Here is a 54,926-nt window from a genome sequence, read left to right as displayed (position 1 = left end):
ACTCGGGCTTGTCAAGCACTTTTTTGAAAGTCTTTTCGAAGCGTTTCCGGTTATCCGGCCTGCCGCAGCGTCCTGCCGCAACAGCTTGTTTAGTATATCCCCTTTTCAGTCTCTTGTCAATACGTTTTTCAAAAAAAGTATGCCGCCTCAAATGCGTTTTCTCATAACGCAACATGAGGCGGCATGTATACTTAGTTTAAACAGCCTGCAATTAATGTACTTCGCCGCGTTCGACGGCTTCTTTCAGCGTATGCCATGCTAAAACGGCACATTTGACGCGAGCCGGCATATTGGAAATATTTTTAAGAGCCATTGCATCTTCCAATTCCTCCAGCTGGTTTTCATCGGTAATATTCCGCTTAATCATTTCCAAAAACAAATCGACAAGGCGGAGAGCTTCCTTTACTGATTTCCCCTTAATGATATCTATCATGATATCTGCCGATGCCTGACTGATAGCGCAACCGTGGCCGGTGTACGCCGCATCGACGATGACGCCATCCTGAATATCAGCCTGCAGCGTAATGTCGTCGCCGCAACTCGGGTTATGGCCTCGTTCTTCCATCGTATAGATCTTCAGCAAGCGCTTGTTTTCCTGGTGCTGGTTATGTTCTAAAATAATATCAGAATATAACTCGTTCATTGCTTCCATATCGTCCGCCTCCTCAATCCTTGTAGCCCATCTGCCTGCGTACCAAGGGCAGCGTTTCCAGGAAATAATCTACTTCCTCTATCGTATTATAGATATAGAAGCTGATGCGGTTCGACGCTTCCGCGCCGATATGAGCGCCGAAAGGCTGGGCACAGTGATGGCCGGAACGGATAGCGATGCCGTAGCTGTCAAGAATCGTCGCCGCATCGTGGGGATGGACGCCGTCTATCATGAAGGCGATGACGCCGGTCTTTTCTTCCGGGTCCGTACTGCCGATAATGCGGATGTGCGGAATCTTCTTCATCCCCTCCAAAGCCCGGACGACTAAGGCATGTTCGTGTTCTTCAATAGCCTCCCAGCCCAAGCGTTCGAGATACTCAATGGCCGCATGGAGGGCCACGGCGCCTTCGACGTTTTCCGTGCCGGCTTCAAATTTAAAAGGCAATACGTTGAAGGTCGTCGTTTGTTCCTGTACATATTCGATCATGTCCCCGCCCAGCAGGAAGGGTTCCATGTCATTAAGAAGTTCTTTTTTGCCGTAGACGACGCCCGTACCGGCAGAGCCGAGCATCTTGTGTCCGGAAAAAACCATGAAATCACAGTCCAGCGCCTGTACGTCGACTTTCATATGCGGCACCGCCTGCGCGCCGTCATACACGACGACGGCCCCGGCAGCATGAGCTCGCTCAATGACTTTTTCAGCCGGTACCTTCATGCCCAACACATTGCTGATTCCGGCAAAGGCTACGATTTTAGCAGATGTGTCAATCTTAGCCAAATCTTCTTCCGTAAAATGACCTGTTTCATCAAGATACATGTATACCAGCTCCGCGCCGGTTACACGGCAGACCCGCTGCCATGTCACGAGGTTGGCATGGTGCTCTGAAATAGGGATGATAATTTTATCTCCCTTTTGCAAGTGCGTTTCGCCGTAACTCCGAGCGATGAGATTCATCCCTTCCGTCGCATTGCGTACGAAAATGACTTCTTCGCCGCTGCGGGCGTTGATGAACCGGCGCACGGCTTCCCGCGCCTGATCATAGGCTTCAGACGCTTCGACGCTGAGGATATGAGCGCCGCGATGGGGGTTGCCGTTATGGTTTTCTAAAAAATCGACGACGGCCTGAATGACCTGCCGCGGTTTCTGCGTCGTCGCTGCGTTGTCGAGATACACGAGCTGATGGCCGTTGCGCCGTTTCGTTAAAATGGGAAAATCATTGCGTACATTCAGCATAGCTATCACCTTTCTATCCTTGGGAATTCATCCGTTCTCGCACGGTTTGGAGCACCCGCTCCGCCAGCGCGCCGTCGCCTAAGGCGTCGACAACAGGACGGATATGGGACTCGACGATAATCGCCTGGGCGCCTTGATAGTCGAAGCCGCGGCTCATGAGATAAAACAGCGTGTCCTCGTCAATCTGCCCGGCGCTGGAAGCATGATTGCCGACAACGTCGTCCTCCTTGCACAGCAGTAGGGGCACGGAAATCGAATGGACTTTAGGACTCAGGAGAATGCACGTATCGGCTTCAGACCCGACGGCCTTTTTGCTTCCCCGCAGGAAATCGATAGTGCCGCGAAAAGCTTTTTTCGCTTCGTCCTGCAAAGCCCCCGCTATGGCGACGTCGGCTTTCGTCTTTTTGCCCTGCATGGGAATCCAGTAGGAAAAATCGACGATTTGCTTATCTTTGCCTAAATACAAGCTTTTGCTGTCAAAGGAGCTTTCATCGTGCAGGAGATCCGTTTTGTAATATACGACGGCTTCCTTTGCCCCCAGCTCGGCGCTGACGTATTCGACGGAACTGCCTTCGGCAGTTTCGGCATACCGGTGCTCGATGTGGCGGACATTGCCTTCGTGAAGCTGTACTTTCACGATTTTGACATGAGCGCCTGCCTCTGCACGGATGTAATGCAGGAAGTTTACCTCGCCGCCAGCGGCACCGCCTTCAAATACTAAATATACTGTTACGTCGCTGCCGGCTCCGGCCGTAATGCGAAGCTGCCGGTTCAACGTCGGATGGTCGTCGTTTACTTCATATACTAAGCGGGCCGTCCCCTTGGCTCCCGCTTCGGCTTCAATGGCGCATCCCTTATCGGCATGGCGCAGGGCCCGTTCCAGCGCTTCGGCATTGGCCCCTTGAAACTCTCCCAGGTCGGGCATGCCGTTTCCCTGATAAAAATATAGGGAAATGTCCCCTTCACGCTGATGCTGCGGCGTATATCTGCCCGATGGCCGTTCCGGCAGAGGTTCAAGCTCCAAGTTATTGACTTTTATTGTCCGAAATGTGGGCCGGGGAAGCTCATTATATAGTTGCATCACAGGTTTTGTCTTTACGTTCATGTATATCTCCCCTCCTTAGGTCAATGACCCTTTTAATTCGAGGTTAATCAGATTATTCATCTCTACGGCGTATTCCAGCGGAAGAGCTTTGGAAACAGGTTCTACGAAGCCCTTGACCAGCATCGCCCTAGCTTCATCTTCGCTGAGGCCGCGGCTCATGAGATAGAAAACGGCTTCGTCGGAAATGCGGCCGATAGATGCTTCATGGCCGAGATCGACGTTGTCGTTCTTGACGACAATGGCCGGAATCGTATCGGACTGCGACTGTTCATCCAGCATCAGCGATTCGCAGCTGACGTTGGCCTTCGCCCCCTCGGCACGGGGATTGATGACGACGCTGCCGCGGTAAATGCAGACGCCGCCGTCCTTGCTGATGGACTTGGAATTGATATTGCTCGTCGTCTTCGGCGCGTTGTGGACTACCTTCGATCCCGTATCGAGATATTGCCCTTTGCCGGCAAAGGTAACACCTGTAAATTCACAGTGCGCTCCTTCTCCCTGCAGGATGCTCATGGGGTACAGGCAGGATGTATGGGAACCAAAAGACCCTGTCACCCAGTTGATCGTGCCGTTTCGGCCGACAATCGCCCGTTTTGTATTTAAGTTGTACATATTCTTCGACCAGTTTTCTATGGTCGAGTAGGTCAGCGACGCGTCGTCGCCGACAAACAATTCGACGCAGCCGGCGTGGAGATTGGCTACGTTGTATTTCGGCGCGGAACAGCCTTCAATGAAATGCACCTTCGCGCCGTTTTCCACAATAATCAGCGTATGCTCAAACTGGCCGGCTCCAGGCGCGTTCAAGCGAAAATAGCTCTGTAGCGGAATGGATACGTCTACGCCGGCCGGCACGTATACATAGGAGCCGCCGGACCAGACGGCGCCGTGGAGCGCAGCAAATTTATGGTCCGTCGGCGGCACGAGCTTCATGAAATGAGCCTGAATGATATCCCCGTATTCCCGCAGTGCCGTTTCAAAGTCCGTGTAGATGACGCCCTGCTGCACCAGCTCTTCCTGAATACTGTGGTATACGACTTCCGAATCGTACTGGGCTCCTACGCCGGCCAGGGACGTCTTTTCGGCCTCGGGAATCCCCAGTCGGTCGAAGGTGTCCTTGATGTCGTCGGGCACGTCATCCCAGCTGGCTTTCATCTGCGTATTGGGCCGGACATAGGTAACGATGTCGTCCATATGGAGTTCGCTGATATCGGGACCCCAAACAGGATATTCCAGATGGTGAAAAATATCCAGCGATTTCAAACGGAAATCGAGCATCCATTTCGGTTCCTTTTTTTCTGCCGAAATAGTCCGGACGATGTCTTCCGTCAAGCCGGCCTCGGTTTTATAGGAATAGGTAAAGTCCTTTTTAAAGTTATATATATTGCTGAAATCAGAAAACGCTTCGATCGTCCTGCGTTCGTCTTCCCGTTTCTGTTCCGCCGCATTGGCCATAGTAGTCATGACATGGTACCTGCCTTTCTCTTTATCTAAAGCTGTCGTATCCTTTTTCCTCGATGACCTGGATCAATTCCGGGCCGCCGGACTTGACGATTTTTCCGTCGATGAGGACATGAACCACGTCCGGCTGAAGGCCCTGCAAAATTTCGCTGTGATGCGTAATGACCATGAGAGCGTTCCCCTCGTCATGGTATTTCGCCACCGTCTGCGACACGACGCGGACGGCGTCGACATCGAGACCCGAGTCGATTTCATCCAGCATGGCCAGCTTCGGTTCCAGCATGCACATTTGAAGGATTTCCGTCTTCTTTCGTTCGCCGCCGGAAAATCCGTCGTTGACGTAGCGGGAAGCATAAGAGCTGTCCATTTTCAGTTCTTCCATCTGCGCTTTCAGCTTTTTACGGAAAGGCATGATGCGCTGCGTTTCGCCGCTTATCGTGCTCTTAGCGCTGCGGGTAAAGTTCTCCACAGAAATCCCCTGCACGGCAATGGGCGCCTGGAAAGCCATGAAAATTCCCGCCTTAGCCCGTTCGTCTACGGGCATGCGCGTAATATCCTTTCCTTCGAAGAAAATACTGCCGCCTGTAACGGTATACTTCGGATGCCCCATGACGGCGTTGAACAACGTCGATTTCCCTGCGCCGTTCGTTCCCATGATGACGTGAACTTCGCCGGCACGAACGGTTAAATCCAATCCCTTTAAGATTTCCTTTCCTTCAACTTCTACTTTCAGCCCTTTTATGTTTAATAATTCTGCCATAATGCTTCACTCCTGCGCGTCTATAAATAATATACAATTACTCCAAATTAAAAGTACACCTTTACGATGCACTTTTGCTTACATCCATAGCATACTCCTGTTTTATCATAAAGTCAACAAAATTAGTAGACTTTTTTTATATTTTATTTTCTACATCCACTTTCAAGAAATGCGCCGTTCTTTCCGAATACAAAAACGCGCAGGAGAAATCGGCGTTCTTCCTGCGCGTCGCATACGGATATCCTATTATATGTCGTCTTTTTGTTTTTCTTTCATTCGCCTGCGAAGGTCGCTCTTCATCCACCACTGCATGATAAAGACAAACGCCAAAAGCAGGAGCAGTCCGACCAATTCCGTCGTCGGCCCTTCTTTCGCAATCGCATACAGGAGATAGAGAAATACGACGAGCACCAAGCCTCGTTTCAGCTTATTCACAGGCGCCGCATCCTTCGCAGTCATCCCGGTCGTCGCCAAATAAGCGGGCCTTTTGGCCGCGCATGGCTAATACAGCCTGGATGTACATGGCACATTCAATGCGCTTCTTCTGAATCTTGCAGCTCAGGGCATACGGCGTTTTAATATCTCCGCCGTATTTGATATTGTTGGCATGGCAGCCGCCGCTGCAGAAGAATTTCGCCCAGCAGTCGCAGCAAATCGGCTTGTTGAGGACGTGCATATCGCGGAACAGCGGCGGCAGCTTTGTATCCGTAACGCCGTCATATACATTGCCGATGACGTATTCGTCCTGGCCTACGAACTGGTGGCAGGGATAAATGTCGCCGTTCGGCACAACGCACATGTACTCATGGCCGGCGCCGCAGCCGCGGAGGCGCTTGGCAATGCAGGGGCCGCGGTACAAGTCCATAATGAAGTGGTAGTAGATAAAGGGGCGGCCTTCATCCATACGCTGCAAATATAAATCTGTCAGTGCGTCGTATTCTTCATAAATACGGGGCAAATCGTCTTCTGTAATGGCATAGGACAAATCGTCGCCTACGACGGGTTCCATAGACAGGCCCTCAAAGCCTAAATCGGCCATGTGTTCCACGTCTTTGGCAAAGTCCAGGTTGTATTTCGTATAGGTGCCGCGGACGTAGTATTCTTCGCCGTCGCGGTGTTCCGCCGCGTAGACGAGATGTTTAGCGCACGAATCATAGGAGCCGCGGCCGCCGGCGTCGGGGCGCATGCGGTTGTGCACTTCCGGCCGTCCGTCGAGGCTCAGGATCAGGCTGATGTGATTTTCCGTAAGGTATTTGACCTTGGCCGGGTCCAGCAGCATGCCGTTCGTCGTCAGAGACAGCTTAAATACTTTGTCGTGGATTTTTTCCTGCTCGCGGATGTATTCGATCGTCTGCTTGACGACGTCGAAATTCATGAGCGGTTCGCCGCCGAAAAAGTCGATTTCACAGTGCTGCCGCTTCCCTTCGGTACTGCGGATAAGCAGGTCGACGGCCTGTTTTGCGACGTCGAAACTCATAAGCTCCCGCTTATGCGTGTCATAGTCGCCCTGCGACGCGAAGCAGTATTTGCAGCGCAGGTTGCAGTCGTGGGCAATATTTAAGCACAGGGATTTCACGATAGGTTCCTCTTCAGCGACGACCTGGAAGTCTTCGGCCATAGGCGCAAAGAGCAGTTCCTTTTCGATGAGCTCGTCCAGCTCTCCCAGCGTTTCTTCTATTTCTTCTTTGGCATATGCGCCGTCAAAGGCCGCGTACACCGCATCTTTATTCGTTCCGTCGTATACGTCGAGAATATCATATGTCATCTTATCTATTACGTTGATAATGCCGCTGTTGACGTCCAGCAGCATGTACGTGCCGTTTTGACAATACTTGTGAATCATCGGTTTTATCGTAGTCATTATTCCTCCATACAACAAGAATACCCTTTACCTGACGGTAAAGGGCGTCCTCATAAACAATGTTGATTATTTCGTGCAGACCTGATTGCCTACGGTGCAGGACGTTTTGCAAGCGGACTGACAAGAAGTCTGACATTCGCTGCAGCCAGCATGCTGCGTCGTTTTCTGAATCGATTCCGTATTAATCGTAATGATATGTTTTGCCATTATCTTTCACCTCACTGTCAAGACTGTTTTTATTGTATCACATCACTCGTATTTCGACAATATATTAAAGAAGCTTAACGCCTTTAAAGACGAAGTTTTTGCCCATAGAAACGACGATAGACCGTTCCTCAAAGACGTTGTGCGTATCGAAGAAGATATCGAAGCCGCCGTTATAAGTTACATATACAGAATTGATGCGCTGCAGGTAGCCGCAGATTTCTTCTGCCGACACTTCGGGCTCTCCGTCAGCCCGCCATTTTTTATTTTTAAAATTAGCGATGAGGGGCGCGTGGGCCATAACGCGGGAGCGGTGCGCCAAAATCCATTCCCATACGTGTTCGCCATAGCGGCGAGCTTCTTCGTCCCGGCCTTCTTCCAACCCTTCCAGCATGAACAAGACCGGCTTGCCTTCACACATGATTTCATCCATATAGCTGCCCTTTACGTATTTTAAATCCATATTGAATGAACCCCCCCCCCCCCATTATTAAAATGGCTGTAGCCTAAGCATGTTCTATCTTACCGAGTTTTAGCTTTTTTGTCAATTGACGAGGCAGGACACAAGTCGGCCAGGAAGCAGTCGTCGCAGGCCGGCTTGCGGGCTTTGCATATGCGGCGGCCGTGCCAGATGAGCCAGTGGTGGGCCCGGCTCCACCATTCTTCGGGAATGGCTTTCTGCAAGCCCTTTTCGACTTCCAGAGGCGTCTTCCCTTCGGCCAGCTGCAGGCGGTTGGACACGCGGAATACATGCGTGTCGACGGCGATAGCCGGCGTGTCGAATAAAATGCTGACCAGCACGTTCGCCGTCTTGCGCCCTACGCCGGGCAGCTTGACCAGTTCATCAAAGGTCCGGGGAACTTCGCCGCCGTACTGTTCGCACAGGATAGAGCAGTTGGCCAAGATGTTCTTAGCCTTGCTGTGATACAGGCCGCAGGTGCGTATTTTTTCTTCCAGTCCTTCCAGACCCAGGGTCAGCATCCTTTCCGGCGTGTTATATTCCGGAAACATGCCGGCCGTAACAATGTTTACCCGTTCGTCCGTGCACTGGGCCGATAAGATGACGGCTATCATGAGCTCGAAAGGCGTCGTATAATGCAGGGCCGGCTTCATGATGCCGTACTGATCCTGAAACCGCTGCAGCATTTCCTGCTTTACTTTCTTCGTAATTGCCATTTATGTTTCCTCCCTCGTCTCGATTCCTTCGTTCAAGCTTCCCATGGCGTATCCACCTAAATCGACGGTAACGTAGGTAAATCCGTAGCCGCGCAGGGCCTGAACGATCTCAGCTCTATGCTGCAGCACGGCGGAGATTTCGCCTTGTCCTACTTCGATACGGGCGACGTCACCGTGGTGGCGCACGCGCAATGAACCCTTCACAAAGGGAGCGATGTACGCCTCGGCTTGGTCGACCTGGCGCAGACGCTGGGGCGATAAGGGCACGCCATAGGGAATCCGGCTGGCCAGGCAGGCCGCGCTCTGCTTGTTCCACGTCGGCAGTCCAAGCATTTTTGAAAGCTCCCGTATGTCCCCTTTCGTCAGCCCCGCCTCCACCATGGGACTGCGCACGACGTCGGCCAATTCTCTCAGCGCCTTCATGCCGGGACGGTAATCGCCTAAGTCGTCGACGTTGCTGCCGTCGGCTACCCACCGGTACCGGCGTTCTTTCGCCAAAGCCGCTAAAGCAGTAAATCGCATTTTCTTGCAGATATAGCAGCGGTCCGGCTGATTTTTGACAAATTCCTCATTATCAAATTCCCGCGACGGCATGACGACATGGGCGACCCCCATCTGCGCCGCCATCTGGCAGGCCGCGCGTTCCTCTCCTTCAGGCAAGGTCGGCGACACGGCCGTTACGGCCAAAACCTTATCGCCTAATACGTCCCAGGCGACATAGGTCAAAAAGGTGCTGTCTACGCCGCCGGAAAACCCGACGACGACGCTGCCCATATCGGCGACGACAGAGCGCAGCCTTTCATATTTCGTTAAAAGTTCTTTGTTGGCCATGATATCGCTCCTTACTTCATATATTGCCTTTCAAAATTCACTGCGGCAGCCAGCATATCCTTCGGCAAATAGGAACAAGCCTTCTGCCACAGCCAGTCGGGCACGCCGTAAAACGCCTCGGCAATGGAGCCGGCAATAGCCGCCTGCGTATCCGTATCGCCTCCTAGGGACACGGCATTGCCAATAGCGTCCTGCAGACTATCGCTTTCCAAAAACGCTTCAATCGCTTCCGGCACGCTGTCCGCCGTCCGGCAGGTAAAGGCATATCCAGGCCGTATTTCATCGAGAGATGCCGTCAAGGGATAAAAATACTTCCTCATATAAGCGCGGATATCGTCTTTACTGCTCCCGGTGCGGGCTAAATATATGGCGGACGCCACGGCAACGGCTCCCTGAATGGCTTCGGGATGGTCGTGAGTGACGAGGGCCGTAATTTCCGCCAGGGCCTGCACCTCGTCCAACGAACGGCCAACCCAAGCGGCAGGCGCTACGCGCATGGCCGCACCGTTGCCATAACTTCCGTACGGCGCGCTGTTGTCCGACGAAAACCAGCAGGCAAACTGCCGGCCAAATCCAGCGTTTGGGTATCGGCGGCACCAGTATTTCAGCTGCCGCCGCAGCGGCCCGATATACCCGCAGCGCGATTCCTTTCCTTCAGCTAAGGCCGCCGCGACGGCTACAGTCGTCACCGTATCGTCCGTAAACCGCGAACCCTCGGCAAACCAGACAAAATCCTTTGTCTTAACCGGACTTGCGCAAAATTCATAAGGCGAACCGACAATATCGCCCAAAATCGTCCCTTTCATTCGTCCACCTTCTTATTTCAACTACAAGAAACGCATATATGATGTATTATATCATAGTACGCAAGAGTCCGCCTATGCCATAAAAAAACACTGCACATCCCGTTGGCCGGAATATGCAGTGTCCTATTCATGCTGCTTAAAAGAAATGCAGCGATTCTTCTTTCAAAACCTTTTCCCGCAATGCCGAAACCTTAGCGCTGCGCTGTACCCACATTTCTTCCGGGTTGACGAGGCGCTGGTATTCAGGCCACAGGCTGTCCATCTGTTCGTCCGCATAGGCGATGATATCCGACAAGGACGGCAGGTCGTAGACCAGCTTCCCTTTCAGGAAAATCGGCCGGAGCATCGTCTTGACTTCAAAGGAATTGGCCGGAATCAGCCGCGACCGCCACGGCGCTTTGTCGCTGGTCAAATGCAGGTCCTGCGTCGGATCGATCGTTTCTCCTTCCAACGCGATGATGTCCGCTTTCATCTTGCCCGTCTTTTTATCGTAAATGCGCAGGACGTTTTTGATTCCTGGATTCGAAATTTTTTCGGCGTTGTCGCTCATCTTGATTTTCGGCACGAAGGTATCGCCGTCGTATTGGCCGACGAGCTTGAATACGCCGCCCAGGGACGGGCTGCCCTTCGCCGTAATCAGATTGGTGCCGACGCCCCATGAATTGATGGCGCAGCCCTGAATCTTCAATTCTGAAATAAGCGTTTCATCCAGGTCGTTCGACGCAGCGATCACGGCGTCGCCGAAACCAGCTTCCTCAAACATCCGGCGGGCTTCCTTCGACAAGTAGGCCAGGTCGCCGCTGTCCAAGCGGATGCCGTAAGACTTAGGCAGCGTACCGGCTTCCTTCATTTCCTGGAAAACCGTAATGGCGTCGGGCACGCCCTGCTTGAGAGTATTGTACGTATCGACCAGCAGGATGAGGTTGTTCGGATACTGCCGGGCGTAGGCGCGGAACGCTTCCAGCTCCGTCGGAAAGCTCATAACCCAGCTGTGGGCCATCGTCCCCAGAATAGGGATGTGGAACAATGCGCCGGCCAGCACGTTGCTCGTGCCGTTGAAGCCGCCGATCATTGCCGAACGGGCGCCGTACACGCCGGCCGATTCTCCCTGCGCCCGGCGCAGGCCGAATTCCATCAGCGCGTCTTTGCCGGCGACGGTACGGACGCGGCGGGCCTTCGTGGCGATGAGGCTTTCATGGTTCATGATCATGGACATGCACGTTTCTAAGAGCAGGCATTCGTCTTTTTTGGCATGAACGCGCAGGAGTACTTCCTGCGGAAAAGCCACGGTGCCTTCCGGCATGGCGTAGATGTCGCCGGTAAAAGACCAGGTCCGCAGATATTCGAGAAATTCATCGCAGAAAATCCCCGTCTTTTTCAAGTAGTCTATGTCGTCATCGCTGAAATGGATGCGGGAAACATAGTCAATCAAGTGTTCCAATCCGGCGACGACAGTATAGCCGCCGTTGAACGGATTGCTCCGGTAATACCGGTCAAACACGCAGTACTGCTCGTGTTTGCCTTCTAAAAACAGCCCCTGCATCATCGTCAGCTGATACAGGTCCGTCAGCAATGCATTAGTATACAATACGCTCGCCTCCAAATTAATTCTACGTATATTATACATCATATGAATGAATAGGAGCAATGAAATTTTGCCATTCGTTGCCTGGCCAGTTCTGCCGGCACTGCGGCGGCCCCTGTATTCGCCGCAGGTTTCATGGTATAATAAATTCGTTCTGCATATTTTTATACGAAAGGAGCATCAGCACGTGAAATATCGACTTATGCTTTTACTCACAGCCCTCGTCTGGGGCTGCGCCTTCGTAGCCCAGCGCACGGGTATGGAAACGATCGGCCCCTTCGCCTTTAACGGCCTCCGGTTCTGGCTGGGCGCGCTGTCCCTCTTTCCCGTACTGTATATGAACCGCCACAAGGACGAGGAAACATACGCAGCTCCGCCTAAGGGGCTGACCCTCGTGACGGCCAGTGCAATTCTGGGATTTTTCCTGTTTTCCGGCTCTTCCTTTCAGCAGGTTGGACTCATTTATACTACAGCCGGCAAAGCTGGGTTCATCACATCCCTGTATATCGTAGCCGTCCCCCTGATCGGCTTGCTGATGAAAAATACGCTGCGCCTGGCCCATATCCTCGGCTGCCTTATCGCCGTATCGGGACTGTATCTTCTGGCTTTCCACGGCGGCGGCGAGGCCATCAACTTCGGCGACCTGCTGAATCTCATCGGCGTCGTCTTCTGGTCCCTGCATATTTTATTCATCGATCGATTCGTACCGTATTTTTCCGGCATCAAGCTGGCCGTTGGCCAATTTATCGCCTGCGGCTGCTACAACTTTATCGCTATGCCCTTTTACGGTGAAACACTGACCGTCGCCATGATCGCCGCCTCGGCGGTGCCCATCATCTACTGCGGCATTTTATCCAGCGGCGTCGGCTATACCCTGCAAATCGTCGCCCAGCGGAAGGTCCCGCCGACAGAGGCATCTCTCCTCTGCAGTTTCGAAATGATCTTCGGCGCGTTGGCCGGCATGCTCCTTCTCGGTGAATGGATGAGCATGCGCGAGTTCATAGGCTGCGTCCTCATGACTATCGGCATCTTCTCCGCCCAAATCCCCAGCCGGGCCATTCTGCAGTTCAGAAAAAATCTATCCTATTAATAAAAAGCTGTCATGATTTGGAACCTCTCCTTCATGACAGCTTTCTCTCTATTTTCGTTTCAATACGGCCCTGACAGCCTCCGCAACATGACTGGGACCCAAGCCGTAGGCCTCCAGCAATTCGTTTGGCCGGCCCGACTCGCCGAACCGGTCGCGAATGCCGACCAGTTCAACAGGTACGCAGCAGCGCTGAGCCAGGCATTCACATACAGCACTTCCCAGCCCGCCGATGCGCTGGTGTTCTTCGCATACGACGACGGCTCCCGTCGCGGCAGCGCAGGATACGATGCGGTCTTCATCCAAGGGCTTGACCGTATGGACGTTGACGACTTGTACAGAAACGCCTTCGCCAGCCAGGGTCTTCGCTGCTTCCAAGCTTTGATGCACCATGATGCCGTTGGCAAAAATCGTGACGTCCGTCCCCTTGCGGAATACAGAAGCCTTGCCAATCGCAAAGGGCGTGTCGTCATCGGTGACGACCGGCACAGGATTGCGGCTGAACCGGATATACGAAGGCCCTATCATATCGTATACGGCCATGGTCGCCTTATACGTTTCCTTATAATCGCAGGGAACGACAACCATAATGTTGGGAATCGTCCGCATGAGCGCCACGTCTTCCAGAGCCTGATGCGTCCCGCCGTCAGGCCCCACGGAAATACCGGCATGAGCACCGCCCAACTTGACGTTCAAACGATTATACCCGACGGTATTGCGGATCTGTTCCCACGCCCGGCCGGTCAGAAACACGCCGTACGTAGACACAAATGGGACGAATCCCGTCAGGGACATGCCGGCGGCCGTGCCGACTAAATCCTGTTCCGAAATGCCTACGTTCAGATATTTTTGCGGATAGGCTGTACGCACCCAGTCGGTTCGTGTCGATTTTGCCACGTCGGCATCCATGACGATGACGTTATCGTGAAGGCGGCATAATTCCAGCAACGCCTTTCCGTAGCCGTCGCGCATAGGTATACACTCCATTACAGCACCTCCTGAGATAATTCCTTCATGGCGGCCGCATACTGCGCTTCATTCGGCGCCGTGCCATGCCAGTCGGCCTGGTTTTCCATGTATGACACGCCTTTTCCCTTTACGGTCTGGGCCAGGACGACAGTCGGACAGCCTTTATGCGCCTTGGCTTCCGATAATACTTGATGGAGTTTATCTATATCGTGTCCATCAACAGTCATGACATTCCAGCCGAAGCTCTTCCACTTGGCGTTAAAGGGCTGTAAATCCTTAATTGTTTTCAGCGAATCGACAAGCTGCATGCCGTTGCAGTCTACGATGAGGCAAACATTATCCAGATGATGATGGGATGCAAAAGCCGCTGCTTCCCAAATCTGCCCTTCCTGCTGTTCGCCGTCTCCTATAAGGCAGAACACATGAGGCGTTTCATGACGGTATTTCAAAGCCCAGGCTATGCCGTTGGCAATGGACAATCCCTGCCCCAAGGAACCGACGGCGCAATCGAGACAAGGCAGCTTGACCATATTCGGATGTCCCTGCAGCGGGCTGCCTAACGAACGCAGCGTCGGCAGCCATTCTAAGGGGAAAAATCCCTTATGAGCCAATACGCTGTAATATGCCGGAGCCGCGTGGCCTTTCGATAAGATAAACCGATCTCTTCCCTCATATTTCGGCTGCTGCGGAATACACCGAAGCAAGTCGGTGAAATACAGCGTTACCAGAATCTCCACAGCCGACAGAGAGCTTCCGGGATGGCCGGAGCCGGCTAAATAAATAGCCTCGACGACGTCCTTTCGAACTTGTCTGCATAACTGCTGAAGCTGATCCATTATCAATAAGGCCTCCAAACTATACACGTAGTTTCGCCGTTGCACCGCAACGAGGCGATACTCGTCTTTCATATAAAAAACGCACCGTATCGCGTATTCAGCTCGCTATGATACGAATGCGCCTGCAACAAAAAAATGCAGATTCAGCTTGAGCCAAATCAATATGCGTGCATTATCATTTTACAATGATTATACAAACAAGTCAAACAAAATATGCGCATACCGTATGCATATCCATGTCCGATACTGCAAAACATCAAAAAGGCTTACAAGACCTGCATACGTGCAGGCCCTATAAGCCTTTTGTCAGTCTACACGCTTTCGTGACGCGTCGCGTTTCTTTCTGGGCGCAAATTATTTGCCCATTTCTTCTTTCAATACTGCGCCTAAGCGTTTAATGCCTTCTACAATGCGGTCTTCCGGCATGTTGGAATAGTTGAGGCGGAAGTGGTTTGCATTGCCGCCGTTCGGATAGAACGGGCCGCCCGGAACGTAAGCAACGTTCTTTTCCAATACCTTCGGCATAATTTCTTTCGCATCCATATTTTCAGGCAAGGTTACCCAAGTGAACAAGCCGCCTTCCGGATACGTGAAGGTAACGCCTTCGGGGAAATATTCCTTCATGGAATCATACATGAGGGTACGGCGTTTGCCATACAGAGCTTTAATCTTTTCAACGTGCGCATCCAGATCGAACATGTCGATAAAGTACGATGCCTGACGCTGTGCAAAGGACGAAGACTGGAGATCGACGGCCTGTTTCAATTTGACAACCTTGTCAATGATAACGGGATCGGCAACCATCCAAGCTACGCGCAGACCGGGCATGAAAATCTTCGAGAAGGAGCCCAGGAAGATGATATTGCCCTTCGTATCCATGGATTTCAAGGACGGTACGACGTCGCCGTCATAACGAAGTTCACCGTACGGATCGTCTTCAATAACGGGGAAATCGTACTTGTTGACGATATCCATAAACGCTTTGCGGCGTTCCATAGGCCACGTAATGCCCGTCGGGTTCTGGAATTCAGGAATAACATACATCAAGCGGACACGGTCGCCGTATTCGGCCAAAATCTTTTCCAATTCTTCCGGAATAATGCCTTTTTCATCCGTCGGAACTTCGACAAATTTCGGATCGCACAGTTTAAAAGCATTGATAGCCCCCAAATACGTCGGGCTTTCTACTAAAATGACGTCGTCTTTATTGAGGAAAATCTGCGCCAATAAGGACAGGCCCTGCTGAGAACCTGAAGTAATGACGATTTCTTCGGGCATGCAATCGACTTGGAAAGCCTTTTTCATGCGAGCGGCAATTTTTTCGCGGAGAGGCAGGTAGCCTTCCGTCGTTCCGTACTGTACAGCCAGCTGGCCTTCTTTGCTCAAAATTTCTACGTCGACTTGCTTTAATTCTTCCAGCGGGAATAATTCCGGCGCAGGCAAACCGCCGGCAAAGGAAATTACTTCCGGCATAGTCGTCAACTTAAGCAATTCACGGATTTCCGAAGCCTTTAAGCCCATAGCGAGGTCTGAAAATTTCATTACCAATCACTCCTTAATGATTAAATGTCCCCTGTTTCCCTATGTCATTATTATATCATTAATATGAGTTTCTTTCAATTATCGTTGGATGAGAAATAGATTAAAGTTTTACGCTTATCTTTTTCCATCTGGTTTATGAGCTCTTCTTTGCTTTCAAAGCGGATTTCCGGGCGCAGCCGCTTCCTGAAGCGAACGACGATGTCCGCATCGTACATGTCGCCGCTCCATTGCAGGATATGTGTTTCTATACGGCGATATTGGTGGGCAAAGGTCGGATTGGCGCCGATATTCGTCATGGCCGGCAGCAGCTGGCCCTGCCATTCTACTTCCGTTATATATACGCCGTCAGGCGGCACGGCCATCTGCGGCGGTATCAGCATATTAGCCGTTGGAAACCCGATCAGCCGCCCCCGGCGGTCGCCCTGTACGACTGTCCCCTGCAGGGCGAAAGGATGCCCCAGCAGGGCTTCGGCCGTTTCCATGTGGCCCATCGTAACCAGGCGGCGAATGACCGTGCTGCTGATAGGCGTGGCCCGGCCCGGCCGCTCCAGCAGGGTCAGGGCCATGACGGGAATATGATGTTCCGCCATGAACTTGCGCAGCGTCTGCGTATTCCCAGCAGCTTTTGCGCCGTACGTAAAGTTCTCCCCTACGACGATAGCCGCCGGGCAGAGATATTCCAGCAGCTGCCGGCAGAATTCCTCCGGCGTTTCGTCGAGAAGATGCCGGGTCATAGGCAGCAGCACCAGGACGTCGATGCCGACGCCGGCAATATATTGGATTTTCTGCTCTACTGTAGCCAGCCGTATCGGCTCTTTTTCCGGGCACAACACGGAAAGAGGATGAGCGGCAAAGGTGACGACGACAGATTTGCCGCCCGTTTCCGCCGCCTTGTCGATAGCCGTACGCATGACCTTCTGATGACCCAGATGCACGCCGTCAAAGGTCCCCAGCGCGACGACGGCGCCTCGGCAATTCGTTACTTCCTGAAAGGAATGGAATATTTGCATCGTATAATTACCTCACAGTACGTCGGCAAACATCTTATGCGGACGTATGACATGATGTTCTTTATCGAAATGAGCAATGCCGGCCAATTTTCGCTCCGGCGTATAGACCCGCAGCACATCGCCATGGGCCAGTCCCTTGCCGGCAAAGGGCACTGCGCGGCCCTGCAGAAGGCGGGCGCACTTTTCCGCCGTACAAACCGCCTTGGGAAGATCTTGAATAGCCATGTCGGCAGGCAGGATATACGCCTGCGGATCGGCTTCTAATTCTTCCAGCGCAGCTGCCTGAGCAATATCAAAGACGCCGGCCCGGACGCGGACGAGATAGGTCATGCAGGCATAAGTGCCCAGCGCCTCTCCGACGTCGCGGATGAGCGAGCGGACATAGGTTCCCTTAGAGCATGTCACGGCGATGACGCCCCGTCCGTTTTGATACGACAAAAGGCGGATCTCATATATCGTGACCCGCCTGCCCGGCAATGTAAAATCAGCGTTTTGTCTGGCCAGCTTATACGCTTTGACGCCATTAACATTGATGGCGGAATAACGGGACGGAGTCTGCTCGATATCGCCGCAGAACGACGCCAGCACGGAGGATATATCCTCAGCAGACAAATCGGGGACAGCAGCGCTGGCGACGACTTCGCCGGTGCTGTCCTCCGTATCCGTAGCAAAGCCTAAAGCAAACTCTGCATGATATGTCTTTATCCCGTTGTCTCCATATTCAATCAGCCGCGTCGCCTGACCCAGATACACGGGAAGCACGCCGGCAGCCAAAGGGTCCAGCGTTCCGGCGTGGCCAATCTTCTTCATCCCGTATATGCGGCGCATCTGGCCGATTACGTCATGGCTCGACATTCCTGTCGCTTTTAATACATTGACGATTCCATTTATCATTTTACTTTTAAAAGTTCCTTCACTATCATTTTTTTTGCTTCTTCCAGCGGCGCCGCCACGGTGCAGCCTGCTGCCCGCACGTGGCCGCCGCCGCCGAACACGGAAGCGACGGCGTTGACGTCGGCTCGCTTAGACCGCAGGCTGACCCGCGTTTCTTCCGGACCAACGTACTTTACCGTAAAAGCCACGTCGACGCCCTGAATCGTGCGGATGTAGTCGATATAGCTTCCCGTATGCTCGCCCGTATACTGCAGCAATTCCGGCGTAAACGAAAGACAGGCAACCTGGCCCTCACCGAACAATTCAATATGGCGCAGCACCTCCGACAAGGCCTGAAGCTTTGCCAAAGACCGGGCTTCCAAATGCTCGGAAACGACGTTCGGCTGCGCACCGGCTTCGACCAGCAGCGCCGCCATCCGCAAGGTATGGCCCGTCGTATTGCTGAATTTAAAGAACCCGCAGTCCGTCGCGATGGCCATGTACAAGGCGTTTGCCATAGACGGCGAAAATTCGGCCTGCCAGTCCGCCAACAGTTCGGTTAAAATCTCGCCCGTTGCAGCGCAGTCCGTCCGCACATATTCCCAATCGGCAAAATGGAGGTTGGAAATATGATGGTCAATATTCAGGACCTTCCCCTTCGCCAAGGCTTCAGCCGCGCCGATGCGATCCATGCCGGTCGCATCGAGCACGACGGTCAGCCAGGAGGCGTCGGCCTGCACCTGGTCGGGACGCCGTATCTGTTCCGCCAGCGGCAGAAAGAAAAACTTGTCGTCTATGTCGTCGTCCACGGCCACGACAACCTCCTTGCCCAGTCCTTCCAGCCATTCCTGCATCGCCAGCAGGCTGCCTATAGCGTCGCCATCAGGGCTGACGTGGGCAGTCAGCACGATGCGGTCATGCTGTTCCAGAATACGGCGTACTTCCTGAGATGAACAATTCATGAAACTCAGTCCTTTTTTTCTATATCACGAAGTATTTTATCGATTTTCATGCCGTAATCGAGAGACGTATCTTCTTTAAATTCAATAGTCGGCGAATAGCGTATGCCCAAGCGGCGGCCCACTTCCGTACGGATATAGCCCGTCGCGTTTTTCAGCGCTTTCAGGGTATTTTCTTTTTCTTCGGCCTTGCCAAAGAGGCTGACGTATACCGTCGCTTCGCGCAAATCGCCGGTAATCCGCGCGTCCGTCACAGTGACGAAGCCGAGGCGCGGATCTTTCAATTCACGAAGCAGGATGTTGGAAACTTCCTGCTTGATGAATTCTTGTATTTTGCGGACTCGCAATTCTCCCATATGTATTTCCTCACTTTATTATTCCGGCGCGACTTCCACCATTTCATAGGCTTCGATTTCGTCGCCTTCCTTGATGTCGCGGTATTTTTCAAGGGTAATGCCGCATTCGTATCCGGAAGCCACTTCCTTGACGTCGTCTTTAAAGCGGCGCAGTCCGTCGATTTCGCCGTCATGGATGACGATGCCGTTGCGGATCAGGCGGATCTTAGCGTTGTTCGTAATCTTGCCTTCCTTGACGTAGGAACCGCCGACGATGACCTTCGGCGTCGTAATGACCTTGCGGACTTCGGCGCGGCCGATAATGTGTTCTTCATATTTCTTTTCCAGCATCCCTTTGATAGCCGCTTCCACGTCATTGATGGCGTCGTAAATGACGCGGTACATGCGCATGTCGACGTTGTCGTGTTCCGCCGCCTTGCGAGCCGCTGCGTCCGGGCGGACGTTGAAGCCGATGATGATGGCGTTGGACGCCGAAGCCAGCATGATATCCGATTCGGAAATAGCGCCGACGCCGGCATGGACGATGGCGATGCGCACTTCGTCGCTCTTAATATTGAGCAGGGACTGGCTCAGGGCTTCGACAGAACCCTGTACGTCCCCCTTAATGATAAGGGGCAGTTCTTTCAATTCGCCCTGCTGAATCTGGTTGAACAAATCGTCGAGAGTTACCTTCGCATTGACGTGGAGGGCCGACGAACGTTTCTTTTCCATTCGTTTTTCCGCTACGCTGCGGGCCGTCTTTTCATCGGTCACGTCAAGGATATCGCCGGCTTCGGGCACGTCGTTGAGGCCGAGGATTTCCACAGGGATAGACGGTTCGGCTTTCTTAACCCGTTCGCCCCGTTCGTTGTTCATGGCGCGGACCTTGCCGAAGCAGGGGCCGACGATAATCGTGTCGCCGACGTGGAGCGTGCCCTTCTGGATCAGAACGGATGCAACGGGGCCGCGGCCCTTGTCGAGCTTCGCTTCGATGACGACGCCCTGGGCCGGACGGTTCGGGTTGGCCTTCAATTCGGAAACTTCCGCCAGGACGAGGATGTTTTCCAGCAAGTCGTCGAGGCCGATTTTCTTATGAGCCGACACGGGAACCATAATCGTGTCGCCGCCCCATTCTTCGCTGATCAAGCCGTATTCCGTCAGCTGCTGCATGACGTGTTCCGGATTGGCGCTTTCCTTATCGATTTTGTTGATGGCGACGATGATGGGAACGCCGGCCGATTTGGCGTGGTTAATGGATTCGACCGTCTGCGGCATAACGCCGTCGTCCGCCGCGACGACGAGGACGGCAATATCCGTAACCTGGGCGCCGCGGGCGCGCATAGCCGTAAAGGCTTCGTGGCCCGGCGTATCCATGAAGGTAATCTTCTTACCGTTGTAGCGTACCTGGTAAGCGCCGATATGCTGCGTAATGCCGCCGGCTTCGTGGCTCGTCACGTTCGTCTGGCGAATCGCGTCGAGGAGGCTCGTCTTGCCGTGGTCGACGTGGCCCATGATCGTAACGACAGGCGGACGGACCTTCAGCGTTTCCGGCGCGTCGACGATTTCTTCAATTTCCGTCGGATCTTCCGGAGGCGCTTCCTGCGTAACCGTTACGCCGAATTCGTCGGCAATCAGAGAGGCCGTTTCAAAGTCGATTTCCTGATTGATCGTCGCCATAATGCCGCCCATGAGCAGCTTTTTAATGACTTCGCCGACTTCGCGGCCCAGCTTTTCCGCGAAATCCTTGACGATAATCGTTTCCGGCAGCTCGATAGACGTGGGGTAATTCTTTTTCTTCGCCAGTTCGCCGCCGCCCATATCGTGATGGCCGCCCTGCTTCTTGTTGTTCTTGTTATTTTTATTTTTGCCTTTGTTCAACACGTTAGATAAAAGTGTGTGAGGTCTGTTGTTTTTGCCGTTGGGGTTATTGTTATTCTGGTTGCGCTTATTTTTCTTATTGTCGCTGCGGCCGGCATTCTGCCCTTCGTCGCCGTTTTGCGAAGAACGGCCGAAGAACTTCGTCCGCTTGCCGCCGTTGTTCTGCTGGTTCTGCTTATTTTGCTGATTCCCATTCTGACGGTTGTTCTGATTGCCCGACGACTTTGCGTTCTGCTGTCCGGCGTTTTTCTTGTTGTCCTGACCGCGGTTGTTCTGATGATTCTGGCCGGATGAACCGCTCTGCTGATTTTTATTGCCGTTCCGCGCCGGCTGAGCCTGCTTTTTGGCGTTGTTTCCCTGTTCAGGACGATTTTGCTTATGGGAATTTCCTTGTTTTTGTCCTTCCTGCGGTTTCGCTTGCTTAGCGCGGTTGTTATCGTTCACTTTGCGGCCAGTTCCTTCCATTCCTTTTTTTTGTTCTGCCGGCTTTTCAGCCTTCTTGGGTTCCTTAAAGGATTTATCCAATATGGCTCTCATCGAATCGTCGATGCCCGTAAAATTACCAGCCTTGATATTATGATCGCCTAATACTTTGATGACGTTTTTGGCGGATACGCCATATTCTTTTGCAACTTCGTATACACGTTTTGTCATCTAGTTACCCCCTTTTCAGTCGTTCTCAACACTTTATCTACAGCCTTGGCAAAGCCGGCGTCCGTCAGCAGGACGACGACGTTCTGCATCTTTCCGACGGCCCTGCCCAGCTCTTCCTTCGTCAATATATCTACAACGGCAATCCCCTTGCGCGCTGCCAGGCGGCGGTACTTTTCCACGTTGTCGGCTCCGCCGTCTGCTGCCAAAAACAGCATGGGAACTGTATGGTTCTTCAAATGCTTCTCCGCCGCGAAATCGCCGCAAATCGTCTTGCGGGCCCGGCAGGCAAGGCCAAGCAGATTGCCAATCCGTTCCTGCGCGGTCATGACAATTCCTGCCGCAGGCTTTCATAAATTTCGTCGGACACCTTCGTCTTTAAAGACCGTTCCAGACGATGTTCTTTATACGCTTTTTCCAGGCAGGCCGAATTCTGACAGATATACACGCCCCGCCCGGATTTTTTGCCGGTCTTGTCGATTTCCACGGCGCCTTCCGGCGTGCGGACGACGCGGATCATTTCCTTCTTGCTCTTCTGTTCCTGACAGCCAGCACAGACGCGCAGAGGTATTTTTTTCTTTTTCATCTATACCTCCTCAGGCTTCGCCTTGTCCGTCTTCAGCCGCCGGCATATCCAATTCGCTCAGGATGTCTTCCTGTTCCACTTCTTCATCAGCCGAAGAAGCTTCTTCGCTGGCAAGGGCAGCGGCCTGGCTTTCACTCTTAATATCGATTTTCCAATTCGTCAGCTTAGCTGCCAAGCGGGCGTTCTGGCCGGCCTTGCCGATGGCCAGGGACAGCTGATAATCGGGAACGACGACGCTCGACGCCTTTTCTCCTTCGTCGACGGTAACGGACACGACCTGAGCCGGGCTCAGGGCATTGGCGATGTACACGGCCGGGTCTTCATCCCATTTGACGATATCAATTTTTTCGTTCTGCAGTTCCGTCACGATATTCTGCACGCGGCTCCCTTTCGGGCCGACGCAGGCGCCGACGGAATCAACATTTTCATCGCGGGAATACACGGCGATCTTGGAACGGCGGCCTGGTTCGCGGGCTACGGATTTCAGTTCCACTACGCCTTCGTAAATTTCCGGCACTTCCAGCTCGAAGAGCCGCTTCAATAAGCCGGGATGGGTACGAGATACGAGGATCTGCGCGCCCTTCGTCGTCTTGCGCACTTCTACAACGTAGCATTTGATGCGCTGGCCGACCGTGTAGGTTTCCGTCGGAATCTGTTCCGACGCCGGCAAAATCGCTTCGGCCTTGCCCAAGTCGACATAGACGTTCTTGTTTTCAATCCGCTGAATCAAGCCAGTAATGATGTCGTCGGTACGATTGTAAAATTCGTCGTAGACGATGCTCCGTTCCGCTTCGCGGAGGCGCTGGATCATGACCTGCTTGGCCGCCTGGGCGGCGATGCGGCCGAAATTGGACGGCGTTACGTCGACGTTGACTACGTCTCCGACTTCGTATTCCGGGTTCAGCTTGCGGGCGTCTTCCAGGGAGATTTCCCCATGGTCGTTGACGACATCTTCCACGACGGTTTTCGCCGCTACGATGCGGTAATCGCCCGTTTCCCGATTCAGCTCTACGTCGGCCAGGGGGTTGGCTTCCGGCTCCTTCTTATAGGCCGTAATCAGCACGGCTTCCAGGGAGTCGCAGATGACGTCTGTCGAAACCCCTTTTTCTTTAGACAAAAACGCAATAGCATTGAGCAATTCCTTATTCACGGTTACACCCTCCATTAAAAATCAATATGCAGACGAACCTGCGATATAGTTTTCATATCTAATATCTCTTCATTTCCATCGATCCGGACGGTCAGCTTGCCGTCTTCGCCTTTCCCTACCAAATCGGCTACCAGGTCTTTTTTGCCGTTGTAGGGCTGGAAAAAGTGAATATCCACGGTTCTGCCGGCGTAGCGGACAAAGTCCTTATCCTTTTTCAAGATGCGGTCCAGTCCCGGAGATGATACTTCCAGCAGATAATTTTCTTGTATAGGGTCCTTTTCATCGAGGACTTTGCTCAGCTTTTCACTGACAGCCTGACAGTCCTCCAGATCGACGCCCCCTTCTTTGTCGATAAATACGCGGAGGTACCAGTTTTTTTCGCGGACATATTCGACGTCGACCAGTTCCAAAGCCGTGCCGCTGATAATCCGTTCTACTTCCTGAGAAATCATTGTTTCAATATGTTCACGCTTCATGCCATTCACCAGCTATCCTTCTAAAAATTCATACAGGTAAAAGTTAAGAGTGGGCTCGCACCCACTCTCACATAAAAGAATCTAAATTACGTTTAGTATACCACTTCAGCCGCCTTCTGACAACGCCGCAAGGGCAAATCAGGATATATCGGCCGAAATAGAGTCCAGCACCGGCAGCAGACGCTGCTGCAGCGCCCGTTTCAGTCCCTCCAGGGACGAGCCGTCAAAATCATGAACCAAATTTGGAAAGTTATGAATCCGCCGCTCTGCAAAAAAATCGTCGCGGAGGACGTTGTACATGACGGACAAGCCGCTTCGCGACTCTTTCTGGTAATAGGAAAGAATCATGTAGGAGCCGTTAATAATCCGCACGGCCTGATTCGGCCGGATGAGGCAGCGGAATCCGCCGTATTCTGCCGGAAGGAACTCATCCCATTCTACGTCGGGCAGGCCCTTGTTCTTCAGTATGACGCTGAAATTACGGCTCGGCTCTACATAGTAGTCGCGGATGATCCGGGCCAGCCGGTCTTCCACCATCGCCCGGAACATGGCGAAATCGCTGGTAATAAACTCGATCAGGGCAAACTCCAGCATACCGATGTCCGTGCGGACGGAAAACTCTTCCGAATCGGGATTGAATATCGCCCGTACAGACCAGTTATTGTCGGCGTTGCAATAGGCAAACAGCAGGTACTCTTTATCGCCGCCGTTTTCCTGCACCATGCGATATTCCGTCAATAACTGAAAATCTCCCACCTGAAGTGGGAGAATAGATGCAATATTCCATTGTTTGAATGTTTCAATCAATGCTTCATCCATAAGAGAAAAAAATGGTGCGGTTGGTGGGAGTTGAACCCACACAATCGAAAGATTACTGCCGCCTGAAGACAGCGCGTCTGCCATTCCGCCACAACCGCATAGTCAATTAAAACTTGTAAAGATGTTTGTATTGCTGTTCATTCAACAAAACTATCTTAACATATTCTCGTGTTTCTGTAAAGGGTATTTTTTCAATTTCTGAAAAATTTTTTTCCCAACCGTATTCTTCCATCCATGAGTCGACGTGTCCGCGGCCAGCGTTATACGCAGCCAGGGCCAACACCTTGTTGCCGCCGTACTCATGCAGGAGATAGGCCAGATACCACGTACCCATTTTAATATTTGTCTGCACATTTGTCAATTGGTCCGGCGTAAAATTTTCGATTCCCATTTCTCCGGCAATCCATTCGCCCGTTTCCGGCATGATCTGCATCAGCCCCGAAGCGCCGCGATGGGAAAAGGCGTCTTCGTTAAACTTGCTTTCCACGAGAATCACCGCCGCGACCAGGGCGGGGCTGACGCCGTCTTCGTACGAATACTGGCGCACCATGTAGTCGTATTGAAGAGGATAGACGAATTTCCGCAGCACGTCGTCTTTCCACGAGCAGAAATAGGACGCGGAAAAACACGCCAGCACTACCGCTATGATAATTTTATCCTTTGTCTGTGTCTTCCGTCTCAACGCCGTCTCCTATCGTCTTTGAATTCTATCCATCAGCAGCGCCCACTGCGCCCGCACCTGTTCTTCCGTTTGAGCTAAGGCGCCGTTGTTGTCGATGACGACCTGCGACAGGGCGCGTTTTTTCTCTGCAGGCATCTGTGACCGAATGCGGGCCTCCGCTTCTTCCCGGGAAAAATGATTCCGGGCCATGAGCCGTTCCAGCTGCGTCGGCCCGTCTACGCATACAAGCCACACTTCATCGACATACGCTTGATATTCTATCTCAAATAACAAGGGCATGTCAAGAAAAACGAAGGATTTCTTCTCTACTTCCTCTATACGTCGGAGCTCTTCGTCAATTCGCTCGTAAATCAAGGGAAATAAAATGCCTTCCAGTTCCGCCTTGCGTTCGGCGTCATTGAACACGACGCCGCCGATATAGGCCCGGTCCATCGTCCCGTCTTCCCCTATTGCTTTCGGGCCGAAGGCCGCCGCTACGGCAGCCAGCCCCTTTGTGCCGGGCTGCACTACATCGCGTGCCAAGACGTCGCAGTCCACGACGGACGCGCCGAGCTCCTTCAGCATCAATACGACCGTACTTTTTCCCGACGCAATCCCGCCGGTCAATCCAATGCGATACATGACAAGTTCCTCCTTACACCTGGCAGTGCGGGCAATAGTGCGTTCCCCTGCCGGCAAACTTCGTATAGACAATCGTATGGCCGCATCGCGGGCACGGCGTGCCTTCTTTGCCGTATACCTGCAAAAAGGCCTGGTTCGACCCTTCCTGGCCGTTGCCGCTGATAAAGTCGCGTATGGTCGTGCCGCCATGGGCCAATCCCTGCCGCAGCACGACCCCAATGGCCTCGTGGAGTCTGCGGCATTCGTCGGGACTTATATCACAGCAGCGGCGCTGGGGCCTGACGCCGGCAAGGAACAGCGCCTCGTCGGCGTAAATATTGCCCAAGCCGGCTACGCAGGTCTGATCGAGCAAAAAGGATTTGACGGAACGCTTCGACGACTGGAGGGCCTCCTGCAAATAGGAAAGAGTAAATTTGTCGCTGTTGCCGTCAGGTCCCAGCGAATCGTAGCCGGAAATTCCCGTCGGCCCCTCCGGCGGCACGAGCCACAGGCACCCGAGGGTGCGGACGTCGCGATACAGGATATATCCTTCATTTAATGCGAAAATAATGCGCTGTCCTCGTATTTCTTCGTACTCCTCCTGATAGATGAGGCTGCCGGTCATGCGCAAGTGCACGAGCAGAGACGGACCGCCGCTGCAGCGAAGGAGCAAATATTTTCCCTTACGGCTGACAGCTGATATCGTCTGTCCCGTCAATAGGCGGCAAAATTCTTCAGGCGTCGTGTTTTTCACCAGGCGCGGCAGCAAGAGCCGTACGTCTTCAATCCGTTTTCCCACTGCGTGCGCTTCAATATAGGCGCGCACCGATTCTACTTCCGGCAATTCAGGCATATAACTCCTCCTATTTTGCTTCTTCCCAGTTCCGGCCGCAGTGAATATCGACGACCAGGGGCACCGACAAGGTCACGATGTGTTCCATCGTATCCTTCAGCAGCGTTTCCACTTCTTCCCGCTCGTCAGCCGGCACTTCCAGGACGAGCTCGTCGTGAACCTGCACGAGAAGGCGGCTTCGCAAGCTGCGGCGTTCCAATTCGTCCTGAACGGCGTTCATGGCCAGCTTGATGATATCGGCGGCGCTGCCCTGGATAGGCGTGTTCATCGCCGTCCGCTCGGCAAAGGAACGGCGCGTAAAGTTCTTGCTGTTAATATCTGTCAGCGTGCGGATGCGTCCGAACATGGTCTTGGCCATCCCCGTTTCGCGGGCTTCCGCCACGAGCTTGTCCATGTAAGCGTGAATCGTGCTGTAGCGGGCGAAGTAGGAGTCGATGTATTCCTTGGCCTGCTGACGGGAAATCGAAATATTGCGGGCCAGTCCGAAGTCGCTGATGCCGTAAATAATGCCGAAATTGACGGCTTTGGCGTGAGAGCGCTGCTCCGGTGTGACCTCGTCCCAGGGAATGCCGAATACTTCCGACGCCGTGCGGCGATGGATGTCCTGATTTTTCTTGAAGCCGTCGATCATCGTCGGGTCCTGGGACAAATGAGCCAGAAGGCGCAGCTCGATCTGCGAGTAGTCGCCAGATACGATGTAGTCGTATCCTTCGCCCGGCACGAATAAGGAGCGGATTTTGCGTCCCTGCTCGGTTCGGATAGGAATGTTCTGCAAGTTCGGGTCCGAGCTGCTCAGGCGGCCCGTCGCCGTGACCATCTGGTTAAAGGATGTGTAAATGCGGCCCGTTTCCCGGGAAATCAAGGGTTCCAAGCCGTCCAAATAGGTGGAAATCAGCTTTTTCAAAGCCCGGAACTGCAGTATTTTCGGGATCATAGGATGCTGGTCCATGAGGGCTTCCAGTACGGCCGAATCTGTCGAATAGCCTGTCTTCGTCTTCTTGATAACCGGCAATCCCAGCTTTTCAAATAAGATGACGCCGAGCTGCTTCGTCGAATTGATGTTGAAGGTCTCGCCGGCATCGTCGTAAATTTCCTCTTCCAGCTTGTCCGCTTCCAGCGACAGCTCCCGTTCCATATCCATGAGCCGTTCCGTATCGACGGTAAAGCCGTTCATTTCCATAACGGCCAGCGTATGAATCAAGGGTATTTCAATCGTATCGTACAAGGTCGTCAAGCCGGCCTGCTCCAATGCTTCTGCCGCCTTGGGCCAGACGTCGAAGGAAAACTGCGCGTCGCCGGCCAGACGTAGAGCTTCGTCGTCTCCTTCCTGCAGCGGCACGGCAAATTTTTCCGATAAATACGCCAGGCCATAGGCAGTCCGCGTCGGGTCCAGCAAATACGCCGCCAGTACGATGTCCGCCAAGGGCAGTCGCTTGTCCGTATAGGGTGACGCCGCCTTGACGAGCTGCTTGCCCTGCGACGTGACGACTAAGGCCGCGTCGGCTAAGGCGCGGAGATATTCTCCTTCCCGTCCTGCCGGCACGACGAACACGCCCTGCCTTCCCGCAATGGCTAAAGCCTTCAGCGCAGGCAGGGGCACGGCCGGTTCATACACGCCTTCCACGGCGACGATCTGGCCGGCCAAATCCTGGGGCCGCAAGTCGTCCAGCAGCTGCAAGGACACGGCCTGTTCCGGTTCCTCGTCGGCTAAGGATTCAAAGCGGTCGAAGGCGGCAAACCGGGCCAGCATATTTTTAAAGCCCAGACTGCGGAACAAGGCGGCCACATCTTCCTTGCGCGGCTGCGGCAGGAACATGTCCAGACTATACTCGACGGGCACGCTGCAGCAGATCGTCGCCAGTTCCTTGGACAAAAAGGCTTTGTCCTTGTTGTCAGCCAGCTTTTCCTGCAATTTTTTGCCCTTCACTTCGTCAATACGGTCGTACAGGGCCTCTACATGCTGAAATTGCGCGATGAGCTTCGCCGCCGTCTTTTCTCCGACGCCGGGAACGCCGGGAATATTGTCGGCCGTATCACCCATGAGGGCCTTCATGTCGACGACCTGGGACGGCGCGTAGCCGTATTCCGCCTCCATGACGTCGGGCGTAACGGCCAGCATATTTGTAATGCCCTTTTTCGTCAAATGGACCGTGACATTTTCATCGACGAGCTGCAGCGCGTCGCGGTCTCCCGTCACGATGTCAATATGAAAATCCTTCGCTTCCATCTGCCGGGCAACGGTGCCGATAATGTCGTCGCCTTCATAGCCTTCCAGCTCCAGGACATGAATGCCCAGGCATTCCAGTACTTCCCGTATCAAGGGGAACTGGGGCCGCAGATCGTCGGGCGCCGGCTTGCGCGTCGCCTTATAGCCGTCGTACAAGTCGTTTCGGAAGGTATGCTTGTCCTTGTCAAAGGCTACGGCTACGTAATGGGGCTCCAGCTGCTCGTACAATTTAAGCAGCATGTTTAAAAAGCCGTACACGGCGTTCGTCGGCCGGCCCTGGCTGTCCGTCAGGGAAGGGATGGCGTAAAAGGCCCGGTATAACAGGCTGCTTCCATCTATAATCAACAATGTTTCCTTCATGTCAGCCTCCTCTTACCGATGCAGAAACGCCTTGACGATGTTATATACAAAATAAATGACCAGCGCGCCCAGCAAATAGGGCATCGCCATGATGATAAAGCCAAGGGCGCTGATGATGACGGCGACGATGCAGAATACGATAAAGCCCAGGGCCAGCTTGACGCGCCAGGACAATCCCGACGTGATGATGCGCACGCCTGAACGGCGGCGCTGCTGTTCGCGCATCTGTTCCTCATAGGCTTTCTGTTCGTCCCGTACCGTACCATCTTCCTCAATCGTCTGCCCGCGGAAGCTGTCCCGTTCGTGATCCGACATAACCTTGGCTTCGGCCTGCTCGTACTGCTGGTACAAGCGATGGCACGATTCGCACATGCCGTCGTCATAGACGGCTTCTCTATCGCAATAGCGGCACTTCATAGTAGTCCTCCTAAATTTCTGTAGCACACATAATACAAAATATCTCTCTTATTATATCATTTATCGTTTTGATTATCTATTCATTCATACAAAACAAGGCCGGCAGCCCAAGCCATTTCGTTTTCCCGCCTGCCTATGGTATAATATGCGAGGCGTAAAAAGAAATCTGCGAATCATGGAGGAATGATATACGATGAATTTCATGGACGAAGCCATTAGCGAATCGGCAAAAAACCTAGAAACAGGCCACGGCGGACCTTTCGGCGCCGTCGTTGTCAAGGACGGCGTCATCGTCGGACGCGGCCATAACGAAGTATTGAAAAACAACGACCCGACCTGTCACGGCGAAATACAGGCCATCCGCGACGCCTGCCGCAATCTCGGCACGTACGACTTATCGGGCTGCGAGCTCTACACGTCGGCCGAACCCTGCCCCATGTGCCTTTCGGCCATCATCTGGGCGAATATTAAAACAGTGTATTACGGCAACAGCGCCAAAGACGCCGCCGCTATCGGCTTCCGCGACGACTTCATTTACGATTTCATCAAGCGGGGCTGCGCCGACGAAGATACGCTGGCCTTGCGGCAGATGGGCCGCGAAGAGGCCATCAAGATCTTTGAACAGTACAAAGAAAAGAATATGACCATATATTAATCGCTGCAAACTAAAAAGCTTGAAACGCAGGACTCTCCGAAGTCCCTTTGTTTCAAGCTTTTTTTCATGGCACGATTAAAAAATACGCGTCAATACGTCCCGCACATCTTCGGGCTGTACGTCGACGGGATTGTTGTCCGCCCGGCCTTTGGTGAAAGCGTGGCCGACGATGTAGGGAATATCGCCGCTGCCGATGCCGTAGTCCTGCAGGCGAAGGGCGAAGCCGCCGAGAGACAGCATGCGGAATATCCAGTCTTTGACCTCTGCCGCCGAAGCGCATTGGTATGCTTCCAGCAGATCTGCATAGCGGGGAATCGCCGCCTTATTGAAATCCATGAAATCGCCCAGCGTCAAAGCCGCCGCCGTGCCATGAGTCACGCCGAACTTTTCCGTCATGGGGTACGATACGGAATGGCAGACCGTCGTCTTCGTATTGCTGAAGGCCAGTCCGGCATATAAGCTGGCCTTGCCGATAAGCAGGCGCAGCTCCGCGTCGTTCGGATGAGCCGCCAAGTCCTCTAAATGACGGCGAATGAGTCCGATGGACAATAAGGCGAAGGTCTGCGATACTTCGTTCGTACGGCGGGCCCAGAACGACTCCGTACTGTGGCACAAGGCATCCAGCGCCGACGATATAGTCAGCGATACTGGGCAGGTAAGAGTAAACACCGGATCGACGACAGCCAGAGCCGCAAAATTGCGGGTATAGCTGCAAGACATCTTACATTCCCGTTCCCGATCCCATACGGTCGCCCACGGCGTCACTTCCGAACCCGTGCCGGACGTCGTCGGCACGCCGATCCAGGGAATAGGCTGCACCGCTTCATACGCCTCTGCGGCGATAAAGGCCCGCAGCCCTTCGGTCCCACGAATGCCGGCAGGAATCGCCAGGGCCAGGGTCTTCGCCGTATCCATGACGCTGCCGCCGCCGACGGCGAGGATGAGGCCGTACGGTTCGCCGCCCACCCGTTCCAGCATCGCGGCCATATCGGCCACGTCGGGATTGGAAAGCGTCAGCTCCTCTTCCCGGACGTCGCGCCCCGCTAAGGCCTTCCGCAAAGCCTGTCCGGCAGGACTTTGAGAAAAATCCATGCCGCGGGTCAGCAGGAGAATCTTCTTCTCCCGGCTCGTTTCCTCCAAGTAAAGAGCCAGCTTTTCCAAGCCGTCATGTCCGGCAAGGATGCGCACAGGATTATAAAATTCCAACGTTACCACTCCTTTTACTGCATGGACCGCTTGACGAGCAAAAAGCCGCGTTCTAAGCAAAAAGCGAAGGCGAATACCAGAAAAACGGCGAGTCCCGCTTGTCCATATTGATAGTTTTGTATGCTCGTGGAAATAGCGAAGCCGATGCCGCCGGCTCCCACCATCCCCAGAATCGCGCATTCGGCAAAATTGATTTCAAACCGCAGGGCAATCCAGGCGACGAGCTGCGTGACGGCACTGGGCAGCAGGCCGCAGCAGATAATCTGCCAGCGCGTCGCGCCTAAAGCCGCCAAGCCGTCTATCGTATCCTGCGGCACGTCCTCGAAGGCCTGGGAAAAGGCCCGGGTAAAAAAGGCCACCGTATGAATCGACAAACCCGTAACGCCCGCTACGGGGCCAAATCCAAAGCAGACCAGCATCAGTAGAACCCATACGGGCGTCGGCACAGCTCGCAAAAAAGTAAAGAAGGCCTTGACCGCCCCGGCAGCGATTCTGCTGCCGACGACGTTTTCCGCAGCCAATAGCCCGAAAACGAGGCCGAGGAATATACTGTACACCGTAGCCAGCACCATAATGGAAAAGGTGTCGGCGAAAGAAAGCAGGGTAAAGTCGACGCTGTCCGTCGTCATATGAGCCATTTTCCAAAAAATTTCAACGATGCCGGAGGAACGTTCCGCCAGCTGCAGCCAGTCAATATGCAGCATATACAGAGACACCGCGGCGGCTGCCGTCGTGCCGGCCAGGAACAGGGCGATGAAATGATCTCCCCCGCGGACGCCGACATCTATGTGTTTCTTGCCCTTTCTCTTGGGCCTTACGGCCGAATCTACGGCTGTAACTTCTTCTATATTCATGGATTCATCACTCTCTTTCGCAAGCATCCCGTCATGATATCTCCCAGGATGACAATTGCCGCAATCATCAAGATGATGCCGGCAGCCTGCGGATATTTAAAGGCTTTCAGATACGACAGCAGGACCATGCCGCTGCCGCCGCCTCCTACCATGCCGACGATGGTCGAGGCGCGGATATTGACTTCCAGGCAATAGAGAAACCATGAAATAAAGCCGGCTATGCAGCAGGGAATCACGCACTGGAACATGCGCTGCCAGAAATCGGCGCCTACGGCTTCCATACATTCTAACGTGTCCTGAGGAATTTCGTCAATAACCTCGATAAACGTTCGGGTCATAAAGGCGAAGCTGGTAATCACCAGGGCGATAAACCCTACGCTCGTGCCGACGCCCAGGGAGGAAAAGAGGATAAAGGCCCAGACGAGGGTCGGAATGTTGCGCAGGAAGGTAGCCGCGCCGCGGATGACGCCGGCGACGTACCGGGACGGCGACGTCTTTTCACTGCCAAATACGGCGGCCACGACGGCCAGCACTGCCGCAACAAAGGCCGACGATATGGCCAGGGAAATCGTCACGGCAATGCATTCCATGACGGCTTCGCTGAACGATACCTGCGGCGGCAGAAAGTCTTCCGTAAAGAACTTCCATCCCTCGCCCAGCTGCGGTATGATTTCTGCCGGGTTAAAGCCGGTATAGGCCGTGGCGGCGATAAAGGCCGCCGCCATAAGCCCAGTCATCGTATAGATTACATGAGATTCGTTCTGTTTCATAGGTTTCGTTCCTTTATCGCAAGTTCGTCGGCTGATACGCCGTAAATAGCCTGAATCACGTCGTCGTCCATATCGCCCGGCGGGCCGTCAAAGACGATCCTTCCCTTCCGCAGCCCGATGACGCGGGTCGCATAGGCCTTAGCTACGTCGATCTGATGCAGGTTGACCAGACAGGCGATGCGGCGGCGCGAGGCCATGGAATAAATCATATCCATGATAATTTTAGCGCTCGACGGGTCCAGGGAAGCAATGGGCTCGTCGCAAAGAAGAATCTGCGGGTCCTGCATAAACGCCCTGGCAATGCCTACGCGCTGCTTCTGTCCCCCAGACAGGTCGGCAGCCCGCGTATTGAGAAAATCGCCCATGTCGATTTCTTTCAGCAGCTCTACAGCCTTTTCCTTGTCTTCTTCCCGATACAGTCCTATCATCCCCTGCAAGGAGCCCATGTAGCCCAGCCGGCCATGGAGCACGTTCTGCAGCACCGACAAGCGGTACACCAGATTGTAGTTCTGAAAGATCATGCCGATTTGCCGCCGCAACGTCCGCAAATGGCTGCCCCGGGCTTGGGAAATATCCTCGCCGCCGATGAGTATGCGCCCTTCCGTCACGTCGTGGAGCTTGTTGACGGAGCGAAGCAGCGTCGACTTTCCGGCGCCGGACGGGCCGATGACGGCGATAAATTCTCCCGGATATACGGAAAAGGTGACGTCGTTTAATCCCAGCGTACCGTTTCCATAGCGCTTGCAGACATGTTCAAATACGACGACGGGCTGTTCTGTCCCATTCATGCTAGCAGCCTCCTTACGTATTGAGAAGCTGGTTCAGCTCGATGATAGGCTGGTAGTCGGTTTTGGAAGCTTCGACGAAGCGCGCGCCCTTCACCTTGATGACCTTCGTAAAATAGTCTTCGTTATTATACTGCAATAGGAAATCAGTCAGTGTCTTGCGCAGGTTCTGATCCATATCGGCACGGATGATCATGCCTTCCGAGGGAATCGGATCGGACGTGGCGATGACCTTGATATCGCCGGCATTGACATTGCCGTTGTTGATTTCGGCCTGCAAAATCTGATCCGACACGGCGGCCACGTCTACGTCGCCCTTAGCGACAGCCTGGATGCTGGCTTGATGCTTGCCGGCGTACATGGCCGACGAGAAAAACTTTTCGTTCATGTGCAGCGTTTCGCTGTCGAGATTTTCATTGGCAAAGGCCTTCATGAGCATGCTCGTCGGAATGAGATTGCCCGACGTGGAGCCCGGGTCGACAAAGGCCATCTTCTTGCCCTTTACGTCCTGAAGGGAATTGATATCCGAACGGTCTGCCCTCGTAATGAAGACGGAATGATACAGGGCCTTCGCCTTGTCTCCGTCAGGGGCCTTCATGACGATGACGTCTACATTACCGTCTAAGCGCTGGTTTGCCAGAGAGATGCCCTCTGCTCCCAAATAAGCCATGTCGGCCTTTTTCGTCCGCAAGGCTTCAATGATGCCGTTGTAGTCGGACGCGCTGATTTCCTTTACTTCCCGTCCCAATGCTTTGCCTAAATCTGCCGATAAGGCGCTGCGGGCGTCGGCGCTCTGCTCCGTCGATTCGTTCGGCGCGTAGGCGATCGTAAAGGGCTGCTGCCCGCTGCCGCCTCCGGAACTGCCACAGCCGCCGAAGCCTGCCGCCGCAGCTACCAACATTAAAGACACGCTAAGACCTTTCATCCACCGTTTCATATTCATGTCCATTTCCTCCTGTGTACGACAATATGATACTTTCCATATAATGCCTTGCTATACCTATATCCTACGGTATCCATATGTAGTTCCAGAAAATATATTGCAAATTCTTTGTAAATAATTGCATTTAGCAGCATTTATTTGCATGTTTTAGAAACACATAGCTGAAATCGTAAACCTAAAAAGAAATGGAAAAACCTCTGAACGGCATCCATTGCCATTCAGAGGTTTCGTTTGATTTCATATCAGCGGCGTTCTTTCATGCGCCGTTCAATATCCCGCTTCGCTTCCTTTTCGGCCAGAGCCTGCCGTTTGTCATACAGCTTCTTCCCTGTCGTCAAGGCAATCGTCACTTTGACCTTGCCCTTTTTGAAATATAAGTTCAGGGGAATCAAGGTATATCCCTTTTCTTTAATACGCCCTAACAGCTTGAGTATTTCATACTTATGAAGCAGGAGCTTCCGCGTCCGCAGCGGGTCGTGGTTGAAGCGGTTTCCCTGGTCGTAGGGGCTGATGTGCATGCCGACCAGAAACACCTCGCCGTTTTCAATGCGGCAAAAGCTGTCCTTCAGGTTGACCTTCCCCTGCCGCAGGGATTTCACTTCCGTCCCCGTCAAGGCGATTCCCGCTTCGTAGGTTTCATGAATAAAATAATCGTGGCGCGCTTTGCGGTTGTCCGTAATATATTTTACGCCACTCGGTGATTGTGCCACTGGCAGTTCCTCCTATTTTTTCCTGGACTTCTTGCCCTTGCGTTTTTTATCCTTCTTGCCCTTTTTCTTGCCTTTTTTGTCCTTCTTCTTTTTCTTCCCTTTCTGGGAATCTGCAGCGTCGGCAAACCAGTTTCGCTTCGTCACTTCCTGCTTACCGCTCCGGCTGCCGTTCTTCCTGTGCCGCCGTTCGGCGCCGGCCGCCATGAGCTGCCGCAAATCCTCCAGCGATTCTACCTTGCCGGGAACAAAATCGATTTCACATTTTTCGACGTTGACCTTCGCCAGCGTCACTTCCATCATGTCGCCCAGATGATATACGCGCCCGCCATGCTGTCCCCGCATCGTATACGTCCCTTCGTCGAACTCGTAAATATCGTCGGTCAGCAGGGAAATGTGAACCAATCCTTCAATGCCGTTTTCCAGGCCGACAAACAGGCCGAAGGACGTAATCCCCGTAATATGAGCCTCATAGGGCTGACCGATAAAGGGAACCATGTACTGGGCCTTCTTTAAATCGTCTGTTTCCCGTTCGGCCTCGACGGCAATGCGTTCGCGGGAGCTGGCCTGATCGGCAGCAATCGTATGGTATGCCAAGGACTGCTGGGCTTCTTCCTGAGTCAGCTTGCCTCTTTTTTTATTCTGCCGGATCAGCCGGTGCACCATCAAGTCAGGATAGCGGCGGATAGGCGACGTAAAATGGGTGTAGCACTCCGAAGCCAGGCCGAAGTGGCCGGCGTTATTCGTCGAATACCGGGCCTGCTGCATGGAGCGCAGGGCGATGGTCTGCACGACGAGTTCGGCGCTCGTCCCCTTAGACTGCTTCAGCAGCTTCTGGAAATCGGCGGGCTTGACGTCGTCGCCCGACGGCACAGGCAAATCAAAGCTGGCCAGCACGGTGCGCATCATCTCCAGCCGTTCCGGCTCGGGCGTTTCGTGCACCCGGTATACGGCCGGATTTTCGCTGTCTCTCAAATAGGCGGCGACGGTCTCGTTGGCGATGAGCATACACTCTTCTACGATTTGCTCGGCAATCGTCCGCTCTCTCTTTTCCAGCCGCAAGGGCTTGCCTTCTTCGTCGAGGATAATTTTATATTCAGGAAAATCGAAATCAATAGCGCCGCGGCGCAGCCGCATCTGCTTCAAAATCTGTGCCACGTCCTGCAGATCCCGCAGCATGGGCATAAAGGGCTGCAGGTCGTCGGGGATAATATCGTCAACTAAGGCTTTTTTGACTTCTTTATAGTTGCAACGCCGTTTGACGCGGATGACGGCCGGTCCGATGTCGGCCTTTACGACCTTGCCTTCCTTGTCGATTTCCATTACGCAGGTCATGGAATAGCGGTCCTGACCGGCGTTGAGGCTGCACATATCGTTGGAAAGAACCGTCGGCAGCATCGGAATGACCCTGTCGACGAGGTATACGCTCGTGCCGCGTTCGTACGCTTCGGCGTCGAGCAGCGTGCGGGGCCGCACGTAATAGCTTACGTCGGCAATGTATACGCCTAAGCGGTAATTGCCGTTGGACAGGCGTTCCACGTCGATGGCATCGTCCAAATCCTTGGCGTCTTCGCCATCAATCGTAATGAGCTGGCGATGGCGGTAATCGCGGCGGCCGTCTTCCAATACGACAGTCCGGTCGATGGAGTCGGCCTCCTTCAATACGTCGTCGGGAAAGGCAAAGGGCAATCCATGACGAGCCATGATGACTTTAATATCCAAGTCCTTGTCGCCGTCATATCCCAGTATTTCCGTCACTTCGCCTTCGGCCTTGCGGCCCTCTTCGGGCCATTTCGTAATGGTCACGAGGACGCGGGCGCTGCTGCGGGCGCCGGCCGTTTTATCCAGGGGAATATAGATATCCTCCCGGATCCGTTCGTCGTCAGGACGGACGAAGCCACATTGCTTTTCCCGCTCGAACGTCCCGACCAAGGTCTTATTCGCCCGCTCGACAATGCGGATAATTTCCCCTTCCGTTTTATGGCGGCCGCTGCCGCTCTGAATAATGCGCACGGCTACCTTGTCGTTATTCATGGCCGTATGCCGGTACTGCTCGGCAATGTAAATATCGTCCTGCATATTTTCGCAGAGGACAAATCCAAAGGTAGGCGTATATCCCTTGTATATGCCTACGATTTCCTGAGCCCGCTTAGATGCGCCGTAGCGTTCTTCGGATATTCTCACGAGACTCCCCCTCCTTATCATCTCTTCAAAGGTTTCAAACAGTTCGGACAGCTCCCCGCCTGACAGATGCAGCCGCTCGGCGCAGTCCTCCACGGTAATGCCGTCCGGTTCCATATTACATATATCCATTATATCATGGGACAACTTCAAATTCATACTCTTTATACATTCCCTTTCTCTGTCGTTCGTCTGCATATGAAAAAAGCCTGCGACGACGCCGCAGGCCATAACGTTCATTAAAATGTATTCAGCAATCTGCCTAAAATCAATGTCACGATTGCAAAGGCAATAGATACGACGATAGTTACTTTAGACAGCAATGCGTCCATACCGCGGGCTCTGCTGCCAAACAGGTCTTCCGCACCTCCGCCGAAGCCGGCGCCCATGCCTTGAGTCTTGCTTTTTTGGGCTACGACAACGCCGATAAGAATCAGAGACAAGATGACAACTAAGATTTCCAATACAGTAATCACGCTAATCCTCCTTACAACACATGCTTAACGATACTATTGTACACTCATTTGCCTTTTCTATCAATAGGTTCTGATTTATTTTCTCCATCCCGGTTTTCCAAATAACGTTCCAGCTTGCGCTTGACGCGCTGCAGGGCGTTGTCGATGGATTTTACGTGGCGATGCAGTTCTTTGGACATCTCGTTGTAGGACTTCCCTTCCAGATAGGCCGTCAGCACCTGCCATTCCAGGTCGCTCAGGATTTCGTTCATCTTCAGCTCGATGTCGGCAAATTCCTCCCGGCTGATGACGAGCTCTTCAGGGTCGCTGACGCGGATTCCCGACAGAATATCCTGCAGCGTCCGATCCGATTCATCTTCATAAATCGGCTTATTCAAGGATACGTACGAGTTGAGGGGAATATGCTTCTGCCTCGTCGCCGTCTTGATAGCCGTAATGATCTGCCGCGTAACGCACAGCTCGGCAAAGGCCCGGAACGAGGCCAGCTTGTCGCCGCGAAAGTCCCTCGTCGCTTTATACAGGCCTATCATGCCTTCCTGAATGATGTCGTCGCGGTCGGCGCCGACGAGAAAATAGGCCCGCGCTTTGGATTTCACAAAGTTACGATACTTATTGACGATGTAATCCATCGCCTCGCCGTCCTGTTCCTGCTGCGCCAGTTGAACGATTTCTTCGTCGCTCATCCCTTCAAATCTGTCCGACCGGGGAAATTCCTCTCGCATTTCTGCCTGCATATTATACCTCTACTATTTCGATCTGCGAATTTTTTCTAATTTTCTCAGCACGTCTTCGTCCTGCACGCGGTACACGACTTCGTTGCGCTGGCCGCCGTGCTTCAATACGTTGCGGTGGTCGTAGGCCGCCGTTTCCTTCCGCGTCCGCTCTACGTCCTCGGCAAGCTCTCTCGCCGGCATGCGGTACGCGCCGGTGCCCAGCACCTGCGTCTGTTCCGAGCTGTCGGACGTAGCGACGTAAATGATGCGCTTGTCGTTGCGGTGCTCGTAGACCAGCCGTTCGATGCGGCTGTCCGCCGTTTCCTCTTTATCCGTAAAGATGACTTCGCAGTCCCTGCCGATTTTCATGCTTTTTTCCGCCTCGTCCGTGTACATCGCGTCGAAGACGAGGACTAATTTATATCCCTTAGCCTTGCCGTAGCTCACAAGGGTATCCGTCAGCTTCTCCCGCGCGTGGTCCAGCGATTGGGCTGCCAGCTTTTTCAGCTCGTCCCAGGCAAAAATGATATTGTACCCGTCGACGATCAGCAAATCCTTCATTTCGCCACCGCCTGCCGCTGGCGCACGGCTTCATACATCAAAAGGGCCGCCGCCACGGAAGCATTGAGGGAATTAACCTGGCCGAACATGGGAATCTGCACGAGAACGTCGCATGTTTCCTTTACCAGATGGGATATGCCCCGGCCTTCGCTGCCGATGACCAGGACGATAGGCTCGGTCAGAGAGCTGTGAAAATAATCGACGCTGCCGTCCATATCGGCGCCGATAACCCAAAAGCCCCGCTTCTGCAATTTCTTCAAGGTCTGCGTCGTGTTGCCGATCTGTACGATAGGCATATACTCGACAGCGCCGGCAGACGTCTTGCCGACAGTTTCGTTAATCGGCGCGCTGCGCCGCTTCGGCAGGAGGACGGCGTCGACGCCGGCGCATTCGGCCGTGCGGATAATAGCGCCTACGTTGTGCACGTCTTCAATACCGTCCAGCAGTACCAGAAACGGCGTTCGGCCCGCCGCTTCCACGTCGGCAAGCACGTCGGTCAAATCGGCATAGGCCACGGGAGCGGCAAAGGCGACGACGCCCTGATGGCGGCTCCCCGGCGCCAGATGATTCAAAATCTTGGCCGGCGCGCGTTCTATTAGAATATCCTTCTCGCGGGCCAGCTCCTGGATGCGCAGCAGCGGCGGCGCGTCATTTCCGGCAGCTATATATAGTTTTGTAATGGACCGGCCGGCACGCAGCGCTTCCGTCACGCTGTTGCGCCCGACAATGATGCTTTCGTCGCTCATGGTTACACCTTTTCTCCATGTTTTATTGCACAATATTCTTTCGTAAACCTGTATATTTCATCCATAAGCCCATCGAGGCGGACGGACTTTTCCGCCATAATCAAGTATCCCACCAGGGCTTCCAGCGCCGTGCTGTCGTGATACTCGGCGACGGACGCGCTCTTCGGCGCCTGTGAATAGGCATTGCGGGCCCGCTGGCAGACAGAAGCTTCCGTCTCATCCAGCGTCTCCTTGATATGACGGTACACATAAGCCTGGGCCTTAGCCGAAACGAATTCCGAAGCCAGCAGGTGCAGGACCTGCACGTTGGGAATGCCCGTCTGCACCAAACGCCGCCGCAGATACAGGGCGTAATACGCATCGCCGACAAAGGCCAGGGAAATCGGGTCAAGCCGCGAGGCGTCCTGGTCGGGCACCTCCAGCCGCTCGCCTTTGGCAAAGGCCGCATAGGCTCGTCCTTTTAAGGCTTGAAGCTGTTTAAATTTCACTTTTTCCAACGCGCTCCCTGAGGAGAATCTTCAATCGTAATACCCAAGGCTGCCAGCTTATCGCGGATGGCGTCGGCCAAAGCATACTGCTTCTGCGCCCGGCATTCCTGGCGGATTTCCAGGATTGCGTCCATCAGGTCGTTGTAATCCTTGCTGCTGGCGCTGCCTTTCTGGCCGCTCCACCGTTCTTCCAAAATGCCGAGGATGTCGGTCATGGTCTTGAAAATACGTTTTACTTCCGATACGACGGACGAATCGACGGGAACGCCGTTGTTGACAACGGCGTCTTTATAGATATTGACCTTCTTCGCCAAATCGAACATCGCCGCGCTGGCCAGAGCCGTGTTGAAATCGTCGCACATCGCTTCTTCGAAGGCTTCTTCATTGGCCTTGGCGTCGGCCATGAGCTGCGCCGCTTCTTCCGACTTCGCGCCAGCCGGCATGTCGAGCAGTTCCAGCACGTTGTCGATCGACGTGCCGAGGCGTTCCAGGCTGCGGGTCATTTCTTCAAGCCGTTCGTCGCTGAAGTCGAGAGGGCTACGGTAATGGTTGGAAATGAGGAAGAACCGCAGGGCGTCCGGATTATAATGTTCCAATACATCCTTGACCAGGAAGAAGTTATTCAGGGATTTGCTCATTTTTTCCGAATTGATCGTAATGAAGCCGTTGTGGAGCCAGTAACGGACCATAGGCTTCTTGCCCGTATACGCTTCGGACTGGGCGATTTCATTTTCATGGTGCGGGAAAATCAAATCGCTGCCGCCGCCGTGGAAATCAAAGGTATCGCCGAGATACTTATTGCTCATAGCCGAGCATTCGATATGCCAGCCCGGACGGCCCGGTCCCCAGGGGCTTTCCCAAGACGGTTCGCCCGGCTTAGCGCCTTTCCACAAAGCGAAGTCCATAGGATTGTGCTTGCGGTCGTCTACTTCGATGCGGGCGCCGGCCATCATGTCGTCGAGGCTGCGGCCGCTCAGTTTGCCGTAGCCGGCAAATTTTTCCACGCTGTAATATACGTCGTTGTCGATGACGTATGCGAAACCCTTTTCAATGAGCACTTCAATCATGTGGATGATTTCTTCCATATGCTCCGATACGCGGGGGTATTTGTCGGCCCGGCGGACATGGAGCTTGTCCATGACGTCGAAGTACGACGCAATATAACGGTTGGAAATCGTATCCCACGTTACGCCTTCGCCGTTAGCCGCATTGATGATCTTATCGTCTACGTCGGTAAAGTTCTGAATATGCGTTACTTCATAGCCCAGGTGTTCCAGGTAGCGCTTGATGACGTCCCAGGTGACGAAGGGACGGGCGTTGCCCATATGGGAATGATTGTACGGCGTGATGCCGCAGACGTACATCTTGACCTGTCCCGGCGTGACGGGCGTAAACGTTTCTTTTTTACGAGTCAGCGTATTATATACTTTTAATTCTCTCATGGTAAACCTCCTTGATAATACAAAAAGGCCGCCATCCCTTTACAGAGACGGTGGCCCGTGGTTCCACTCTGTTTTTATGGCATCGCCATAATCTCAAAGCACATAACGGGTGCATCCGGACCAGATTACTAGCTTCACCTGATCTGCTCGCAAAGGCATCTTTGCAGCTTCTGCCATCTAAACAGGTTCTCAGCCCAGGCCCGTTCTCTCTGTAGCGCTCGTCTGCAAATCATTTTGGTCATTGCATTTAGATATACATTATTTATTACTATGTGCTACTTATATTAGCGAATATTCCCTAATCTGTCAAGCCCTTATTGGTTCAGCAAACCGCTCTGCTCCAACCGGCTCAACACTTTATCGCGGCCCATGAGGGCGACGATGACGTTGAGGTCCGGGCCGTGCATCACGCCGGTAATGGCGACGCGGATAGGCATGTATACGAATTTGCCCTTGACCTTCAGGCCCTTTTGAATCTTCTTGAACAAGGGCTGTACCGTGTCGGCCGTTACTTCGTCCAGAGCCGCCAGCTCATCGCGGAACATAGTCAGCACGGCCGGAGCCGTTTCTTCCTTCAATACGGCCGCCGTTTCTTCATTTTCCGGAGCATAGTCTTCCGTAAAGAATACCTGGACGGCATCGACGATCTGCGCGCCGTACTGGACGTGCTCGCGCATCGCCCAAACGACGTCCTTCAGCCAGGACAGCTCAGCGGCGTCCGGTTCCTGCGAGGCATAGCCGGCCTGCTGGAGATGGGGCAGGCAGAGGGCCAGCAGCTGATCGGCGTCGAGCTGCTTCATATAATGGAAATTAATCCAATTCAGCTTTTCAATGTCGAATACGGCCGGATTCTTCGCTACGCGGTCTAAGGAGAACTGCTGATTCAGTTCTTCACGGCTGAAGATTTCCTGATCGCTGTCCGGCGTCCAGCCGAGAAGGGCCAGGAAATTGACCAGCGCGTCAGGCAGATAACCCATATCGCGGTACTGCTGCACCGACGTAGCGCCGTGGCGTTTGCTCATCTTTTTCTTGTCGGCCCCTAAAATCAACGATACGTGAGCGAAGGTCGGCACGGGGAATCCCAGGGCATGGTACAAGACGAGCTGGCGCGGCGTATTAGACAAATGTTCTTCCGCCCGGACGACGTGGGTAATCCGCATGAGGGCGTCATCGATGACGACGCAGTAATTGTAGACGGGAATACCGTCGGACTTGACGATGACGAAATCGCCGACCTTATTGGAATCAAAGGCCACGTGGCCGCGGACGAGGTCGTCGAATTCCAGCGTTTCATCCTTCGGCGTCACGACGCGGATGACGTAGGGACGGCCTTCTTTTAAATACTGCTCTACCGTTTCCTTCGGCAGATTGCGGCATTTTCCGCTGTATACAGGCGTTTCGCCGCGGTTCATCTGTTCCTGCTTTTCCGCTTCCAATTCTTCAGGCGTGCAGAAGCAATAGTAGGCCTTTCCTTCGGCCAGCAGTTTTTCCGTATATTTCTGATAAATCGGCAGGCGGTCCGTCTGACGGTACGGTCCGTCCGGGCCGCCGACGTCGATGCCTTCATCCCACGTAATGCCCAGCCATTTCAAGGCTTCCTTGATATTTTCTTCCGACTCGCTGGTCGAGCGCTTTCTGTCTGTATCTTCAATGCGTACTACGAATTTGCCGTTCGTATGCTTAGCCATCAAATAGTTGAACAGCGCCGAACGAGCACCGCCGATATGGAACGGGCCTGTCGGGCTCGGCGCAAAACGAACGCGAACTTCTTGTGTCATGAACAATTCCTCCCATAAAATGCTATTTATTTCTATATTTCAGGACCATCGCCGCAGCCTGGGCGGCCATGCCCTCTTCCTTGCCGACAAAGCCGAGCCGTTCCGTCGTCGTCGCCTTGACCGACACGGCAGCTTCGTCTATCTGAAGAGCTCCGGCAATATTTTCAATCATGCGCGGCACGTAATCTTTGATCTTTGGCCGCTGCGCCATCAGCGTCACGTCGACGTTGATAACCCGGCAGCTGTTTTCAATCAGGATTTGCCGCACTTTTTCCAGCAGCAGCAGGCTGGATATATTCTTAAACTTTGCGTCTGAATCGGGAAAATACGTGCCAATATCCTTCAGTCCTGCCGCTCCGAGCAAGGCGTCCATCACGGCATGAACGAGCACGTCGGCGTCGGAATGGCCGGCCAGTCCCCGTTCAAAGGGGATTTCTACGCCGCCCAATACGAGCTTCCGCCCTTCCGCCAGGGGATGGACGTCGTAGCCGCTGCCGACGCGGTGTTCCGTCGGGCCGTTCATATAAAATTCCAGAATAGGCACGTCATCCATCGTCGTAACCTTGTGATTCCGCTCGTCGCCCTGCAAAATAAAGAGCTTTTCTCCCAAAGCTTCCACTAAAGACGCGTCGTCTGTTCCGCTGATATGGTGCTCTTTAGCGTACTCGTGAGCCTGTATCAATACGTCGCGGTGAAATATCTGCGGCGTCTGCACAGCAATAAGCCGGCTCCGGTCCAGGGTCCGCACCGTCTGCAGCCCCTGTCCGCCGGCAATTTCCCGTTCCTTTACCGTATCCTTGACGGGAATGGCGTAAACGGCAGCCTTGGCTTTGGCCATAACCCCGACGGCGTTGTCGTACCATTCCGGCCCGGCAAAAGGACGCGAGCCGTCGTGAACCATGACGACGTCGGCGTCGCGGCTCGTCGCCATTAACCCATTGTACACGGAATCTTCCCTCTCCGCTCCGCCTAAGGCATACCGCACCGGCATGGATGGGTGGAGAGACTCGACGATGGATACGATATCCTCATGATCCCGTTCGGCATTGACGATAACGACCTCGTCGACGGACGAAGCCGAAAAAACGTGCATCAGCGTATGCGCCAGCACCGGTTTGCCGCATAATGGATAAAAGAGCTTATTCCGCTCATATCCAAAACGCCGGCCTGAACCGGCGGCTACGACGATAACAGATACTTTCAAAAAATTCACCTACTCATCCGTAATTTTTACAAAAATCATCCGGCCTGCCGACGTCTGCAGCACCGACGTCACTGTGACAGGAACGTTTTTGCCGATATATTTATGGCCATTTTCAACGACGATCATCGTGCCGTCGTCCAGGTATGCTACGCCTTGATTTTCTTCCTTCCCGGCCTTTACGATATAGACTTCCATCTGCTCTCCGGGAATACGGGCCGGTTTCAGCGCGTTGGCCAAATCGTTGATATTCAGGACGACGACGCCCTGCAGGGCGGCTACCTTATTGAGATTGTAATCGTTCGTCACGACCTTGGCGTTGATCTGACGGCCCAGCCGCACGAGCTTGGAGTCGACGCCCTGGACATCGCTGAAATCATCGTTGATAACCCTGACTTCGACGTAGTTGTCTTCCTGCATCTGCTTCAAAATATCGAGGCCCCGGCGTCCTTTATTCCGCTTGAGCAAATCCGACGAATCGGCGATGAGCTGAAGCTCTTCCAGGACGAAGACCGGAACCAGCAGCGGCCCTTCCAGAAATCCGGTGCTGCAGATTTCCGCAATGCGGCCGTCGATAATCGAGCTGGTATCGAGAAGCTTTCCGGAAAACTCATTGTGCTGGCGCTTGACGTTCGGCTCTTTATTCTGTTTTCCCAGGCGGATAGAACCGACTAGCCCCAAAATATCAGCCCGCTTGCGGATAGCAATGCTCATGCCGGCATATCCGAACACGATGCTGAACACGATAGGACCGTAAGCGCCGATAATAGGCAGTCGGGCAAACGCCAGCCCAATTAAATTAGCAATAATAAGTCCAAAAAGCAAACCCAGCGTTCCGACTATCAGGTCCTGGCTTTCGAAATCGCTCATTCCCGATTCGATACGGTGAATGATCTTCCAAATCAAATGAAGGACAAAGGGAGAAATGAGATAGCCAATCGCTACCCCCAGGACGACGCCTATGATATAAGCGATAACGGTAAGCAGCGTAATGCCGAAAACGCTGCCGTGAAAAAATCTCACTTCAATTTCCGCGCTGAAGTAAGGCGTCGCGATAATTTGATCAGAAATCATGACGCAGACCACGGCCATGATCAGCATGATAACGCCTCTCATGATATTATCGGTAATCTTGCCGCCGTTAAATTTCTTTGTACGCCGTTCCTTTCCCTTTTCGTTCGTACCAGTCGCACGTTCCACATCCATTGTGCCGCACCTCCTTTTTCACCGTGTATGATTTACGATAACTATATAACTATATCACACTTTTTAATAATAAACCACAAAAATAACAGGGACATCACAATTTTTTTACAAAAGGATAAACTTTTCCCGACGAAGCCCCTCTCTTGGCCCAGCGAATGGGTTGTGCAGGCTTCTACGTCGCTGTAAACGCCGCCTGTATCGCGTCGCGCAGCGTCGCCGCCCCGATAATCCGGCATTGCGGGAAAGCTCCTTCCTTGATTTCATCCAGATTTCCCTTGGGAATGATAAAGGTCTGGAACCCCATCTTCGCGCCTTCCTTGATGCGCCGCAAGGCATGGGGCACGCGCCGTATGTCGCCGGTCAGGCCTACTTCACCCATGACGACGGTTCGGCTGTCCATCGGCATGTCGCGCAGGCTGGAAAAAACGGCCAGCACGACGGCTAAATCGGCGGCAGTTTCCGTGACGCGCAGGCCGCCGACGCTGTTGATATACACGTCCTGCGTGCCCAAAGACAGGCCGACGCGCTTTTCCAGCACGGCCAGCAGAATAATCAGCCGGTTATAGTCCATGCCCGACGCCGTGCGGCGCGGTACGGCAAAAACGGAATGCGTTGTCAGGGCCTGAATCTCTCCTAAAAGAGGCCGCATGCCGTCCATGACGGCGGCCACAGCCGAACCAGCTTGATTCGCCGACCGTTCGGCCAAGAGCATTTGCGACGGATTGGTCAATTCAGACAATCCCGTTTCTTCCATCGTAAACAATCCCGTTTCATTCGTCGATCCAAAGCGATTTTTTATGCCCCGCAGCACGCGGAACTGATAATTCCGCTCTCCTTCAAAATACAGGACGACGTCTACCATGTGTTCCATCATGCGCGGTCCGGCAATCGCCCCTTCTTTCGTGACATGGCCTATGACGATGACCGAAATGGACTCCGTCTTGGCAAATTCCATGAGACGCCGCGTGCTTTCCCGTATCTGAGTCATGCTGCCCGGCATGCCGTCGGCGTCGCTGCTGTACATCGTCTGGATAGAATCGATGATCAGCAGCACCGGACGGCGTCGCTTTGCTTCCTGCAGTACGGCGTCGAGAGACGTATCGGCCTGTATGATGAGATTGGAAGCCGTAATTCCCAATCGTTCCGCCCGCACCTTAATCTGTCCGGCCGATTCTTCGCCGGAGCCGTACAGCACCGCGCCGGCATGGCGGCACACGGCATCGGCAATCTGCAGCACCAAGGTCGATTTGCCGATACCGGGGTCGCCGCTCAGCAAGATCAGCGCACCCGGCACGATACCGCCGCCCAGCACGCGGTCCAGCTCACCGATGCCCGTCCGGACGCGGCTCATCTGTTCCATGGCGATATCCTGCAGCAAGGCCGGCTTCGCCCCCTTGCCCTGCCGTGTGCCGATGCCCTTAGGCGGTTCAGGCGCAGCTTGTTCTTCCATCATCGTATTCCATTCTCCGCACTGGGGACACCGGCCCAGCCAACGGCTGGACACGCTGCCACAGTTAGCGCATACGTATCGGGTTTTCGATTTAGCCATCTGCGCCCTCCTATTCTGATTCGAGAAGTTCTAAAAACGCTTCCGGCCCAGGAAGCTTCTGCAAGAGCTTCCACGGCTCATGAAGGGCCAGCTGGTCACAGGAATAATGGCCCGTCGCGACGGATATGGTCTTTGCGCCGATAGCCTTGCCGCATTGGATATCATAGGGCGTGTCGCCGATGACATACATTTCTTCCACCGCATCGCCCCAGGCGTCCTTAGCCAGCTCATAGGCGTGGCGCGCCAAATCGTCGCGATAGTAGAACTCGCAGGCAAAGCCGGAATGGTCAAAATCAAAATAGGACGACAATCCGAAGAAATCCAGCTTCATACGCGCGCCGTGAACGCTGTTTCCCGTAAGAAGCAGCTGCCTAAAGGGCGGCCGGTCGGCAAAAAAAGCCAATATATCGCGGACGGGCTCAAAGATTACGCTTTCTTCCCGTTTGACCTTAAGCCATTTCATCAGCTTCTTTTCATATTCCCGGCAAAACCAGCTCACTTCTTCATCTGTCGGCATACGGCCTGTTGCTTTATACAGCAGCTGCTGGCAAATGTAATTGTCCGTCCGGCCGCCGGCAGAAATAGGCGGTACCGCCGCATCTTCACCCTGCATGGCATGGAAGACTTCTTCTATAGCGTATAATCCGGCCCGGCCCGTATTCAGCAGCGTGCCGTCAATGTCCCAATATAACAGCTTCATCATGTCACCTCATTAAAAATAGGGGCTGGAGTAGCATAGGGGAATCTAACTCCCTCTACCCTGCTCCCAGCCCCTGTTTTACGTTGCGTTAAAAACTACATGCAGCAGACACGCATTCCGGCCAACGCCAAACATGCCCTATTAGAGGTTCGATACGATGTCTTTCGTATCGCGGGCAATCATGATTTCTTCGTTCGTCGGGATGACGTACATCTTAACAGTAGAATCGTCCGTGCTGATCAGCGTATCTTTGCCGCGGACATTGTTCCGTTCGGGATCCAATTTAGCACCCAGGAATTCCAGTCCCTGGCAGATAGCGGCACGGTCATCAATGCCGTTTTCGCCTACGCCGGCCGTAAAGGTAATAACGTCGACGCCTTCCATGGCGACAGCCAACGCACCGATCAATTTACGAACCTGATAGTGGAACATGTCAAGCGCCAGCTGAGCCCGTTCGTTGCCCTGGGATGCTGCATCGCCGAGGTCGCGGAAGTCGCTGGAAACGCCGGAAATACCGAGAACGCCGGATTTTTTGTTCATGAGAGCGTCCATTTCCTTCGTGGACAAGTTGTGCTTATCCATGACGTTGAGGACGATAGCTGGGTCGATATCGCCGCAGCGCGTGCCCATAAGTACGCCTGCCAGGGGAGTAAAGCCCATTGTCGTGTCGACGCATTTGCCGTATTTGATAGCTGCCAGGGAAGATCCGTTGCCCAAATGGCAGTTGATGATGCGCAGTTTTTCGACAGGTACGCCCATTACTTTCGCAACCTGGCCGGCTACATAGCGATGGCTCGTGCCGTGGAAGCCATAGCGGCGGATGCCGTCTTCTTTGTATAATTCATACGGGAGGCCATACATGAAAGCTTTCGCCGGCATTGTCTGATGGAAGGCCGTATCGAATACGCCGACCTGAGGAACGTTCGGCATAATAGCCTTGCAGGCGTTGATGCCGATGATGTTGGGCGGATTGTGGAGCGGAGCCATAGCGGAGCATTTTTCCAGGGCTTTCATGACTTCGTCCGTAATCAGCGTCGAGCAGGCGAATTCTTCGCCGCCGTGAACGACGCGGTGACCTACGGCGTCGATTTCATCCATCGATTTGATGACGCCGCATTCTGCGTCTGTCAAAATATCCAATACGAGCTTAACAGCAACTTGGTGATCCGGAATAGACTGCTGGATTTCTTTTTTCTGGCCATTCCATTTGTGGGTCAGCAAAGAATCGGACAAGCCGATTTTTTCGACAACCCCTTTTGCCATGACTTCTTCATTGTCCATGTTTACCAGCTGGTATTTCAAGGACGAGCTTCCGCAGTTTACAACCAATACGATCATGCAATTTACCCTCTTTCATTTTCTGTAATTATTTTATTTGGCCAAAAATGTACTCGGTCACTTCCTGTCCCATGCCGTCGCCCTGACGGTACATGTACATGACGTGCCAAATTTGACCGTTATCTTCAAAGAAGAGACTCTGTACGACGAGATCGGATACTTGCCCGTTCAGGGGTTCGCGGTACGTATACTCCCCTTTTACGGCAGGTCTTCCGCCGGCTGTCGTCGGAGTGATCTTCGTTTGCAGATCTGAAATATCCGGCGTCTGTTCCAGCATGGCCACGTCGCGCTCGGCTGCCATCTGCGGCGTCATTTCACCGGCAGGCTCCGACATAACGATCAAATTCAGGTGCTTGTCGTTGTTGACATACATCATGGCGCCGCCGCCCTGCCGCCTGACATGGGCTAAATCAAAGGGACTCAGGAGATATACTTCCGAATCGCCGGCTTTCAGCTGGGCGTATCCAAAGCTGTATTCCTCCATCATCGTAGCGCCGCCGCAGCCGGCCAGAAGCATTGCCGCCGCCGTCATCGCTGCAACAGATAAGGTTTTCCATCGTTTCATCATACAACCACCTAATTTTATGCTTTCTCCAGACTACGTTCATTATAGCATATTCCGCTTTTGATAAAAAGGGAAATATGAGGACAATCATGAATTCCTGTCATGCCTTTTATACAAGCATATTAGCCATATTATTCTACTCTATTTTTTATTTCAATCACCCTTCATAGTAGTATATAATAAACAATACATTAAGATTCACATGTCAGATAAAGGAGACTATCATGAACCGCATTGCCGTCATTGCAGAATACAATCCCTTTCACAACGGCCATTACTACATGCTTCGCACCCTGCGCAGCCGTTTCGGCAGCGGCGCGCCGATCGTCGTCGTCATGAGCGGCTCTTTCGTCCAGCGCGGCGAGCCGGCTTTGTTCGATAAATGGACCCGCGCGTCCTGGGCTTTAGACGGCGGCGCCGACTGCGTCGTCGAACTGCCGGCCCTCTACGCCTTGTCCAGCGCCGAAGGCTTTGCCGGCGGCGCCGTCCGGCTGGCAGCCCGCCTTGGCTGTACCCATCTGTCCTGCGGCGTAGAAGCCGGGACAGCCGACGATTTTCATCGTCTTGCCCAGGCATCCCTTGCAGCCCTCGGCGATTTCCGCCCTGGGCAAACGGGATTGACCTACGGCCAGTACATCAGCCAGGCCACGGCCGGGAAGACTACGCCGGAAACGGCGGCGCTGCTCGGCGAGCCGAACGCCCTGCTGGCCCTGGAATACGTCAAGGCAATTCATCGCTACGCGCCGTCATTGGAATTCGTCCCCATTCGCCGTCAAGGCAAACATGATGGAGCAGACTTAACCGGACCCTTTGCCAGCGCCTCGGCGATTCGCCGCGAGCTGCAGGCCGGCTGCCTTGAAGATGCCGCGCCATATCTTCCGGCCAAAGAGCTGGCCGAAATAGGCCTCCTCCTTTCTCAGGGCCAGTATGCCGATTACAGCCGCTACGGCGACTGCATCCTGTACCGCAGCCGCCTTCTCTCGCCGCAGGAACTACTCTCCTTGCCGGCCTTTTCGGAGGGTCTGGAAAACCGCTGGCATCGCTGCCTGCTGCAATCGACTTCCTGGCCAGAAGCTCTCGACGCCTTAAAGACGAAGCGCTACGCCTACAGCCGTCTGCGCCGAATGGGAGCTTACACGGCCCTCGCCGTGCGCCGCGCCGACATGGAAAGGGCCTACCTCGAAGGCCCCCAATACGGCCGCGTATTGGCCCTGTCGCCCCTCGGCGCGTCCGTCTTAAAGGAAGCGAAAAAAGAAATCCCTATCATTACGAAGCTGCGGACAGGAATGAACCGCCTTTCCCCCTTCGGGCAGCAGATGCTCCAGTACGATATGCGGAGCACCGATATACAGTCCCTGTGCTTCCGCTCGCCGTCTAGCCGCGGCGGATTGAAAGATTATTACGCCTCGCCTTCCATGAAAAAGTCCATATTCCGCCGGTAATCTTTTTTCTTCCCATGCAGTCTATCGCATTAATATTTGTATATTCTGCAAAAATTTGCTATGATGTATTATGTTATTGTTTTTTATTTCATATCCCAAAATCAAATTTTATAATCAGGGAATTGGAAGGGGTTTTGCAGCATGGGGATATCGTTAAATCTAAATATTTATCAAACCTTGGCGGCCGCCATCATCGTATATTACGTCGGCGTGTTTCTGCGCGTCAAGCTGAGCTTTCTCCGAAAGTATTGTATTCCGGCTCCGGTAGTCGGCGGCATCTTATTTGCAATTCTTAACTGCGTCTTATACACAAACGGAGTCTGGACGTATGAACAGGATACGACGATGCAGAATATCTGCATGATGCTTTTCTTTACGAGCGTCGGCTACACGGCCAGCCTGAGCCTGATCAAGCGAGGCGGTATCCTCGTATTCAAGATGGCCGTAATCACGACGGTTCTGATTCTCTGCCAAAACATCATCGGCGTAGGATTGACCAACGTCTTCGATTTGAATCCCCTCATGGGACTTGCGACAGGTTCTATTCCCCTGGTCGGCGGCCACGCCACATCGGCAGCCTTCGGCCCGGTTCTGGAAAAAATAGGCCTTGAAAACGGTACGACCATTTCCGTCGCCGCGGCTACCTTCGGCCTCGTCGCCGGCGGCATCATCGGCGGCCCTGTCGGCGAACGCCTCGTCCATAAATTCGACCTGCACAGCAGCGCCGCTGCAGAACGTCTCGACCCGGCCGCGGCGCAGCCCGAAGTAGAAAAGCTGGAAGCCGCTGCCGCTAATAAAGAAAAAGCCCATGAAGCTATCGAACAGGAACAAAAATCGGGCCAGACGATTAACAATCACCGCTTCATGAACGCCATGGCTCATCTCTTTTTAGCCATGGGCCTGGGCACGTTAGTCAGCAATTTCTTCGTCAGCGTTGGTCTCGTCTTCCCGGCCTACATCGGCTCCATGCTCGTCGCCGCCGTCATCCGGAATATTGCCGACTTCACTCACGTCTATCCTGTATACCAGCGGGAAAGCGAAGTGCTCGGCAACTTAGGTCTGACCATTTTCCTGACCTGCGTCCTCATGAGCCTGAAATTATGGCAGCTCGGCGCACTGGCCCTGCCGATGATCGTCCTCCTGCTGACGCAGACCGTCTTCATGGCCCTGTTCGCCTATTTCATCGTCTACCGCACCATGGGCCGGAACTATGAAGCAGCCGTCATGTCGTCAGGCGTCTGCGGCTTTGGCCTAGGCGCAACGCCGAACGCCATCGCCAATATGACGGCTATGACGGAACTCTTCGGTCCGGCGCCGACGGCATTCTTCGTCATCCCCCTCATCGGTTCGCTCATCATCGACCCTGTCAACGCGTCGATTCTCATGATATTCATCAACATTTTGATTTAATATATTACAGCAAACAGGCTGATGCAGCATCAAGGAATGTTCTGCATCAGCCTGTTATTATTTTATATAATTCTTCATCTACAGTGCCATATTATCTTAATGGCAGCATGATCTAGGTTAAATCCAGCGCAGGTTCCAATGGCAATGTCTTCTCATGGCTTCTCCAACTCATGAAGCATATTGTGCCAGTAGGCTGCCTGTTGTATATCCTGCCGCACGCCTTCGCCATGCTCCAGGGCGTATATATAATTCTTAATTCCCTCCGTATAGCCGCTGGCAGCCGATAAGGCAAACCAATACGCCGCCTGCTGCAAATCCTGGGCGACGCCGCGGCCGTCGCGGTACAGTTGGCCTAAATTATTCTGTGCCGGCCCGTCTCCTGCAAAGGCCGCCTGCTCATATAGGGCTGCCGCCCTCGCCTCGTCCTTTTCGACGCCCTTTCCCATTTCATACAGATATCCTAAATTATTTTGGGCAATAAAATTTCCCTGAGCTGCGCCCTGAGCATACCAATAGGCTGCCTGCTCATAATCGGCCTCGCCGGTATAGCCAAATTGATACATGATGCCGGCGTTGCACTGCCCGTCGGCGTCGCCGCTCCGTCCGGCCTGTTCGTACCAAAACAGGGCCTCCCTATAATCTTGGGGCACGCCGCAGCCGATTTCATATAAATGTCCCAAATTATTAGCCGCCGGCCCATGTCCCTGCAGAGCCGCCTTCTTATACCAGCTGCCGGCCCGTTCGTAGTCCTGCGGCACGCCCAATCCCTGTTCATATTGATAGGCCAGGTTATACTGTCCTTCGGCCCAGCCGCGGCGAGCCGCCATGCCGTACCAATAGAAAGAGCGAGCTAAGTCGTCTTCATCGCCGTCAAAAAAATATACGTCGCCAAGACGGCACTGCGCTTCCGCATCGCCCTGAAAGGCCTGCTTTTCCAAGGTCAAGAGATTTTCTTCTTTCATATACTACCCCTTCTTTATCATCCTATTGGCATTGTACGGAAGGGATTTTTTATTGTCAAGATAGATCTTCTTCGTTGATAGTGTAAAGTTGTTATGGGAATTTTTTTGACAGGCCATTTTTGATAGTTCTCTTAATCTGTTAATATTACTACTATAGTTACGTTATAGACAGCATACAGCAACGTGCTGACACTAGCATTCCCGTTACGTTATAATTCTTTAACTTTTGTACACTAAAGTTTTCCCACAATTATTTTACGCTGTCT

56 protein-coding genes and 1 tRNA gene are annotated in these 54,926 nt (G+C 53.5%); 4 read left to right on the top strand and 53 right to left on the bottom strand.

From position 1 onward, the window contains the following. Positions 1-211: 211 nt before the first annotated feature. The 13 genes from sufU to E0L13_RS07760 form a co-directional block, all read right to left on the bottom strand. Positions 212-652: a Fe-S cluster assembly sulfur transfer protein SufU gene (gene sufU / locus E0L13_RS07820; RefSeq protein ID WP_168061543.1), complete on the bottom strand. Its 441-nt coding sequence runs from the start codon at positions 650-652 to the stop codon at positions 212-214. Between the two features lie 13 nt (positions 653-665). Next, on the bottom strand, positions 666-1,886 hold the full coding sequence (locus tag E0L13_RS07815; protein WP_168061541.1) for a SufS family cysteine desulfurase: 1,221 nt from the start codon (positions 1,884-1,886) through the stop codon (positions 666-668). A gap of 13 nt (positions 1,887-1,899) precedes the next feature. Continuing rightward, on the bottom strand, positions 1,900-2,910 hold the full coding sequence (locus tag E0L13_RS07810) for a SufD family Fe-S cluster assembly protein (RefSeq protein ID WP_240924694.1): 1,011 nt from the start codon (positions 2,908-2,910) through the stop codon (positions 1,900-1,902). Between the two features lie 96 nt (positions 2,911-3,006). Then, the gene (gene sufB / locus E0L13_RS07805; protein WP_095630384.1) at positions 3,007-4,443 is read right to left on the bottom strand and encodes a Fe-S cluster assembly protein SufB; all 1,437 of its coding nucleotides are present in this window, start codon (positions 4,441-4,443) and stop codon (positions 3,007-3,009) included. 31 nt (positions 4,444-4,474) lie between these two features. Beyond that, the gene (gene sufC / locus E0L13_RS07800; protein ID WP_168061537.1) at positions 4,475-5,209 is read right to left on the bottom strand and encodes a Fe-S cluster assembly ATPase SufC; all 735 of its coding nucleotides are present in this window, start codon (positions 5,207-5,209) and stop codon (positions 4,475-4,477) included. Positions 5,210-5,455: 246 nt separating this feature from the next. Then, the gene (locus E0L13_RS07795) at positions 5,456-5,644 is read right to left on the bottom strand and encodes a hypothetical protein (RefSeq protein WP_168061535.1); all 189 of its coding nucleotides are present in this window, start codon (positions 5,642-5,644) and stop codon (positions 5,456-5,458) included. Beyond that, entirely contained in the window at positions 5,637-7,070 is a 1,434-nt protein-coding gene (gene scfB / locus E0L13_RS07790) for a thioether cross-link-forming SCIFF peptide maturase (protein WP_168061533.1), read from the bottom strand. The genes E0L13_RS07795 and scfB overlap by 8 nt, the downstream gene beginning before the upstream one ends. A gap of 66 nt (positions 7,071-7,136) precedes the next feature. Further along, the gene (gene scfA / locus E0L13_RS07785) at positions 7,137-7,277 is read right to left on the bottom strand and encodes a six-cysteine ranthipeptide SCIFF (RefSeq protein WP_087476973.1); all 141 of its coding nucleotides are present in this window, start codon (positions 7,275-7,277) and stop codon (positions 7,137-7,139) included. A gap of 64 nt (positions 7,278-7,341) precedes the next feature. Further along, positions 7,342-7,737 carry a hypothetical protein gene (locus E0L13_RS07780; RefSeq protein WP_154877320.1) on the bottom strand — a complete coding sequence of 132 codons (396 nt, stop codon included), beginning with the start codon at positions 7,735-7,737 and terminating at the stop codon, positions 7,342-7,344. A gap of 59 nt (positions 7,738-7,796) precedes the next feature. Next, positions 7,797-8,450: an endonuclease III gene (gene nth, locus E0L13_RS07775; protein ID WP_168061531.1), complete on the bottom strand. Its 654-nt coding sequence runs from the start codon at positions 8,448-8,450 to the stop codon at positions 7,797-7,799. Beyond that, on the bottom strand, positions 8,451-9,281 hold the full coding sequence (larE, locus tag E0L13_RS07770) for an ATP-dependent sacrificial sulfur transferase LarE (protein ID WP_168061529.1): 831 nt from the start codon (positions 9,279-9,281) through the stop codon (positions 8,451-8,453). Positions 9,282-9,292: 11 nt separating this feature from the next. Next, on the bottom strand, positions 9,293-10,087 hold the full coding sequence (locus E0L13_RS07765) for an ADP-ribosylglycohydrolase family protein (RefSeq protein ID WP_168061527.1): 795 nt from the start codon (positions 10,085-10,087) through the stop codon (positions 9,293-9,295). Between the two features lie 136 nt (positions 10,088-10,223). Then, positions 10,224-11,675 carry a nicotinate phosphoribosyltransferase gene (locus E0L13_RS07760; RefSeq protein ID WP_168061525.1) on the bottom strand — a complete coding sequence of 484 codons (1,452 nt, stop codon included), beginning with the start codon at positions 11,673-11,675 and terminating at the stop codon, positions 10,224-10,226. Between the two features lie 184 nt (positions 11,676-11,859). Here E0L13_RS07760 and E0L13_RS07755 point away from each other — a divergent pair, with 184 nt between their 5' ends. Beyond that, positions 11,860-12,762: a DMT family transporter gene (locus E0L13_RS07755; protein WP_168061523.1), complete on the top strand. Its 903-nt coding sequence runs from the start codon at positions 11,860-11,862 to the stop codon at positions 12,760-12,762. A gap of 48 nt (positions 12,763-12,810) precedes the next feature. Here E0L13_RS07755 and E0L13_RS07750 read toward each other — a convergent pair whose 3' ends face one another. From E0L13_RS07750 to E0L13_RS07660, 19 genes are all read right to left on the bottom strand, one after another. Next, complete coding sequence (locus tag E0L13_RS07750) at positions 12,811-13,746, bottom strand: transketolase family protein (protein ID WP_168061522.1); 936 nt, start codon at positions 13,744-13,746, stop codon at positions 12,811-12,813. Beyond that, a complete protein-coding gene (locus E0L13_RS07745) occupies positions 13,746-14,564 on the bottom strand; it encodes a transketolase (RefSeq protein ID WP_168061520.1) in 819 nt (272 codons plus the stop codon). The genes E0L13_RS07750 and E0L13_RS07745 overlap by 1 nt, the downstream gene beginning before the upstream one ends. 354 nt (positions 14,565-14,918) lie before the next feature. Then, positions 14,919-16,106, bottom strand: a complete 1,188-nt coding sequence (locus tag E0L13_RS07740) for a PLP-dependent aminotransferase family protein (RefSeq protein ID WP_168061518.1) — start codon at positions 16,104-16,106, stop codon at positions 14,919-14,921. A gap of 74 nt (positions 16,107-16,180) precedes the next feature. Further along, a complete protein-coding gene (locus tag E0L13_RS07735; RefSeq protein WP_168061516.1) occupies positions 16,181-17,116 on the bottom strand; it encodes a bifunctional riboflavin kinase/FAD synthetase in 936 nt (311 codons plus the stop codon). A 12-nt stretch (positions 17,117-17,128) separates the two neighbouring features. After that, on the bottom strand, positions 17,129-18,010 hold the full coding sequence (gene truB, locus E0L13_RS07730; RefSeq protein WP_168061514.1) for a tRNA pseudouridine(55) synthase TruB: 882 nt from the start codon (positions 18,008-18,010) through the stop codon (positions 17,129-17,131). Further along, positions 18,007-18,951 (bottom strand): bifunctional oligoribonuclease/PAP phosphatase NrnA, encoded by a 945-nt coding sequence (locus tag E0L13_RS07725; RefSeq protein WP_168061512.1) that lies wholly within the window; start codon positions 18,949-18,951, stop codon positions 18,007-18,009. Before E0L13_RS07725 ends, truB begins: the two co-directional genes overlap by 4 nt. Positions 18,952-18,956: 5 nt before the next feature. Beyond that, positions 18,957-19,304: a 30S ribosome-binding factor RbfA gene (gene rbfA, locus E0L13_RS07720; protein ID WP_087476961.1), complete on the bottom strand. Its 348-nt coding sequence runs from the start codon at positions 19,302-19,304 to the stop codon at positions 18,957-18,959. An 18-nt stretch (positions 19,305-19,322) separates the two neighbouring features. Then, a complete protein-coding gene (gene infB, locus E0L13_RS07715) occupies positions 19,323-21,815 on the bottom strand; it encodes a translation initiation factor IF-2 (RefSeq protein WP_168061510.1) in 2,493 nt (830 codons plus the stop codon). Beyond that, positions 21,812-22,141, bottom strand: a complete 330-nt coding sequence (locus E0L13_RS07710; RefSeq protein ID WP_154877328.1) for a ribosomal L7Ae/L30e/S12e/Gadd45 family protein — start codon at positions 22,139-22,141, stop codon at positions 21,812-21,814. The genes infB and E0L13_RS07710 overlap by 4 nt, the downstream gene beginning before the upstream one ends. Next, complete coding sequence (locus E0L13_RS07705; RefSeq protein WP_087476958.1) at positions 22,138-22,398, bottom strand: YlxR family protein; 261 nt, start codon at positions 22,396-22,398, stop codon at positions 22,138-22,140. The genes E0L13_RS07710 and E0L13_RS07705 overlap by 4 nt, the downstream gene beginning before the upstream one ends. A gap of 10 nt (positions 22,399-22,408) precedes the next feature. Further along, a complete protein-coding gene (nusA, locus tag E0L13_RS07700; protein ID WP_168061508.1) occupies positions 22,409-23,548 on the bottom strand; it encodes a transcription termination factor NusA in 1,140 nt (379 codons plus the stop codon). Positions 23,549-23,562: 14 nt separating this feature from the next. Then, complete coding sequence (gene rimP, locus E0L13_RS07695; protein WP_168061506.1) at positions 23,563-24,024, bottom strand: ribosome maturation factor RimP; 462 nt, start codon at positions 24,022-24,024, stop codon at positions 23,563-23,565. A gap of 138 nt (positions 24,025-24,162) precedes the next feature. Further along, the gene (locus E0L13_RS07690) at positions 24,163-24,762 is read right to left on the bottom strand and encodes a hypothetical protein (RefSeq protein WP_168061504.1); all 600 of its coding nucleotides are present in this window, start codon (positions 24,760-24,762) and stop codon (positions 24,163-24,165) included. A gap of 93 nt (positions 24,763-24,855) precedes the next feature. Next, positions 24,856-24,941 (bottom strand) — tRNA-Leu (locus E0L13_RS07685). A gap of 8 nt (positions 24,942-24,949) precedes the next feature. Further along, on the bottom strand, positions 24,950-25,525 hold the full coding sequence (locus E0L13_RS07680; protein ID WP_168061502.1) for a lytic transglycosylase domain-containing protein: 576 nt from the start codon (positions 25,523-25,525) through the stop codon (positions 24,950-24,952). 9 nt (positions 25,526-25,534) lie between these two features. Continuing rightward, entirely contained in the window at positions 25,535-26,146 is a 612-nt protein-coding gene (gene coaE / locus E0L13_RS07675; protein ID WP_168061500.1) for a dephospho-CoA kinase, read from the bottom strand. A 13-nt stretch (positions 26,147-26,159) separates the two neighbouring features. Then, positions 26,160-26,978 carry a bifunctional DNA-formamidopyrimidine glycosylase/DNA-(apurinic or apyrimidinic site) lyase gene (gene mutM, locus E0L13_RS07670; RefSeq protein WP_168061498.1) on the bottom strand — a complete coding sequence of 273 codons (819 nt, stop codon included), beginning with the start codon at positions 26,976-26,978 and terminating at the stop codon, positions 26,160-26,162. A 10-nt stretch (positions 26,979-26,988) separates the two neighbouring features. Further along, on the bottom strand, positions 26,989-29,565 hold the full coding sequence (gene polA / locus E0L13_RS07665) for a DNA polymerase I (protein WP_168061496.1): 2,577 nt from the start codon (positions 29,563-29,565) through the stop codon (positions 26,989-26,991). A gap of 12 nt (positions 29,566-29,577) precedes the next feature. Beyond that, on the bottom strand, positions 29,578-29,982 hold the full coding sequence (locus E0L13_RS07660; RefSeq protein ID WP_232818842.1) for a signal peptidase complex subunit 2: 405 nt from the start codon (positions 29,980-29,982) through the stop codon (positions 29,578-29,580). 193 nt (positions 29,983-30,175) lie between these two features. Here E0L13_RS07660 and E0L13_RS07655 point away from each other — a divergent pair, with 193 nt between their 5' ends. Further along, a complete protein-coding gene (locus E0L13_RS07655) occupies positions 30,176-30,637 on the top strand; it encodes a nucleoside deaminase (protein WP_198643550.1) in 462 nt (153 codons plus the stop codon). Positions 30,638-30,712: 75 nt separating this feature from the next. On the opposite strand, the gene E0L13_RS07650 is transcribed toward E0L13_RS07655, so the two are convergent. From E0L13_RS07650 to E0L13_RS07555, 20 genes are all read right to left on the bottom strand, one after another. After that, positions 30,713-31,843 carry a phosphonoacetaldehyde reductase gene (locus E0L13_RS07650; RefSeq protein ID WP_168061494.1) on the bottom strand — a complete coding sequence of 377 codons (1,131 nt, stop codon included), beginning with the start codon at positions 31,841-31,843 and terminating at the stop codon, positions 30,713-30,715. A gap of 14 nt (positions 31,844-31,857) precedes the next feature. Next, complete coding sequence (locus E0L13_RS07645) at positions 31,858-32,697, bottom strand: ABC transporter permease subunit (protein WP_158221390.1); 840 nt, start codon at positions 32,695-32,697, stop codon at positions 31,858-31,860. Next, the gene (locus E0L13_RS07640; protein ID WP_168061492.1) at positions 32,694-33,467 is read right to left on the bottom strand and encodes an ABC transporter permease subunit; all 774 of its coding nucleotides are present in this window, start codon (positions 33,465-33,467) and stop codon (positions 32,694-32,696) included. The genes E0L13_RS07645 and E0L13_RS07640 overlap by 4 nt, the downstream gene beginning before the upstream one ends. Then, the gene (phnC, locus tag E0L13_RS07635; protein WP_168061490.1) at positions 33,464-34,255 is read right to left on the bottom strand and encodes a phosphonate ABC transporter ATP-binding protein; all 792 of its coding nucleotides are present in this window, start codon (positions 34,253-34,255) and stop codon (positions 33,464-33,466) included. Before phnC ends, E0L13_RS07640 begins: the two co-directional genes overlap by 4 nt. Before the next feature lie 13 nt (positions 34,256-34,268). Beyond that, positions 34,269-35,195: a phosphate/phosphite/phosphonate ABC transporter substrate-binding protein gene (locus E0L13_RS07630; RefSeq protein WP_168061488.1), complete on the bottom strand. Its 927-nt coding sequence runs from the start codon at positions 35,193-35,195 to the stop codon at positions 34,269-34,271. A gap of 242 nt (positions 35,196-35,437) precedes the next feature. Continuing rightward, on the bottom strand, positions 35,438-35,905 hold the full coding sequence (smpB, locus tag E0L13_RS07625) for an SsrA-binding protein SmpB (protein WP_168061486.1): 468 nt from the start codon (positions 35,903-35,905) through the stop codon (positions 35,438-35,440). Positions 35,906-35,917: 12 nt separating this feature from the next. Next, positions 35,918-38,242, bottom strand: a complete 2,325-nt coding sequence (gene rnr / locus E0L13_RS07620; RefSeq protein WP_168061484.1) for a ribonuclease R — start codon at positions 38,240-38,242, stop codon at positions 35,918-35,920. An 80-nt stretch (positions 38,243-38,322) separates the two neighbouring features. Further along, entirely contained in the window at positions 38,323-38,559 is a 237-nt protein-coding gene (gene secG, locus E0L13_RS07615; RefSeq protein WP_087476947.1) for a preprotein translocase subunit SecG, read from the bottom strand. 44 nt (positions 38,560-38,603) lie between these two features. Beyond that, the gene (gene sigH, locus E0L13_RS07610) at positions 38,604-39,293 is read right to left on the bottom strand and encodes an RNA polymerase sporulation sigma factor SigH (protein ID WP_087476946.1); all 690 of its coding nucleotides are present in this window, start codon (positions 39,291-39,293) and stop codon (positions 38,604-38,606) included. Between the two features lie 12 nt (positions 39,294-39,305). Next, positions 39,306-39,833, bottom strand: coding sequence for an NYN domain-containing protein (locus E0L13_RS07605; RefSeq protein WP_168061482.1), 528 nt, complete (start codon positions 39,831-39,833; stop codon positions 39,306-39,308). Continuing rightward, on the bottom strand, positions 39,830-40,579 hold the full coding sequence (gene rlmB / locus E0L13_RS07600) for a 23S rRNA (guanosine(2251)-2'-O)-methyltransferase RlmB (protein ID WP_154877340.1): 750 nt from the start codon (positions 40,577-40,579) through the stop codon (positions 39,830-39,832). The genes E0L13_RS07605 and rlmB overlap by 4 nt, the downstream gene beginning before the upstream one ends. A gap of 2 nt (positions 40,580-40,581) precedes the next feature. Beyond that, positions 40,582-41,067, bottom strand: a complete 486-nt coding sequence (locus E0L13_RS07595; protein ID WP_168061480.1) for a ribonuclease III domain-containing protein — start codon at positions 41,065-41,067, stop codon at positions 40,582-40,584. Continuing rightward, a complete protein-coding gene (gene cysS / locus E0L13_RS07590) occupies positions 41,064-42,509 on the bottom strand; it encodes a cysteine--tRNA ligase (RefSeq protein ID WP_087476943.1) in 1,446 nt (481 codons plus the stop codon). The genes E0L13_RS07595 and cysS overlap by 4 nt, the downstream gene beginning before the upstream one ends. Before the next feature lie 314 nt (positions 42,510-42,823). Further along, a complete protein-coding gene (gltX, locus tag E0L13_RS07585) occupies positions 42,824-44,287 on the bottom strand; it encodes a glutamate--tRNA ligase (protein WP_168061478.1) in 1,464 nt (487 codons plus the stop codon). Between the two features lie 22 nt (positions 44,288-44,309). After that, a complete protein-coding gene (gene ispD / locus E0L13_RS07580; protein WP_232818841.1) occupies positions 44,310-45,500 on the bottom strand; it encodes a 2-C-methyl-D-erythritol 4-phosphate cytidylyltransferase in 1,191 nt (396 codons plus the stop codon). Continuing rightward, the gene (locus E0L13_RS07575) at positions 45,501-46,694 is read right to left on the bottom strand and encodes a TRAM domain-containing protein (RefSeq protein ID WP_168061476.1); all 1,194 of its coding nucleotides are present in this window, start codon (positions 46,692-46,694) and stop codon (positions 45,501-45,503) included. 172 nt (positions 46,695-46,866) lie between these two features. Next, positions 46,867-48,243: a DNA repair protein RadA gene (gene radA / locus E0L13_RS07570; RefSeq protein WP_168061474.1), complete on the bottom strand. Its 1,377-nt coding sequence runs from the start codon at positions 48,241-48,243 to the stop codon at positions 46,867-46,869. A 10-nt stretch (positions 48,244-48,253) separates the two neighbouring features. Continuing rightward, a complete protein-coding gene (locus tag E0L13_RS07565) occupies positions 48,254-48,943 on the bottom strand; it encodes a haloacid dehalogenase-like hydrolase (protein WP_168061549.1) in 690 nt (229 codons plus the stop codon). 141 nt (positions 48,944-49,084) lie between these two features. After that, positions 49,085-50,281, bottom strand: coding sequence for an acetate kinase (locus E0L13_RS07560; RefSeq protein ID WP_168061472.1), 1,197 nt, complete (start codon positions 50,279-50,281; stop codon positions 49,085-49,087). 28 nt (positions 50,282-50,309) lie between these two features. Then, a complete protein-coding gene (locus tag E0L13_RS07555) occupies positions 50,310-50,849 on the bottom strand; it encodes a hypothetical protein (protein WP_240924693.1) in 540 nt (179 codons plus the stop codon). A 221-nt stretch (positions 50,850-51,070) separates the two neighbouring features. Here E0L13_RS07555 and E0L13_RS07550 point away from each other — a divergent pair, with 221 nt between their 5' ends. Beyond that, complete coding sequence (locus tag E0L13_RS07550; RefSeq protein ID WP_168061470.1) at positions 51,071-52,288, top strand: nucleotidyltransferase family protein; 1,218 nt, start codon at positions 51,071-51,073, stop codon at positions 52,286-52,288. A 141-nt stretch (positions 52,289-52,429) separates the two neighbouring features. Next, positions 52,430-53,698: a sodium/glutamate symporter gene (gltS, locus tag E0L13_RS07545; protein WP_206081579.1), complete on the top strand. Its 1,269-nt coding sequence runs from the start codon at positions 52,430-52,432 to the stop codon at positions 53,696-53,698. Positions 53,699-53,850: 152 nt separating this feature from the next. On the opposite strand, the gene E0L13_RS07540 is transcribed toward gltS, so the two are convergent. After that, a complete protein-coding gene (locus tag E0L13_RS07540; RefSeq protein ID WP_168061468.1) occupies positions 53,851-54,660 on the bottom strand; it encodes a tetratricopeptide repeat protein in 810 nt (269 codons plus the stop codon). Between the last annotated feature and the right edge of the window lie 266 nt (positions 54,661-54,926).

The sequence above is a fragment of the Megasphaera sp. SW808 genome (genome assembly GCF_012027795.1).
Lineage (GTDB): Bacteria > Bacillota > Negativicutes > Veillonellales > Megasphaeraceae > Megasphaera > Megasphaera stantonii.
Note: the sequence above shows the minus strand (reverse complement) of the source record. Positions and strands in the feature narration are given on the sequence as shown.

Excerpts from the sequence above, each read along its gene's own strand:
- E0L13_RS07575 (WP_168061476.1), bottom strand. The coding sequence starts at position 46,694 with ATGGATGTGGAACGTGCGACTGGTACGAACGAAAAGGGAAAGGAACGG.
- E0L13_RS07765 (WP_168061527.1), bottom strand. The coding sequence starts at position 10,087 with ATGAAAGGGACGATTTTGGGCGATATTGTCGGTTCGCCTTATGAATTT.
- mutM (WP_168061498.1), bottom strand. The coding sequence starts at position 26,978 with ATGCCTGAATTGCCGGAAGTAGAATCGGTGCGCGCCTATATTGAAGCG.
- larE (WP_168061529.1), bottom strand. The coding sequence starts at position 9,281 with ATGGCCAACAAAGAACTTTTAACGAAATATGAAAGGCTGCGCTCTGTC.
- E0L13_RS07645 (WP_158221390.1), bottom strand. The coding sequence starts at position 32,697 with ATGAATATAGAAGAAGTTACAGCCGTAGATTCGGCCGTAAGGCCCAAG.
- E0L13_RS07725 (WP_168061512.1), bottom strand. The coding sequence starts at position 18,951 with ATGAATTGTTCATCTCAGGAAGTACGCCGTATTCTGGAACAGCATGAC.
- E0L13_RS07705 (WP_087476958.1), bottom strand. The coding sequence starts at position 22,398 with ATGAAAAAGAAAAAAATACCTCTGCGCGTCTGTGCTGGCTGTCAGGAA.
- E0L13_RS07735 (WP_168061516.1), bottom strand. The coding sequence starts at position 17,116 with ATGCAAATATTCCATTCCTTTCAGGAAGTAACGAATTGCCGAGGCGCC.
- rnr (WP_168061484.1), bottom strand. The coding sequence starts at position 38,242 with ATGAATTTGAAGTTGTCCCATGATATAATGGATATATGTAATATGGAA.
- rimP (WP_168061506.1), bottom strand. The coding sequence starts at position 24,024 with ATGAAGCGTGAACATATTGAAACAATGATTTCTCAGGAAGTAGAACGG.
- E0L13_RS07640 (WP_168061492.1), bottom strand. The coding sequence starts at position 33,467 with ATGAAACAGAACGAATCTCATGTAATCTATACGATGACTGGGCTTATG.
- scfB (WP_168061533.1), bottom strand. The coding sequence starts at position 7,070 with ATGACTACGATAAAACCGATGATTCACAAGTATTGTCAAAACGGCACG.
- E0L13_RS07550 (WP_168061470.1), top strand. The coding sequence starts at position 51,071 with ATGAACCGCATTGCCGTCATTGCAGAATACAATCCCTTTCACAACGGC.
- E0L13_RS07540 (WP_168061468.1), bottom strand. The coding sequence starts at position 54,660 with ATGAAAGAAGAAAATCTCTTGACCTTGGAAAAGCAGGCCTTTCAGGGC.
- E0L13_RS07630 (WP_168061488.1), bottom strand. The coding sequence starts at position 35,195 with ATGAATATGAAACGGTGGATGAAAGGTCTTAGCGTGTCTTTAATGTTG.
- infB (WP_168061510.1), bottom strand. The coding sequence starts at position 21,815 with ATGACAAAACGTGTATACGAAGTTGCAAAAGAATATGGCGTATCCGCC.
- polA (WP_168061496.1), bottom strand. The coding sequence starts at position 29,565 with ATGAAGGAAACATTGTTGATTATAGATGGAAGCAGCCTGTTATACCGG.
- sufB (WP_095630384.1), bottom strand. The coding sequence starts at position 4,443 with ATGGCCAATGCGGCGGAACAGAAACGGGAAGACGAACGCAGGACGATC.
- coaE (WP_168061500.1), bottom strand. The coding sequence starts at position 26,146 with ATGTATCGCATTGGATTGACCGGCGGGATTGCGTCGGGAAAAAGTACG.
- radA (WP_168061474.1), bottom strand. The coding sequence starts at position 48,243 with ATGGCTAAATCGAAAACCCGATACGTATGCGCTAACTGTGGCAGCGTG.
- E0L13_RS07815 (WP_168061541.1), bottom strand. The coding sequence starts at position 1,886 with ATGCTGAATGTACGCAATGATTTTCCCATTTTAACGAAACGGCGCAAC.
- cysS (WP_087476943.1), bottom strand. The coding sequence starts at position 42,509 with ATGAGAGAATTAAAAGTATATAATACGCTGACTCGTAAAAAAGAAACG.
- nth (WP_168061531.1), bottom strand. The coding sequence starts at position 8,450 with ATGGCAATTACGAAGAAAGTAAAGCAGGAAATGCTGCAGCGGTTTCAG.
- rbfA (WP_087476961.1), bottom strand. The coding sequence starts at position 19,304 with ATGGGAGAATTGCGAGTCCGCAAAATACAAGAATTCATCAAGCAGGAA.
- E0L13_RS07555 (WP_240924693.1), bottom strand. The coding sequence starts at position 50,849 with ATGATGAAACGATGGAAAACCTTATCTGTTGCAGCGATGACGGCGGCG.
- sigH (WP_087476946.1), bottom strand. The coding sequence starts at position 39,293 with ATGCAGGCAGAAATGCGAGAGGAATTTCCCCGGTCGGACAGATTTGAA.
- E0L13_RS07740 (WP_168061518.1), bottom strand. The coding sequence starts at position 16,106 with ATGAAATTTTCAGACCTCGCTATGGGCTTAAAGGCTTCGGAAATCCGT.
- gltS (WP_206081579.1), top strand. The coding sequence starts at position 52,430 with ATGGGGATATCGTTAAATCTAAATATTTATCAAACCTTGGCGGCCGCC.
- E0L13_RS07560 (WP_168061472.1), bottom strand. The coding sequence starts at position 50,281 with ATGATCGTATTGGTTGTAAACTGCGGAAGCTCGTCCTTGAAATACCAG.
- gltX (WP_168061478.1), bottom strand. The coding sequence starts at position 44,287 with ATGACACAAGAAGTTCGCGTTCGTTTTGCGCCGAGCCCGACAGGCCCG.
- E0L13_RS07660 (WP_232818842.1), bottom strand. The coding sequence starts at position 29,982 with ATGAAGTGCCGCTATTGCGATAGAGAAGCCGTCTATGACGACGGCATG.
- E0L13_RS07605 (WP_168061482.1), bottom strand. The coding sequence starts at position 39,833 with ATGAAGGATTTGCTGATCGTCGACGGGTACAATATCATTTTTGCCTGG.
- sufC (WP_168061537.1), bottom strand. The coding sequence starts at position 5,209 with ATGGCAGAATTATTAAACATAAAAGGGCTGAAAGTAGAAGTTGAAGGA.
- truB (WP_168061514.1), bottom strand. The coding sequence starts at position 18,010 with ATGATAAATGGAATCGTCAATGTATTAAAAGCGACAGGAATGTCGAGC.
- E0L13_RS07655 (WP_198643550.1), top strand. The coding sequence starts at position 30,176 with ATGAATTTCATGGACGAAGCCATTAGCGAATCGGCAAAAAACCTAGAA.
- rlmB (WP_154877340.1), bottom strand. The coding sequence starts at position 40,579 with ATGAGCGACGAAAGCATCATTGTCGGGCGCAACAGCGTGACGGAAGCG.
- phnC (WP_168061490.1), bottom strand. The coding sequence starts at position 34,255 with ATGAATGGGACAGAACAGCCCGTCGTCGTATTTGAACATGTCTGCAAG.
- E0L13_RS07565 (WP_168061549.1), bottom strand. The coding sequence starts at position 48,943 with ATGAAGCTGTTATATTGGGACATTGACGGCACGCTGCTGAATACGGGC.
- E0L13_RS07710 (WP_154877328.1), bottom strand. The coding sequence starts at position 22,141 with ATGACCGCGCAGGAACGGATTGGCAATCTGCTTGGCCTTGCCTGCCGG.
- scfA (WP_087476973.1), bottom strand. The coding sequence starts at position 7,277 with ATGGCAAAACATATCATTACGATTAATACGGAATCGATTCAGAAAACG.
- E0L13_RS07780 (WP_154877320.1), bottom strand. The coding sequence starts at position 7,737 with ATGGATTTAAAATACGTAAAGGGCAGCTATATGGATGAAATCATGTGT.
- sufU (WP_168061543.1), bottom strand. The coding sequence starts at position 652 with ATGGAAGCAATGAACGAGTTATATTCTGATATTATTTTAGAACATAAC.
- E0L13_RS07750 (WP_168061522.1), bottom strand. The coding sequence starts at position 13,746 with ATGGAGTGTATACCTATGCGCGACGGCTACGGAAAGGCGTTGCTGGAA.
- E0L13_RS07745 (WP_168061520.1), bottom strand. The coding sequence starts at position 14,564 with ATGGATCAGCTTCAGCAGTTATGCAGACAAGTTCGAAAGGACGTCGTC.